Source organism: Flavobacterium sp. ZT3R18 (assembly GCF_007097385.1).
Lineage (GTDB): Bacteria > Bacteroidota > Bacteroidia > Flavobacteriales > Flavobacteriaceae > Flavobacterium.
Window position 1 is genome coordinate 57,672 of the sequence record NZ_VJZS01000009.1, and the last position, 57,671, is coordinate 115,342.

The window sequence follows — 57,671 nt, forward strand, 5'->3', positions numbered from 1 at the left end:
TCCTTCAACTCTTAGGGCGTAGGCAGTTCCCTTGTTGTATACATCAAATAATCCGCTAATCATTGGGGGGAAATATTTTTTGTCAATAGTGGTTACGTGTTTTGTAGTGAATTTTGTGTCAATTTTTTCTCCTTTAATCTTTTTAATGATATGAGGAGTGTAATAATACCCTTGATTAGCAACAGCCGACATCATATTGGCCAATTGAATTGGGGTCATCAATACTTCTCCTTGACCAATGGCATTAGAGATGATTGTTGTACCTCTCCAACCTCCATTAGGGTATATTTTTTTGTAGGTTTTAGAAGTGGGGATGTTTCCCTTTTTTCCAGTAGGTAAATCATAACCCATAAACTGACCTAATCCAAAACTTTTGACATGATTGCTCCATACATCTACAGCATAGGCAGGTTTTTTGTATTTGGCAATGGTTCTCAGATATACATTTGAGAAATAGGCATTGCAAGATTTGTAGATTCCTACGTGAAGATCTCGGACACCTCCACCGCAATGACATCTCTGAAATCTCCCTCTAGCATAAGCAAAACCATGATTACACATAAAAGTGGTTTCTTCTTCAACTACTTCTTCTTGAAGACCTACTAAACCTGTTAAGATTTTAAATGGAGATCCAGGAGGATATTCGGCTAGTAAACCTCTGTCATAAAGTGGTTTTGCAATAGAATCACGATAAAGTTTTGTGTAATTTTTGGAACGTTGTCGTCCCACTAAAATCCCTGGATCATAGGAAGGAGCGGTAACAAGTGCCAGTATTTCGCCCGTTTTAGGTTCAATAGCAACTATTCCACCTCTTTTGTTAATCATTAATTCTTCGCCGTATTTTTGTAATGCGGCATCAATAGTTAAGTTAATATCTTCACCTTGTACGGCAATAGTATCATATTTACCTTCTTTGAATGAACCTATCTCTCTATTGAATTTGTCTTTTTGAAAATATTTAACGCCTTTTACACCGCGCAAAATTTCTTCATAGCTTTCTTCGACTCCTTGCTTACCTATTAAATCGCCACTTTTATAATAGGAATTTTTGGCTATTAATTTTTCGTTAGCTTGTGTTATAAATCCAAAAATATTGGCTCCGTAATTTACTTCGTAATCACGCAAGGAACGTTTTTGAAAATAAAAACCTTCAAATTTTCTTATTTTTTCTTGAAATGCAGCAAATTCAGTTTTATTCAATTGCGCTAAAAAAACAGATGGCAATCTAGGGCTATAGACTTTTGCTTTTTCTATTTTTTTTATAAAATCGTCCTTGGTAATGTTTAAAAGTTGACAAAATTCAAGTGTATCTGTGTTTTTAAGCTCTTTAGGAATTACCATGATATCGTATGAGGGCTGATTTGCCACCAGTAGAACGCCATTTCTATCATAGATGTACCCTCTTTCTGGATAATCATATTTTATTTTTATGGCATTGTTGTCAGATTTTAATTTAAAAGAATCATCTACAATTTGTAAATAAAAAACACGAATTAATAACAAAGAAGCACCTATAATTATTAAAGCTGGCAACAAGATTTTTCTCATCGTTTATTTGGCTTTATAAGATAAATTAATATGATGCAAGAGATTATGGTAAAAACAGTACTCAATAACGTTCTAATTAGTACGTCTAAAAAGAAAGTTATTTGAAAAGATTCTAATAGAAACAGCGTAGAATTATGTGTTATAACAGCCAGTAAAATAAAAGTAAATCGTTCGGGAGTTAAAACATCATTTAGTTTTACGGTTTGATATTCATAGCTAAGACCAAAAGAAAATTTAAAAAAGTAAGGTCTAATATAAGCAAGTAGGACACATGCTGTCGCATGAACACCACCAGAATTGCAAAATAAATCCATTATTAATCCGAGGAAAAAGCTGGATAGTAAAAGTCCGGATCTATTTCCGTTTACAGGATAAAGGATTATAAAAAGAATATAGGGAAATGCAGTTACATAGCCCCAAAAATCCATGTTATTAAAAACAAGTATTTGAACTGCCAGTAAGAGTACAAATCGAAAAATATTGCCTAATACGATGCTATTCATCTTTTCCTAGTTTTTCTAGATTTTTAATTTCTTCATTGTCTTTACTTTTGATAATGTATACATAACCCAAATTGGTCATGTCATTGAATAATTTTACATTAATCGTGTAATAGTGGGTTTTTTCTTCGATGAAAATTTTGTCAATAGTGCCAATTCCTATGTTCTCAGGAAAGATTACAGATTGTCCGCCTGTGACAATGGTATCCCCCTTTTTTATGGCAGCCAATCTAGGAACGTCTATTAATTGAACAAAACCAGTGCTTTTTCCATCCCAAATTAATGACCCAAAATGATCTGAATTTTTAATTTTCGCATTAATTTGTGATTTTACATTCAATATACTCACTACAGTAGAATAGTTTCCAGAAACATTATCGGTTATGCCAACAATTCCTAAACTATTAATGACTCCCATATCGGGTTTAACCCCTGATTTTGCACCTGAATTCAGTGTTAAGAAGTTATCATATACATTATAAGAGTTATGAATTACCCTAGAAACAATGATGTCTTTTGGTAAAACACCTTTTAGACTGTCTAAGTTGGGTGCTTTAAGGGTGTCTTGAGATTTAAAGAGCAGACTTTTTAAATTAGCGTTTTCTAAAGCAAGTTCTTCGTTTTGTTTTTTCAAGTGAAGGTATTCTTCCATAGAATTAATTCGTTCGTACACGCCTCCACTAAGGAAATTGGCAGAGCTAATAACTTTGCTTTTATGAAAAGAATGGGATTGAATAGTAAGAGATAACGAAATACCCAAAAGCAGCAAAAACAGTAACCTATTACTGTTTTTTATAATAAATGAAAATATTTGCTGCATTGTGTAAAATTAAAAATTTTTAAAAATCAAAATTTAAAAATCCCAGACACCAAATTGTTTTAGAACAAGTTGGTGTTTGGATTTTTTTTGGGTATTATTTTATAAGGATATTTTTAAATTTTGCAATATTTTTAAGTGCCATTCCAGTTCCTCGAACTACAGCTCTTAAAGGATCTTCTGCAATGTAAACAGGTAAATCTGTTTTTTGCGAAATTCGTTTATCTAGTCCCCTTAACATAGAACCACCACCTGCTAAGTAAATACCAGTGTTGTAAATATCGGCAGCTAATTCAGGAGGAGTTTGTGATAATGTTTCCATTACTGCATCTTCAATTCGTTGGATTGATTTGTCTAATGCTTTTGCAATTTCTCTATAAGATACTTCAACCTGTTTAGGTTTACCGGTCAATAGATCTCTTCCTTGAACAGACATATCTTCTGGTGGTGTTTCTAAATCTTCGATAGCGGCACCAATTTGTATTTTTATTTTTTCAGCAGTACTTTCTCCAACAAAAAGATTGTGTTGAGTACGCATATAATATACAATGTCATTTGTGAATACATCTCCTGCAATTTTAACGGATTTGTCACAAACAATACCACCTAATGCAATAACTGCAATTTCTGTAGTTCCTCCACCTATATCAACAATCATGTTTCCTTTTGGTTGCATAATATCGATACCGATACCAATAGCAGCAGCCATAGGCTCGTGAATCAAATAAACTTCTTTACCATTAACTCTTTCGCACGATTCTTTAACGGCTCTCATCTCCACTTCTGTAATTCCAGAAGGGATACAAACTACCATTCTAAGGGCTGGTGTGAACATTCTTTTTTTCAATGCCGGTATGCTTTTAATAAACATACTGATCATTTTTTCTGAAGCATCAAAATCGGCAATTACACCATCTTTCAAAGGCCTTATCGTTTTTATGTTTTCATGCGTCTTCCCTTGCATCATATTGGCTTCCTTACCAACTGCAATAATTTTGCCTGATATTCTATCACGCGCAACGATTGACGGACTGTCAATTACGACTTTGTCATTGTGAATGATTAAAGTGTTTGCTGTACCAAGGTCTATCGCAATATCCTCGGTCATGAAATCAAAAAAGCCCATATGCCTTATTGGGGTTAAAAAGTTATAAATAAATTACGCACAAAGTTAAACAAATTAATGTTTAAAATGACGTGTACCTGTAAATACCATTGCAAGATTATTTTCATTACAATAATTTATGCTCAATTCGTCTTTTATTGAACCTCCTGGCTGAATTACTGCTGTTATTCCAGCTTTTTTAGCAATTTCAACACAATCAGGAAAAGGGAAAAAGGCATCGCTTGCCATTGAAGCACCTTCTAAGCTAAAACCAAATACTTTTGCTTTTTCGATGGCTTGTAATAGTGCATCAACTCTTGAAGTTTGTCCTGTACCAGATGAAATTAATGTTCCGTTTTTTGCAAATACAATAGTGTTTGATTTAGTGTTTTTACAAACTTTCGAAGCAAAAATCAAATCGTTAATCTCTTGCTCAGTAGGGGCTGTTGCTGTAACGGTTTTTAAGTCGGCTTTAGTATCAGTGATGTTGTTTCTTTCTTGAATCAACAATCCATTCAGACACGTTCTTACTTGTTTTTGAGGCAGTTCGACTTCGTTTTGAATTAAAATAATTCTGTTTTTCTTTTCTTGTAAGAGCGCAATTGCTTCCGCATCATAAGATGGAGCGATTACTACTTCGCAAAATAATTTGTTGATTTCAGTTGCGGTTGCAACATCTATTGTCGTGTTTGCAATTAATACTCCTCCAAAAGCCGAAGTAGGATCACATGCCAAAGCTACATTGTAAGCTTCACTAATAGTATCTCTTGTTGCTAATCCGCAAGCATTGTTGTGCTTTAGAATAGCAAATGTTGGTCCGTCAGTTTTGAATTCATTAATTAAATTCACTGCCGCATCTACATCTAATAAGTTGTTGTATGATAATTCTTTACCGTGAACTTTGGTAAACATAGCGTCAAAATCTCCAAAGAAAAATCCTTTTTGGTGTGGGTTTTCTCCATATCTCAATACTTGACCATTTTCTATACTCGCTTTATAGATGGTTTCATCCGTATTAAAATAGTTAAAAATGGCTCCGTCGTAATGAGAAGAAACATGAAAAGCTTTGGTGGCTAATAATTTTCTGTCTGCAAGAGTAGTAGCTCCATTTTGAGTGGTAATCATGTCAAGAAGTGTGCTATATTGGTCAACAGAAGCAACGATTACAGTGTCCTTGAAGTTTTTTGCGGCAGCACGAATTAATGAAATACCACCAATATCAATTTTTTCGATAATATCGTCTTCACTTGCTCCAGAAGCAACTGTTTTTTCAAAGGGATATAAATCAACAATTACCAAATCAATCTGCGGAATGTTGTATTCCTGCATTTGTTGTACATCACTTTCGTTGTCTTGACGATTTAAGATTCCTCCAAATACCTTTGGATGTAACGTTTTTACTCTACCACCTAAAATAGAAGGGTAAGTTGTAACATCTTCAACAGGGATTACAGGAATTCCTAAATTTTTAATGAATTCCTCAGTACCACCTGTAGAATAAAAAACTACATTTTGGTCATGCAATTTTCTTACAATTGGTTCTAGGCCTTCTTTTGAAAAGACTGAAATTAATGCGGATTGGATTGTTTTTGTTGTGTTCATCGAGTAGTTATGATTATAAAGTGCAAAAATAGTTTTTTTTGATAATATAATTCAATAAAAATATGTAACAATGTCTTAAAATTACATACCAATCGTTAAATATGTTTTTTGTAGTTATCAGCTATTAGTCCCGATAGCTATCGGGAGTGAAAAGTGATTAGTCTTTGGGGATACTAAAAAAATAAGAATTCATCATTAAAGCCATTTGGTTTGTTTTTTACACATATTTAGAATGTATTTATGCTAGAATCTAAGCTAATCACTAATGACTATTCACTAATCACCGAACAGTTATTGTTTTCTTAGGTTATTGCGATAAATATCTTGAAATTTACAATAACACAAATTAAAATGAAATGCTAGTTTATCTAAGATTATTAAAGGAGAGTTTTGGTTTTGCGATGAATGCGTTGCGAAGTAATAAATTGAGGACGTTGCTTTCTTTATTGGGTGTTACTATTGGGATATTTTCGATTATCGCGGTGCTTTCAGCGGTAGATTCTTTGAATAGGAAAATAACTAAAGATATTGGTAGTCTCGATAATAGTACCGTTTTCTTTTTTAAATATTGTTTCGGGCCTTCGGATGTTCCCGATTGGAAAATAGATCAGTTTCCTAATGTCACTTATGATGAGTATAAATTACTTAAAAACAGCTTGACCGATGTTGAGAGCGTTTGTTTTCAGTTTTATGCGGGGAGAGAAACAATCAAGCATGAATTAAAATCGATAAGTTCTATTGTTGTAATTCCTTGTACTTATGAAATGTATGATATTGAAAAGTTTGATTTTGAGGAAGGACGTTTTTTTAGCGAAAAAGAATCTAATTCGGGGGATAATACAGTTGTGATTGGGCATGATATCTCAGCTGCTTTATTTGAAGGGACTTCTCCTATTGATAAATATATTCGATTGTATGGGCAGCGATTTAAGGTTATTGGAGTGCTGAAAAAAGTAGGGGATAGGTTGATAAGTTTTGGTTCAAACCCAGACACAACAATTTACCCTACGGTTAATAAAATAAGAAGTCTGTTTGGAGATAATACAAAGTCATTTACTCCAATAGTGATTATAAAGCCTGCTAAAGGAGTTGATGTAGAAAGTTTGAAAGCTCAAATTGCCTATAGAATTAGGAATTTTAGAGGAATAAAATCGGGTCAGGCAGATAATTTTTTTATCAATTTGCTAAAAGGAGCTACAGATATGATTGACGAGACTATAGGACTTATGAACGTAATGGGTTGGGTAATTGCGGGATTTTCGCTTTTAGTTGGCGGTTTTGGGATCGCCAATATCATGTTTGTTTCTGTAAAAGAACGTACCAATTTAATTGGGATTCAAAAATCATTGGGAGCCAAAAATCGCTTTATATTGTTTCAGTTTTTATTCGAAGCCGTAATACTTTCGGTACTTGGAGGTATAATTGGATTGTTTATGGTTTGGGGAATCGCTTTGATTTTGACCAATGCCTTAGACTTTGAATTTGTTTTGTCGCTAGGAAATATTCTTTTAGGAACAGGCTTAGCAGCTGTAATTGGTCTTGTTTCTGGAATTCTCCCTGCCATTGCAGCGTCCAAATTAGACCCCGTAGAAGCCATTAGAACGGGAATGTAAAAAGGTTTGACTATTTGCTATGATGTTCCCCAAATTGCGTTTTGAAAAAAGTATAATCTATTTGACTAAGAAATAATTGCTTTTACGGCAAATTTAATGAATTAAATCTACATGAATTGATATGTATTTTTCGCATCGATTTAGCAATTAGCAGCACCTTAAACGATGATTAACAGACAAACTAAAAGCAACACAGACTTTTTTATTAATTCTTGAAATTCACTAAAAAAATGGCAACTAAATATTTGATTTTAATACTCACTTTTGCACTAAATATTTCGATAATGGCATAGAATAAAACAGAAAAAGAGATAATCAAGAAAATAGAGTTAGACAATTTTTCTAACCAAATTGCACTTGAAATGGGCTTGAAAATTATTGCCTTGGCAAAAAGTCGCAATCAACATATTGCAGTTGAAATATGTAGGCTAAACCATATCGTTTTTATTTATTTTGACGACAGTCTTCCTGTTGATAAACATAATTGGCTTAGACGAAAAGCGAATGTAGCAAAACAATTTGAGGAAAGTTCTTTAAGTGTCAAAAACGACCTGAAAGAGGGCAATATGACATTAGAAAAAACATTTGGACTTGACGAGAAAGACTTTCTTGCAAAAGGTGGCTCAATACCAATTTTCATAAAGAGTGCAGGAATGATAGCGACAATAACTGTATCAGGACTACACGATGAAGAAGACCATAATATAATCATTGAAGCACTTCAAGGGAAATATTTTTAGACAAACCAAAAAAAAATCCCGATTGCTCGGGATTTTCATTTATCTAATAGTATTGTTTTGAATCAAATCGATGTATAAGTTAATCTTATTTTTCAATTCTTTTCTGGCGGTTATAAAATCTAAGAAACCATGTTCCAGAAGAAATTCGGCAGTTTGAAAACCTTCCGGTAAATCTTTTCCGGTAGTGTCTCTAACGACTCTTGGTCCTGCAAATCCGATTAAGGCACCGGGCTCAGAAATATTGATATCTCCTAACATGGCGTAAGATGCAGTAGTTCCCCCAGTTGTTGGGTCAGTACAAAGCGATATGTAAGGTAATTTTGCTTCGGCAAGTTGAGCTAATTTTACAGATGTTTTTGCTAATTGCATTAAAGAATAAGCAGCTTCCATCATTCTGGCTCCACCCGATTTTGAAATCATTACAAAAGGCAGTCTGTTTTTGATAGCATGATCAATTCCTCTGGCAATTTTTTCTCCAACAACCGCTCCCATAGATCCACCGATAAAGGCAAAATCCATACAGCAAATCACTAATTCTTTGCCTTTTGATTTTCCAACACCAGTACGGACAGCATCTTTGAGTTGCGTTTTTTCCATTACCTCTTTCAATCGGTCTGCATATTTTTTTGTATCAACAAAATGCAAAGGATCTTTAGAAGTCATGTTTTTGTCTAATTCAACAAATTCATTGTTGTCAAATAAAATATCAAAATAGGCTGCGCTTCCAATTCTAACATGGAAACCATCTTCGGGGCTTACAAATAAATTACGAGCCAACTCATCAGCATCAATAATTTTACCGGTAGGAGATTTGTACCAAAGACCTTTTGGGATGTCCATTTTGTCTTCGGTAGCCGTAGTAATTCCTTTTTCTTTTCTTTTAAACCAAGCCATTTTTATTATTTTAGATCTAAGATTTTAGATTTTAGATTTCCTCGTGAAATCTAAAATCTAAAATCTAAAATTATAGTGTATTCACGTTATTTAAGTCAGTAAAAGCTTGCTCAAGTCTCGCATTGAAAGTTGATTCTCCTTCACGCAACCATTTTCTTGGGTCGTAATATTTTTTGTTTGGTGCTTCTGCTCCTTCTGGATTTCCAATTTGAGTTTTAAGGTACTCAACATTGTTAATCATAAAATCACGGATACCTTCCGTAAAAGCAAATTGCAAGTCAGTATCGATGTTCATTTTTACAACACCATAACTAATTCCTTCTCTAATTTCTTCTAGTGTAGAACCAGATCCACCGTGGAAAACAAAATCAACAGGGTTTGGTCCAGTTTTGAATTTTTCTTGAACGTAATCTTGAGAATTTTTTAAGATTTTTGGAGTTAATTTTACGTTTCCTGGTTTGTAAACTCCGTGAACATTTCCAAAGGCAGCAGCAATTGTAAATTTTGGGCTTATTTTAGATAATTCTTCGTAAGCATAGGCTACTTCGTCAGGTTGAGTGTATAATTTTGAGCTATCAACATCAGAGTTGTCTACACCGTCTTCTTCTCCACCAGTGATTCCAAGTTCGATTTCTAGCGTCATTCCCATTTTGCTCATTCTTTCTAAATATCCTTTGCAGATTTCGATATTTTCTTCGATTGGCTCTTCAGATAAATCAATCATGTGCGAAGAGAATAATGGTTTTCCGGTTGCTGCAAAATGTACTTCTGAAGCATCTAATAATCCGTCAATCCAAGGTAATAATTTTTTAGCACAATGGTCAGTGTGCAAAATAACGGTTGCTCCGTATGCTTCTGCCAAGGTATGAATGTGTTTTGCACCAGCAATACCACCGGCAATAGCGGCTTTCTCACCAGCATTAGAAAGTCCTTTTCCGGCATTAAATTGTGCGCCACCATTTGAAAACTGAATGATAACTGGTGCATTTAGTTTTGCAGCAGTTTCAAGTACTCCATTAATAGTGTCTGATCCTATAACATTTACAGCTGGAAGGGCAAAGCCTTTCTCTTTTGCATAATTAAAAATTTCTTGTACTTGATCGCCTGTAGCAACTCCTGGTTTAATGTTGTGTGCCATTGTAAATTCTTTTAGTTTTTTAGTTTTTAGATTATAATTTGCAAAAATAAGAATTAATTAGCATTTAGAAAGGGTAATTGATACCAAAATTAAAAACAGAGTTGGCAAAATTATATTGAGTGAACCATCTATCTCCCATTTCCAAGGCGGGATTGTAGGTTTTAAGCCCAATATCTACTCTAACTACAAAAAAACCAAAATCATATCGTAAGCCAAAACCTGTACCTAAGGCTATTTTGCTTAAATCTTTTATGCTATTGAATTGAGCAGGTTCAAAAGTGGTTTCATCAAATACATTCCAAATATTACCTGCGTCAGCAAATAAAGCACCATTAAATTTACCTCCAATTAAGAATCGATATTCCCCACTGATTGCGATTTTTAAATTGGCTTCGTTAAAGTTGTTTGTAGATGGACTGCTTCCAGGTCCTAAACGATACGGTTGCCATGCTCTATTGTCATTAGATCCTCCTGCATAATAGCTTTTAGTAAATGGAATGAAATTTGAATTCCCATAAGGGATTGCAATTCCAAAAAAAGTTCTCATGGCAAAAACTTTACCTTTGTCAATATCCCAATATTTGACAAAGTCAAATTCGGTCTTTAAATATTCCGCATATTCCAAATTGAAAATTTCATAGTTTCCGTTTGAGTTTTTAGGCAAATTACCAATGCTTGAAATGGCAGATAACAGTGTTCCTGCCGACTCAATTTTTGTTCTAAACATATAAAAATTATTGTCTTGCAAGTCCTTTTTGGTTGTTTTTGTAAAGACAATATTGGTAGCCATGATAAAATCATTATCGGTTAGCCTGATTCTTTGTTGTTCAATACTGCTTACATCTTTGTACTCTTGATCATTTGGTTTTAAAGATGTTTTATCTGACAGTACAGCATTTGTGAAACCAGTTGTCCCACTTTCTATAATTAAATCACCGGTTTTTGTATCAAAATAAGTAGGGTCTGTAACTACGCTAGGGTCTTTTGCTATTTTATTTAACGCATCATACGAAGATCCATATACGTTATAGTAGTTTTCAGGATTAAGATTGTTTACAAACTGAATATTAAAAAGATCGAAACGGGTTGTGTTGTTTTTTTTAGGGGTCCAGCTATACGAATAAACACCACTAAAGTTTTCTTTGTCTAAACCGATATTGGTTTGCTTAGAAAAACCAACACTCATTATAGTAGAGGGGATCATACTCTTGGGGATGATTTTTTCGGTTTTAAACGGAAATAAAATTCGCGGAAAGTTAAGTTTTGCATCCGCACCGTATTCTGATACGTTAAAAAAACTATCCCCCGGATCTGCAATGTCATTAGATGCACCAATATTTCCTCGTGCAGATAGTTCTAATGTTTCGGCTCCATTAAAAACATTTCTAACGGTTTCTGTAATACTTGCGGCAATACCAAAATCTTCAATATTAGAATGGGTTAGATCTAAAGTATAGCCAAAGCTAAATTTTTTGCGGGGAGTTAAATAGATTTTGGCAATCAAAGACTGAGAGGTACTGTCTCTTTTGTCTACTTCATATTGAATAGTGGGATAATTAAAAATTTTAAGATTGTTTAAATATCGAGTAGATAAAACAGTTTTGTTGTCAGCGAAGAGTCCTCCTTTTACAATAAAAACAGCATCGGTTATGGCATGTGGGGTATATTTTATTTTTTCAAAGCCATATAAATTCATGTTGTTATAAGTGAGACTGTCTTTAATTTTAGAATTGTGATTCGTGCTTTTATAGTCTGTGTAAATGTTGATGTCGCTAATTTTGTATATCTTAAATGGTTCTGTCTTTGTAGAATCATTTTCTTGATACAAATAATTACCAATGCTTAAATTGATGTTGGCTTTGTCTTTTTTATTGATAGTGTCAATGTCAAAAGTTACATAATTGGGTTGAAAACGATACGCACCATTATTTCTAAAAAGGGTGCTTATTCGATCTTTTTCATTTTCAAAATCTTCCGTTTTGTATTGATTTCCTGCGATAATTAATGATTTCTTTGTTTTGTAAAGAGAATCTAATACCGGTGTTAAAATGGTAGTTGTTATGGTATCTAAGAAAAAGGGATTTCCAGTTGTGACGTCATACTTCATCTTAGCTTTTTTGGGGCTTAGGGAGTCTAGCTTGTATGTGGCTTTAACATTAAAGTAGCCGTTATTAAAATAATGACTTTTAAGGCGAAGTAATGATTTTTTAGATTTTAAGGTGTCTGCAATAACTGGTGCTTCTCCCGTTTCTTTCAAAAAGGTGTGTATCCCGTGATACCAAAAGGATTTACGTAGTCTTGCTATTTGTTTCTCAGAAAGCCATTTTACTTCTCGGTTGTATTTTTTTTCTTTGTTGTGATATTTCAGATTGAATGTCGAATCTGGATTAGGGTTGGCTAAATTGTATAGATTCAACAACATCCGGTATCCTACTATGGAACTGTTGGGTTGTTGGTACAATTGATCGTATATGTTTTGATTCTTTATTGATTTGTTATTTTGAACAATTTCATTTTTTACAAGAAGTTGTTTTCTGGCTGGAACTCTCTTTTCTGAATTACAAGCTATAATTAGTATTGAAATTAGAATAAATGCTACTATTTTTGTAAAATTCTTTTTCTTCTGAAAAAGTCTGGATTGCCCAAGGTTATTATCTCGACAATTATCAAGACTCTTTTTTATAATATAGGAGGAATTTTTTTGGGGCATGTGGGGTTCAATTGTTATGAAATATTTAATTCAAAAGTACATTTTTTTATGCTTAGTAAAAACCAAATAAAGCTTATCTCGAGTTTGCAACAAAAAAAACATCGTTTTGCCAATCAGTTGTTTTTTGCCGAGGGCGTAAAAGTAATTCAAGAATTAGTAAAATCAAATTTTGAATTAGAACATCTCTATACAACAATGCCAGATTTTGATGAAATACCAGTTGGCAAGAAAACAATTATTTCCGAAGGCGAGTTGAATAAAATTAGTGCATTGGCTACTCCTAATACTTGTTTGGCAGTATTTAGAATTCCTTTAGAGAAAAAAATACTTGATTCTGGATTGATAGTTGCACTTGATTCTATTAGAGATCCAGGGAATTTGGGTACTATTTTAAGATTATGTGATTGGTTTGGAGTTAAACAGTTGTTGTGCTCCAAAGAAACTGTTGATATTTTTAATCCAAAAGTGGTTCAGGCTACGATGGGATCTATCGCTAGGGTAAATGTAAATTATATCGATTTGAATGCTTTTATATCCAAAACCAAGCTGCCGGTTTTTGGAACGTTTATGGATGGGGATACTATTTATAAAACAGATTTGCCGCAAGATGGAATCATAATAATGGGTAATGAAGCCAACGGAATTTCAGCTGAGTTGGAGGATTTAGTTCAAAAAAGACTAGCCATTCCGCGTTTTGGCGATCTTCAAGAAACCGAAAGCTTAAATGTGGCTACTGCAACGGCAATTATTTTAAGTGAATTTAGTAGGCGGAATTAAGTCCGGAAACACTTAAATATAATTTTAGTGGAAAGTAAAATTAATCAAAACGGCTCTTGATTTCATAGACTCAATATTGCCAGTCCAAGGACTGTTTGGATCTTTGTCGCGGATTAATTCGTCTCCGATTCCAAAAGAGCCTCTTATGGAAGGAGAAAATATAAAATATTCAGAAAATATGTCAATTCCAAAGCCCAATTCGTAATTGGTAGTCCACGATTTTACTCTAAAGCGCTGTTCAAGATTGTCATCTAAAGATTTGGCGTTACCGGAAAGGTTTAGATTTGCAGATACACCTCCCAATAAATAAGGGCGAATGTTTCCAGTTCTAAGCGATGAAAATTTTAATAATAAAGGAAAATTGATATAGGTGCTGTTTATATCTCTTATGGCGTCGTTTTTGGAAGCGAAATTGGGGTAATGCAAAACTCTGGTGGCATAGTATAGACCGGGTTCAAAACGTAAGTTTATATACTCCTGTAGTCTTAAATCGGTAACTAGTCCCACATTAAAGCCCATTGAGTTGTCTGCTTGAATATCTGGACCAACTGTTTTATAATCAATTTTGAAATTATAAGAGTTGAAACCTAAGAAAAAACCAAAATAAACTTTTTGTTTTTGCCAATTTTCTAAATTTATTATAGGATCCTTGCTGAAAATCCCTTTTGAATTTTGAGCGTTTCCATGCAATGACAAAACTATAAAAACGAGTGCAATTATTTTTTTCATATTATACGCTGAATGTTTTCAGTATTATTTTTTGGAGGCTGAATAAATGGTGGCGACACCAAATGTTTGAGGCATAGCAATAACATCTATAAACCCCGTTTTTCGCAAAATATTGTTTAAAGCCTCGCCATAAGGAAAAGAAGCTGCGGATTCTGACAAATAACCATAAGCAACATCGTCTTTTGAAAACAATTTTCCAATGATTGGTAATATATTGTTACTGTAGAATTTATAGCCTTGTTTGTATGGTGTTTTGTCTGGGACAGAGGTTTCTAAAATAACGAAAATCCCCCCTGGCTTTAGGACTCTTAAAATTTCAGACAGCCCTTTTTCTAGGTGCTCAAAATTCCTTACCCCAAAGGCAACGGTTATAGCATCAAAAAAATGATCTTCGAAAGGTATGTTTTCAGAATCAGCCAAAACCATTTCTATTGTTTTTGATAAATCTTTCTCGATAATTTTTTTCTTTCCAACCTCAAGCATTCCTGCAGAAATGTCTAATCCTATGATTTTCTTAGCCTTTGTTTTCGCCATCAAAATTGCTAAATCTCCAGTGCCAGTAGCAATGTCCAAAATGTTTTCTGGATTGGTTTTGGCTACCAATTGCAATACTTTTTTTCTCCACTTAACATCTATTCCAAACGAAATAACACGGTTTAGATTGTCATAGTTTCCAGAGATTTTGTCAAACATTGATGCAACTTGCTCTTTTTTGCTAAGGTTTGAATTTTTGTAGGGTGTAATTTCTTTTGACATTTTTTTTATTTCCACAAATATAATACAAACTAGAGAAACCGCCATAAAGAAATTTTCCTCCTATAAAAATGAAAAAGCGGTTCCTGACAACCAAATTTTAAATACTTTTTAGGAAGAAACAATAAAGGCGTTTTTTTTGTATTTGAATGAAAGTTTGTAAGGACGTATGTGACTATAATAGGTTTGAATAGTTTTGTCGTGAATTTTCGATTTCTAGAAGAAAAAAAACGGACAGTAATTTGCATTTTTTTCAAAATCGTCTCAAAAAAATATATTGGCTTACTTCTATGAAAGCTGTTAACCCTTGCTATTGCTGAGATCTTTGATGATTTTCGTGTGTAAATTAGACTTTTTTTAGCAAAATAAAAAAAATGAAAAAAAAATGAAATATCACTAAAAGTGGGTATTGTGGTTACTGTTTTTATTACTGATGTTTGTATCATAAAATTTTAATATTTATTGAATGATTAAGAGGGAAGTAATGACCCAAATCAAATGGATGTTTCTTGCGCTATGTATCTCATTTGTTCTTGTAGTTTTTTTTGAAGGTACTGTTAGTCATGGCAGTATTGTTTTGAAAGCGCAAAACACGTTCTTAGGATTAAATTTGTTTTTGGAAATTTTAATTTTCTTTGCCTTTAGTACCTTTGTGGTATTTGGTACTAAAGGTTTTTTTGAGTTGTACTCTCAAAAAACATCAAATAGCATTGTCTTCGTTTCTGGAGTAATAATGATATTTGTGATTTGTATATTATGTTATCAAATTTTATTACAAGAGTAGGTCATCCCTCAAAATCATTTAAAAAAAAACATCCCAATTAGGGATGTTTTTTTTTATCTATTTTTTTATGTAGGTCTGATAAGTGTACCTATAAAGATGTTTGTCATCTATAGGGTTAAATTCGGTTTGAATCTCTAGCCAATCATCAGGGTTTATTTCCGGAAAAAAAGCATCAGCCTCAAAGCTATGGTGTACTCTAGTGATTTCTAGCTTATCTGCATAAGGAAGTCCTAAATTGTATATTTCTCCTCCACCAATAATAAATGAAGTTTCATTTTCTGGGCAAATAGCAATTGCTTTTTCTATGCTGTCTACCACAATACAGCCTTCTAACGGGTAGTTTTCTTGTCTTGTGATTACGACATGAGTTCTATTGGGAAGTGGCTTAGGAAAGCTTTCAAATGTCTTTCTTCCCATTATAATATGATGTCCTGTCGTTAATGATTTAAATCGCTTAAAATCATTAGGGAGATGCCAGACTAATTCATTGTTTTTTCCAAGGGCATTGTTTTCTGCAACAGCAGCAATCATAATTATCATACTATTGGGGTTATTTCGAATTATTTTCTTCAACTTTAGATTGTAATTGGGCTATTTTCTTTTGCTGTAAAGCTACAAGTCGGTCAATTTGATCTCTTTCCCAATATTTGTTCATGAAACGATCCGTGATGAATACCTTTATAAAATGTAATGTAAAAACGAAGAGCCATACAATAATTATCCATGTTGACCAATTTGTATCAATCCCAATATCGAAAAACCGATGAGCGGTAAATAGAAATATGCTAATCAAAGTAAAGAAAACAAAATGGTAATAGAGTCTTTTCTTTTGTCTTAGGCGTCTTCTGGCATATTCGTATTGCTCGTGTAATTCTTTTTCCATGGTATAAATTTTGTTTATAAAGATAAAATATATTTTCTAAAGTGACTGTTCTCGTTATTGAATATTTAATGAGAAATCGTTTTCTTAATTTTAAATCAAATTTTTCCCGAGCTATTTTCTTAAAAAAGTAAAAAAGAATACTGTTTTTTGTTATTACATCAAATCGTCATGGGTCAGATTGAAATGTCAAATTATTTTATTTACTTTGGTATAATCTTAAAAACTAAATAGTTATGTCTATAAAGAAACAATTTGTAAAAACAAAACCAGTTTGCAAAGTTACTTTTTCAATTGAAGCTAAAACGGCTAGTGAAGCTTCGGTTGTTGGGGATTTTAATAACTGGAGTTTAGAAGAGGGCGCTTTAAGTAAACTAAAAAATGGCACTTTTAAAGCGACTTTTGATTTAAATAAAGATGCTATTTATGAATTTAAGTATGTCGTAGACGGTGTGTTTGTAAATGAGCCAGAAGCCGATTCATTCAGGTGGAATGATTATGCAGGTGCAGAGAATAGTGTGTTAGCAATATAGTTCAAATAAAAAAATCCGCTTTCGTATAAAGCGGATTTTTTTATAAAACGAGAATTGTGTTTTTTATTTAGACAGCCACATTTCCTTTAATGAGGGCATGTGGTTCGTATCCTTCTAAAGTAAAGTCATCGAAATCAAAATCGAAGATATTTTTTATGGCAGGATTCAAAATCATTTTCGGCAATGGTTTTGGTTCGCGTGTGAGTTGTAATTCGAGTTGCTCAAAATGGTTGTTGTATATGTGTGCGTCACCAAAGGTGTGGATGAATTCACCAACCTCAAGGTCGCAAACTTGTGCAATCATCATGGTTAATAAGGCATAGGAAGCAATGTTAAAGGGTACACCCAAAAATATGTCAGCACTTCGTTGGTACAATTGGCAGGATAGTTTTCCTTTAGTTTCTCCTTTGGTTTCGTCTGGGGAGGCTACATAAAACTGAAAAAAGGCGTGGCAAGGAGGCAAGGCCGCTTTGTTATTGGCAACATTCTCCTCAAATGACTTAGTGGTATCAGGAAGAACCGATGGGTTCCATGCTGAAACGAGCATTCTTCGGCTGTTTGGATTTGTTTTTAATTCGGTAATAAGCTCGGAAATTTGGTCGATCTCTTCGCTGTTCCAATTACGCCATTGGTGACCGTAAACAGGGCCTAAATCGCCATTGCTATCCGCCCAGGCATCCCAAATTTTAACGCCGTTTTCTTGTAGGTATTTGATGTTTGTATCCCCTTTTAGAAACCAAAGCAATTCGTAAATTATAGATTTAAGATGTAGCTTTTTAGTAGTTACCATCGGGAAACCTTCGCTCAAATCAAATCGCATTTGGTGTCCAAATACACTTTTTGTTCCAGTTCCGGTACGATCTCCTTTTTGACAACCGTTTTGCATAACGTGTTGTACTAAATCTAGGTATTGTTTCATTCTAGGGTTATGATTTGTAGTTTCTTGTTGTGATCTTTGTGCAGACACGATTCATCGCATGCAGACGCGATGAATCGCGTCTCTACCAATTATCGTTTAGAAATTTCGTCCCGAATCTTTGCTGCTTTTTCATAATCTTCATGTTCAACAGCTTGTTGCAATAATTCATTTAATTCCTGCAAACTGTGTTTAGAATAGGTGTTGCCAGATTCGGCACTTTCTGAAGTATGACCAAAAGTTTCGGGATTAGAAAGAATATCGTCTATTTCTTGCGAAGCGGCATCGGTTTCAAGAGGATTTGCTTTTAAATAAATTCCAGCTTTGTCCAAAATGTTTTTATAAGTAAACATAGGAGCATTAAATCGAATGGCTAATGCAATGGCGTCCGAAGTTCTGGCGTCAATAATTTCCTCGATTTTGTCTCTTTCGCATATAATGCTAGAATAAAAGACACCGTCTACTAGTTTGTGTATGATAATCTGTTTGACAACAATGTCAAATCGCTCAGCAAAATTTTTGAACAAATCATGAGTCAAGGGACGCGGAGGTTTGATTTCTTTCTCTAAAGCAATAGCAATAGATTGGGCTTCAAAAGCGCCGATAACTATAGGTAATTTTCTTTCGCCATCAACCTCGTTCAAAATCAATGCATACGCACCGTTTTGGGTTTGACTGTATGAAATTCCTTTAATGGATAATTTTACTAAGCTCATGTTGGTATAATAGAAAGTACAAAGTACCTTATTAATAGTGTCGTTTTTTTATATTAAAATAAAGTGCAATTTTAATCAAAATTTATTGAACAAAAAAGCTACCTAAAGCAAAGATACGATTATCTTGTTTTTAGGCAGCTATAATTATAAGAGAAATTAAATTTGCGGGTATTTAGCCCTTAGTCCCGATAGCTATCGGGAGTGAAGAGTGATTAGCCTTTGTGCATACTAAAATAAAGTATCTATCATTAAAGGTATTTTTGTTTAATTTTTTCGCAAAAATTTCTAATATATTTATGTTAGAATCTACGTTTCCAAGCTAATCACTAATGGCTTTTCGCTAATCACTGAAAAGTTACTCAAACCTTAAGACTGTTGCTCTTTGAAAGCTTTGAATTTTGCGATTAATTGAGGTACAATTTCAAAAGCATCACCAACAACTCCATAATCAGCAACCTTAAAGAAAGGAGCTTCTGGGTCACTATTGATAACCACTTTTACTTTAGAAGAGTTGATTCCTGCAATATGTTGGATAGCACCAGAGATCCCTATGGCAATGTATAAATTGGTTGCTACTGGTTTTCCGGTTTGTCCTACGTGTTCTGCATGAGGTCTCCATCCTATATCAGATACAGGTTTAGAACAAGCAGTTGCAGCTCCAAGAACTCCAGCTAATTCTTCAATCATTCCCCAGTTTTCAGGTCCTTTTAGACCGCGTCCTGCAGAAACTACAATATCAGCATCGGCAATAGAAACTTTTCCGGTTACTTTTTCAACAGAAACTACTTTTACACCAAAATCAGCATCTCCGATGGTTGGATTGAAATCTTCTTCGGTTGCTGCTGATGCATTTTCGAAAATCCCATAAGAGTTTTTGGCTAGAGCCAAAACTTTAACATCAGTATTGATTTCTGTAATATTGAACGCTTTATTTGAAAATGCATTTCTTTTTACTTGAAAAGGAGAAGTGCTTACCGGTAATCCCACCACGTTTGAAGCAAAACCAGCTTCTAGCGCTACTGCAACTAATGAAGACAAGTAAATACTATCTGTAGTAGAAGATAGCAAAACTACTTTAGCACCTTCTTTTTGTGCCGCTTGTTTGATTACATCTGCATAGGCTTTGGCAGTAAAACCAGCTAATTTGTCATTGGCTACTTTTAAAACTTTGTCTACTCCGTATTTCGATAATTCCGAAACATCTCCAGCATTTACAGTCACAGCAGTAACGGTAGTGCCTAATGATTCAGCTACTTTTTTTGCATAAGAAGCTAGTTCTAATGCTACTTTTTTAAATTTTCCTTCTGCAGATTCTGCATATATTAATATTGACATGATTTTTTTGTTTAAAAGTTTAAAAGTTTAAGGTTTAAAGTTTTGCAACTGAAAACTGCGACTAAAAACTGATTACTAGATTACTTTCGCTTCGTTGTGTAATAAATTAATTAATTCATCCAAGTTATCAGCTGAAACCAATTTAACCGCTGATTTTGGAGCTGGTTTTACAAATTTCACCGCTTTGGTGTTTACAGCAGTGTCAACTGGTTCAAGGATTGTTAATGCTTTTGTTCTAGCAGTCATGATTCCTCTCATGTTCGGAATACGTAAATCCTTTTCTTCAACAAGTCCTTTTTGACCCCCAATAATAACAGGCAGTGTAGTGCTTACAGTTTCTTTACCACCGTCGATTTCACGTACAGCAGTTACATTTGCTCCGTCAACGGTGATGTTGGTGCAAGAGTTTAAAAAGTTATATCCTAAAATACCAGCGATCATTCCAGGAACCATTCCACCATTATAATCTAATGATTCTTTTCCCGCAATTACAACATCATAACCACCATTTTTGATTACTTCGGCCAATTGTTTGGCTACAAAAAATCCATCAGTAGGGTTGGCGTTGATACGAATGGCTTCGTTTGCACCTATGGCCAATGCTTTTCTTAAAGTTGGTTCAGTGTCTGGTCCACCAACATTTACTACAGTAACTGTAGCTCCTTGTTGTTCTTGGAACCAAATGGCACGAGTTAAACCAAATTCGTCATTTGGATTAATTACATATTGAACCCCATTGGTGTCAAACTCAGAGTCTCCGTTAATGAAGTTGATTTTTGAAGTAGTATCAGGGACGTGGCTGATGCAAACTAATATTTTCATAATTTATATTTTATAATTCGTAATTTCTTTGACAAATTTAAAATAATAAATCGAATAAAATACTATGCGTGCATAACATTTTATTTGACTATTACGATTTCGTAATTTATTGTAGGAGTTGATATGTTTTAATCAAAATTATTATAAAGAATTGAGCTGTTTTTGTGAATTATGTGATAGTTGATTTGGTTGGGGTTTTGTTTTTTCATTCTAGAAGGGCTGTGTTTTGTCGAATTACATCGATTTCGTAGTCCAGATGTAGTGAATAGCTGGAATAGCTCCTAAAAACCATAAGTGTAACGAGGTGTTATTTTAAAGTGATTTATGCATTTAAGTGATTTAAAATAATTATTTTTGCGATTCTAAAAATTACACACAGACTATATAAATATGAGAACGATACAATTTAGAGAGGCCATTTGCGAAGCGATGAGCGAAGAAATGCGTCGCGATGAGTCCATATACTTAATGGGTGAAGAGGTAGCAGAATACAATGGTGCGTACAAAGCATCAAAAGGAATGCTTGCCGAATTTGGGGAGAAAAGAGTAATTGATACGCCAATCGCAGAACTTGGTTTTACTGGAATTGCAGTAGGATCGGCAATGAATGGTTGTCGCCCGATAGTAGAATACATGACTTTCAACTTTTGTTTGGTTGGAATTGATCAAATTATAAACAATGCTGCCAAAATGCGTCAAATGACCGGTGGGCAGTTTAATGTGCCAATCGTTTTTCGCGGGCCTACTGCTTCGGCAGGACAATTGGGAGCGACACACTCTCAGGCTATCGAGAACTGGTTTGCCAATACTCCAGGACTCAAAGTGGTGGTTCCGTCTAATGTTTATGATGCCAAAGGTTTGTTGAAATCGGCTATTCGTGACAATGACCCAGTTATTTTCATGGAATCTGAACAAATGTATGGTGACAAAGGCGAAGTGCCAGATGGTGAATATACGATTCCTATTGGAGTTGCCGCTATCAAACGTGAAGGGACAGATGTAACTATCGTTTCTTTCGGAAAAATCATCAAAGAAGCCTATATCGCTGCCGATGAATTGATCAAGGAAGGGATTTCATGTGAAATTATCGACTTGAGAACCGTTCGTCCTATGGATAAAGATGCGATTTTAACTTCAGTTAGAAAAACAAACCGATTGGTAATTCTTGAAGAGGCTTGGCCGTTTGCAAGTGTATCTTCGGAGATTGCTTATTTGGTTCAAGAACAAGCTTTTGACTTCCTTGATGCGCCAATTCAACGTATTACCACTGCCGATACTCCGGCGCCCTATTCTCCAGTATTGTTGAAAGAATGGTTGCCAAATGCTGCCGATGTTGTGAAAGCAGTAAAGAAAGTAATGTATAAAAAATAGATTTAAATAAAATTTTAACATTCCGTTAGTTAACTTTCGGATCATCTAAATTTCTAAATAACTATATTTGAAACTTCATCAGAATAAACCTGATGAAGTTTTTTTTTTTGAAGAATATGAAAAAAATAATTTTGGTTTCTTTGCTTTTCTTACTTACGCTGGCAAATACTCTTTTTGCCCAAACAAAAGTGAGTGGCATTGTTGTTGACAAATCCAAGCAGCCTATTCCATTCGCCAATGTAGTTTTCAAAAATTCCAGTACAGGGACTGTGACTAATGAAGATGGGCGTTTTTATATGGAATCTCCAAACACCTATAAAACATTAGTGGTAACCTCGATTGGTTTTTCTGAAAAGGAAATTACCCTTGCCAAATCGGTCAATTATAATTTTACGGTTGAATTGGGCGAGCAGGAAAGTTTGAAAGAAGTTGTTATTTATACGGGTAAAACGTCTAAAAAGAACAACCCTGCACTCGATATCCTAAGAAAAATTTGGGAGAAAAAGCGCAAAAATGGGTTGTATATGTTTAACCAATACCAAATGGAGAAGTATGAAAAAGTAGAGTTCGACTTGAATTCTATTGACAGTGCGTTTATGAAAAAGAAGATTTTCAAGGGCATGGAGTTTATATTCAATCAAGTTGACACTTCAAAAATTACCGGAAAAACGTATTTGCCCATCTTTATAAACGAAGCATTGATTGATATTTATGGTGACAATAAATTGAAGAAGGTCAAAGAGATAACAAAAGCCAATAAAACGTCCGGATTTGAAGGGAATCAGCAAATTTTGTCTTTTATAAAGGATTTGTATTCGGATTATAACATCTACAATAATTACATTGCTTTATTTGATAAAAGTTTTACGAGTCCGCTTTCTAAAACAGGAATTGATGTTTATAATTATGTATTAAGAGATAGTGCTTACATTGATAAAAAATGGTGTTATAATATTGTTTTTTATCCAAGGCGAAAAAACGAACTGACTTTCAAAGGTGATTTTTGGGTAAATGACACCACATTTGCCATCAAAAAAATCAACATGGCCGTTACCAAAAGTGCCAATATCAACTGGGTAAAGGATATTTATGTAGAACAAGAATTTGATGTTTTAAACGATTCTGTTTTTCTGTTGACCAAGGATTATTTGATGTCTGATTTTGCTTTAAATAAAAAAGAAAAATCTAGCGGAATTTACGGTAAGCGAACTACGTATTATCAAAATCACAAATTCAATATCGAAAAGCCGGTGAAGTTTTACAAAGACGAAGTAAATTTTGTCGATAATGAAGTGTACAAAAAGAGTGAGGAGTTTTGGGATGAAAATCGTTTCGAAAAATTAAGCAAAGACGAACGAGGAGTTTATAAAATGCTGGATACGCTGCAAACGGTTAAGGCGTTTAAGCAGATCACCAGCTTGGTAACATTGCTTGCGAGCGGCTATATAAACTACGATAAATTCGATTTTGGACCTATTTTCTCCACCTTTGGATACAATGAAGTCGAAGGCTTTAGGACGCAATTAGGTGGACGTACGTATTTTGGTCCCAATGATACTTGGCGCGTACAAGCTTTTACGGCTTATGGTTTTAAAGATCAAAAGTTCAAGTACGGTTTTGCCGGAAAATGGATGATTGAAAAGAAAAACCGAATTATTATTTCCGGAGGAAACAGGCGTGACATTGAGCAATTGGGAGCCAGTCTAACCACTACCAATGACATTTTGGCTAGAAACTTTGGCTCTACGGCTTTTTTCACCACAGGATCCAATGGGAAATTAACTAATATAGGATTGACCAATGTTTACGTTGCAATAGAACCCATTAAAAACCTAACGTTTCAAACGGGAGTGAGCTATAAAACACTAGAGTCGGCCTCGCCCGTTTTTAGTTTAGATTATTATACCACTTTGCCAACGGCAGACAACCCCGCTGGAGTTGTAAAAAGCACCACCACCCAATCGGAGTTCAATATTCAAGCCGAGTTCACTCCCAATCGAAGAACCATTGCTTATGGAGTAGAGAGAGGTATTGCTAATAGTCCTTATACGAAGCTTTTTGTTAATTTCAGTCAAGGGTACAAAGGAATTATCAATAGTGACTTTGATTATAAAAGAATCGAATTGTATTATAAACAACCCATTATTATCGGTCCACTCGGACGCACCAATTTGATTCTGGAACTGGGGAAAACTTTCGGAACTGTTCCTTTAGGATTAATGAGTGTAGTGCCGGGTAACCAGACTTTTTTCACCATCGAGAATACTTTTAGCAATCTTAATTATTATGAATTTGTTACCGATCAATATGCGACGTTCCAATGGAATCACGATTTTAACGGAAGGTTGTTTGCCAGAGTTCCTTTTATGCGAAAGCTCAATTGGAGAGAATTCGTAGGGGTAAAAGCCGCTTATGGAACTGTTTCGGATGCCAATAGAGCTTTAAATGCTTCGGGCTTAATTTATACAGCTCCGGAAAATGTATATTGGGAATACAATGCCGGAATTGGAAATATCTTCAAAGTATTCCGTTTGGATTTTGCTTGGAGAGGCAGTTATCTCGATACGCCAAATACGAATAGATTTACAGTAAAAGGGTCGTTTGGATTCTATTTTTAAGAGCTATCGCGATAGCTATCGGGACAGCGATTTTTTTTAAAAGTCTTTCCATTTCACACGAGTGAAGCGAACTGGCGAAGCAATCTGGACTAAAAAATCAAACTATGCAACAAGCTATCGATTATCTTTTTCAAAAAGATTCCATATTCAAAAAAATTATAGATACTTACGGATTACCAACCATTCCCAAAAGGCCGCAAGGATTTGAGACTTTGGTGTTGTTGATTTTAGAACAACAAGTGTCAATAGATTCCGCAAAGGCCACTTTTTTAAAGATAAAAGCAGAGCATGTTACTTTTCAACCAGAATTACTGATTTTGGTTCCTGATGAAGAGTATAGAACCTTTGGCGTAAGCCGGCAAAAAACGACTTATATAAAAGCACTAGCATCCGCTATTCTGAATGAGGAGATAGATTTGGACAGTTTGCCGCAAAAATCCGCTCAACAAGTACGGGAAGAACTCATAAAGATTAAAGGAATTGGCAACTGGACAATAGATATTTATTTGATGTTTTGTTTGCAAGAACCCGATTTGCTGCCCCTAGGCGATATTGCAGTAGTCAATACCATAAAGGAACTACTCGATATTCAGGAAAAACAGCAAATGGAAGTCCATACCTTAGATTGGAGCCCTTATCGATCTTACGCTACTTTTTTGCTATGGCATTATTATCTTAAAAAACGAAAAAGAACAATAGTGTATTAAGAAAGGAGTAATTAGCAAATAGTAATTAGTGATTGGCTGTTGGGACTGTAAATGCTAGAACTCTTTTTTTTTAAACTTTTGACTAATTTTTTGTGATTATTTTGTCTGTAATGATGTATTGGGCTAGGAGTTAAAGCTAATAACCATTTACTATTCAATAATCACTGGATTATATTGCCTTTTTTTATTGTAAAAAAGTATTGTTTGATTACTTTTGCATTCGTAAATAAATTAAGAAAATATAAAAGAATAATGACAGCAGATAAATTAAAAACTTTTGATGTTTTAATCGAAATACCAAGAGGAAGCAGAAATAAATACGAGTACGATTTTGAAATAAAAAGAATGCGATTTGATAGAATGTTGTTCTCTTCTATGATGTACCCAGCTGATTATGGTTTCATTCCAGAAACATTAGCATTAGACGGAGATCCATTAGATGTTTTGGTATTGGTAAACGAGCCAACTTTTCCAGGATGCGTTATGGAAGTAAAGCCAATTGGTGTTTTCCACATGGCTGATGATAAAGGACCAGATGAAAAAGTAATTTGTGTACCGGTTTCTGATCCAATTTGGAATTCATTGAATGATTTGTCAGATATGAATCCACATTTATTAAAAGAAATCGAGCATTTCTTCCAAGTATATAAAGATCTTGAAAACAAAACCGTAGATGTTGGTGGTTGGGGAGATGTAAATGAAGCGTATGCCATTATAAAAGAATGTACAGAGCGTTTTGATCAAATTGAGAATAAACCAGAAGGATTGTTTAGTATTAAATAATTTTTCGCACTTTAATTTTATAAAAAAGCAATGCTCTTCAAAGAGTGTTGCTTTTTTTGTTTAAATTGCTATCGTTTAAGATTTTATATTAACCAATCAAAAAGTAAATTTATGAATTCAATTATGATTTATGTGCCAATTTTTATGGCATTAGTAGGGCTTATTTTTATGGCTATCAAACGATCTTGGGTTTTGAAACAAGATGCAGGAGATGGTAAAATGAAGGAGATATCAGATCACATATATGAAGGAGCTTTGGCATTCTTAAAAGCAGAATATAGATTACTGGCCATATTTGTAGTAATCGCAAGTGTTGTTTTGGCGGGGGTTACTTTCATTCCTGGCGTTAAAACAAATATATTAATAGTGGTTGCGTTTGTGTTCGGGGCATTTTTCTCTGCTTTGGCAGGAAATATGGGGATGAGAATTGCAACCAAAACAAACGTGAGAACAACCCAGGCTGCTCGTACGAGTTTGCCGCAAGCATTAAAAGTTTCTTTTGGGGGTGGTACAGTTATGGGATTAGGGGTTGCCGGTTTAGCCGTTTTGGGTTTGACAACTTTCTTTATCATTTTCTTTAATGTCTTTATGGGAGGGCAATGGACTTCTACAGAAGATATGACGATTGTTTTAGAGACTTTGGCTGGTTTCTCTCTTGGTGCTGAATCGATTGCTTTGTTTGCGCGTGTGGGTGGTGGAATTTACACCAAAGCTGCCGATGTTGGTGCGGATTTAGTGGGTAAAGTAGAAGCGGGAATTCCAGAAGATGATCCTCGTAATCCTGCTACAATTGCAGATAATGTGGGTGATAATGTGGGTGACGTTGCCGGTATGGGAGCCGATTTATTTGGTTCGTATGTGGCGACCGTTTTGGCTACGATGGTTCTTGGGAATTATGTGATTAAGGATATGGGTGGTAATATTGGGGAAGCCTTTGGTGGTATTGGGCCCATTTTATTGCCAATGTCAATTGCCGGTGTTGGAATTGTAATTTCTATTATTGGGACGTTGGTAGTTAAAATTAAAGACAATAATGCCAAGGAAGCACAGGTTCAAAGAGCATTGAATATTGGGAACTGGATTTCTATAGGATTAGTTGCCGTAGCCTGTTATTTTCTTGTAAATTGGATGTTGCCAGCTACCATGAAAATGAATTTCTACGGAGAGGGATTAAAAGAAATTTCATCTATGCGTGTTTTTTATGCGACAGTAGTTGGATTAGTGGTAGGATGGGTAATTTCATCGGTTACTGAATATTATACGGGATTGGGCAAGAAACCGGTTTTGGCAATTGTTCAAAAATCAAGTACAGGAGCAGGAACAAATGTAATTGCAGGTTTGGCAACGGGAATGATTTCTACTTTTCCAACTGTATTATTATTTGCGGCTGCGATTTGGTCTTCTTATGCTTTTGCAGGATTTTATGGAGTGGCATTGGCGGCTTCAGCAATGATGGCAACTACAGCGATGCAATTGGCAATCGATGCTTTTGGACCTATATCAGACAATGCAGGAGGTATTGCCGAAATGAGTGAATTACCTAAAGAAGTGCGTACCAGAACTGACATTTTGGATTCAGTTGGAAATACAACAGCGGCTACCGGTAAAGGTTTTGCGATTGCTTCGGCGGCTTTAACATCTTTAGCTTTATTTGCCGCTTATGTGACTTTTACAGGAATTGACGGAATTAATATTTTCAAAGCACCGGTATTGGCAATGCTATTCGTTGGAGGAATGATACCGGTTGTATTCTCTGCTTTAGCGATGAATTCAGTGGGGAAAGCTGCGATGGATATGGTATATGAAGTACGTCGTCAGTTCAAGGAAATTCCGGGAATTATGGAAGGAACCGGAAAACCGGAATATGCAAAATGTGTTGATATTTCGACCAAAGCTGCTTTACGCGAAATGATGTTACCGGGAGTTTTAACGATTGGTTTCCCAATTGCAATTGTGCTTCTTGGTAAATTGGTCTACGGAGATAACAATCAAATGATTGCCGAAATGCTTGGTGGATACATGGCTGGAGTTACTGTTTCTGGAGTGCTTTGGGCTATTTTCCAAAACAACGCTGGTGGTGCTTGGGACAATGCCAAAAAATCATTTGAAGCAGGGGTTATGATTAATGGTGAAATGACCTATAAAGGTTCTGATGCACACAAAGCTGCAGTAACTGGTGATACTATTGGAGATCCATTCAAAGATACTTCTGGTCCGTCGATGAACATCTTGATTAAATTGACTTGTTTGATCGGATTGGTGATGGCTCCGATTTTAGGAAGCGGAAGCAGTACCATTGACGTAAAAGATTCTTGTCCTGAAAAGAAAGAAATCTGGATGAAAGAATGCCACAAGGGCGATGGAGCAATGATGATGGGTAAATGCGATAGGTCTAAATGTGCTACAATGACCAAAGAGGAGTGTGCTAAAATGTGCGACAGTCTTAAATGTTCTCCTGAGCAAAAAGAAATGTGTATGTCTCATTATGATAAAAACGGAAAATTTGTCGCTCACAAAGGGAGAGCCTGTTGTGCTAAAAAGTCAATGTCTATGAGTAATGAAGTTAGAATCGAAAAAACAAATGTTAACGGGAAAGTAAGTGCTACCATTACAACAACAGTAAATGGTAATGTTATTGTTAAGCAATTTCAAGGAACAGATGCTGAGGTGCAAGCCCATATTGATGCTGTGGAATAAGAAAAGCATGGTCTTTGACTAAAGATTTTATACTGAAAACACCTCATAACGAAAATTCGTAATGAGGTGTTTTTTTTAAATAAGTTTAAAAAACTATTGTTCCAAAGCATATTCTTTAATCAAAGTTGAGGCTGGAATATGAAGTGTTTCCGTTAAAACTCTAATTTGCTTTATTGTCAAAGCTCTTTTACGTTTGAAAATTTCGGTAACTCTGGAACGACTGTTCAAAATAACACCTAAGTCGGCATTAGTAAGTCCATTTTGTTCCATCATGAATTTAATTGCTTCAATTGGATCAGGTTCAGGAATAGGATAATGTATTTGTTCATACTTTTCTATAAGTGTAACTAAAATATCTAATTCATCTCCTTCATGGGTATTTGGCTTAGCATCAAAAAGAATGTTTACCCTTTCTAAAGCTAAATCGTAATCTCTTTCTGTTTTTATAGGATTTATTTCCATTTTTTATAAGTTTTTAATGTCTTTCAAATTGTCATATTCGGGGTGGGTTCCTATAAACAAAATGTAGACAATTTGTGTTGCATAATTAATTTTCACTATTAATCGATAATGATTGCCACAAATATTAAGTACAACTTTATTATTTCCGACAAAATCTGCAGAGCCAAAAATAGATTTTATGGCATTTGAATTGTCAAACGTATTTTTGTCAAAAACCTGATACCAAGCCAGTAATTGCTGTTTTGAGTTGGGGTATTGTTCCCAGAAATTTTGCAAGGCTCTTTTGGCAATTATTCTCATAGGTAATTTTGATAGTCAAAGATAGTATAAAATTCCCTATTTGGGAAAAATAGTTTTATCAGTCTCAGATATAGTTTGCAATTATATGCTTCAGTGTATTTTGCTTTAGCTTCTAAAAACATCTTAAACAAAAAAGCGTCTCACAATTCAAAACAGTGTGGCGTTTTTTTGTAATACTATTTTTATATCTTTGATTTTTGTAATTAAATTTAGCTTATTGTCTAAACTTAAAGGGTATAAGGAGAGCGCTAAAGAAAACCTCTCTGTTACAAGATTTGATTTTGAGTGATTATTTAGAAAAAACAAACCAAAAGAATTTAATATTTTCAAACTATTATAATGAGCAATTTTAAAATTTCTTTCCCAAATTATTTTTTTATAATTACACTCTTTTTTTTAATAATAAGCCCGTCAAATGCCCAGAAATCAAGAGTTGAGTTGCTTCAATTAATTCAGCAAAAGGATTTGTCTTTAGATAAAAAAGGAGACTACTTATGTGAACTTAGTACGTACTATAAAAAGATTGATACCATAAAAGCCTACGCTTATGCCAATCAAGCTTTGAAAATTGCAGAGCAATTAAATTTAAAAGCAAAACAGGCAATAGCGTATGAATCAATATCGGATGTTGCTCGTTTTCTGGACAATATTCCTAAACAAATAAAGTTTGCTGACTCCAGTTTTTTATTGGCAACCCAGTCTAATAATGAGGAGGCAATGGCTTATGCAAATTATGCGATTGCCTATAAATATGAAACAATTGGGGATCAAGAAAAATATATTTATTACATGCTTAAATCCTTGTCCTATTTTGAAAAGCATAAAATAAGATACGACAAATTAGTAAACGGATATGAAAACCTAGGGTCTGTATTTAGTGGTAAAAACGACATTAAAGTTTATGAAAAATACACCAAAAAGGCATTGCAATTAAGTTATGAAAGTAAAAATCAAATTATCATTGCCAATGCATTGACTAGTTGGGCACTTTTTTTGGTAAGTAGTGCAGAGCACAAAACCCCGGTGGATTTAAAGCTATTGCATAGTGCGGAAATAGATTTTTTAAAAGCCATAAAAATATTCGAAACGGATAAAGATAAAGGAAATGCAAATTTGTCATACGGTAGAACGTGTTTAAATCTTACGTTTCTTTATTTGTATCATTTCTTTGATACCCAAAAATCTAAAACAGTAGAATACTTAAAAAAAACGGAAGAAGTTTGCTTGAAATTGAATAACCCAATGCAACTGATGGTTATGTATGGACAACAAGCACAATTTTACACCAACATGAATGATATTTCAAATATTGAAAAAGTATTGAAAAAAATAGAGGTGTACATCAATAAAAATAAAAACCTAAATCCAAAATACTTTGGTTTATTGTACAAAAACTATATGGATTTAGCAGAGCTGAAAAACGATTTTCCTGCTTACCGAAAATATTTTAAACTATACGATAAAGCCGTCGAAGCAATGGTTGACAAAGAAAATAAGGCAAAAGAGTACAATGCTTCTATCCGTTTTGAAACTGAGAAAAAATCACAAGAAATTAAACTGTTAACGGAGAATTTAGAATTCAAAAAGAAAATAAATTATTTGTACGTGATACTTTTAGTTTTGGGTTTCTTTTCGCTAATGTTTATGTTTAGATCGTATCATTTTAGACAAAGATCATTTATTAAAACGAATTTATTACTTCAAAAAGCAACCGATGAAGCCAACCTGTTATCAAAAATAAAAGAAGAAGAAGCCATGATTGCCATGTTAGAATCTGAATTATCAGAGAAAAAACTCCAAATTGCCATACAGGAAAAAAAGATAAACGAGCAACAAACAATTAAATTGCAAAAAGAATTAATGACAAATAATTTGCAGTTAGAAAAGAAGAATGAAGTGTTAAAAGACATTCAAAACAAATTGCATTTTATTAAATCTGAAAAATCCTCAGAGATCAAAACCATTTCTAAAACAATCGATAAAAGTATGGAGATTGATGAAGAATTTGAATTACTTAAAACAAGTCTTGAAAATGCAAATCCCATATTTTTCTCTACGCTACAAGAAAAAGCATCTGGCACACTGACCAAGTTAGATTTTAAATATTGTGGGTATATAAAATTGGGAATGAGCACCAAGGAGATTGCCAATCATATGAACATAGAAACTCAAAGTATGCGAATGGCTCGGTACAGAATTAAGCAAAAGTTAAATCTAGATAGAGAAGTAGATTTGGATGCTTATATTGAAACAGTCCAGTAAAATTAGGGTATGACGAGTTTTTTTGAAGAAATATTTTGTTTTCTTGTAGATACAAAATAGATGCCTTTTTTCTTCTTGTAGATGCTTAGTATATACAAGAATTGAACGTTTTTGAGACTACATACCTAGTTTTGCCTAAAATTTAAAACTATAAATTATGGACAAGAAAACGCTTTCAATTATTTCGTACATTACAATTATCGGATGGATTATTGCTTATGTTAGCTACAACAAATTAGCCGTCAAAGATTCTTTAACGAAGTTTCATTTGAAACAATCATTGGGGATCGCAATTTTAGGAATTGCAATTTCTATTGCATTAACAATAATAGGAATGGTAGTACCTAGTTTGGCAAGTATTTTAAGCTTAGCAAATCTTGGGGTTGTAGTTTTATGGATTTTAGGAATTATAAATGCCAATAACGAACAAGAAATTCCAGTTCCTGTAGTTGGTGGTTTATTTACAGATAAATTTGATTTTATTAAGTAAAAATTAATAGACCAGTATGAAAACGTTACGTTTTTGTACTGGTTTTTGTACGATAACGGCAAGTTGTAGTTTTTCACAAATAGTTTTTGGGACTGAAAACGAGCTGAATAATTTGTTTTCTTGCAATTCAAATGTTAATTTATGGTTATTTCAAATACCAATTTTATACAGTTTACCCTATTCATTTGTAAAAAAGGCTTAGTCTCTTTTTTACTGTGTTTTTCTCTCTTGACTTTTGGACAAAAAGTTCAAACAGGCATTTATGAATTGGATTATAATACAGAGGCTAATTATTTGCATCAATTTATTCCAATGAATAGTGAGCAAGGTCAAGATCAAAATATAAAGTATGTCTATAATCAAAAATATTCGTCATTATTTGATGAAAATTATGGTATTAAATATGCTGTTGTTATAAAAAAGGAAGATCCAAATAATAAAGAAAATTATTCTTTGGAAATGGTTTTACTGAACAAAAAAATTATTGATGGTTATGGCGTTTCATACAATGATACAATTATTAGAAAGTACTTTAAACTGGATCTAAGTATTGGTTTGAAAAATAATTATTGGTTCGAATCTACCCAAAACGGAGAAGGTTTTCTGAGTTATTACGATGCAGAGGAGTATAATAATTCACAAAATTTAGCCTATAAATTTGATGACCATAATTTTTATAAAAAGGACAATTCTTTTTTTCTAAAAGGCAGATATTTTAAACACGAAATAGATTCTGTAAAAGTAGATTCTTCGAGTTATGTTTCTAATGTTCCTTACGGGAGTTATTATTCTAAAATGACGAATTATGTGTTGGTAAAGCAGCCCATAATAACTTTTAAAATAAGAGATTCTAAATTCTACAAAGATATTTTGCCCTTGCAAACGGATGGTGTGAAATTTTACACTTCCGTGAATGATAGAGATACCAAAGACTTTCGGGTCTTGAATGCGGGAGACTTTATTGCAGTTACTAATGAAACGGACGAATGGTATTATGGGGAATGGATTTCGGTGGATGGAGAAGTAACTGCGGGCAAAATATTTATTGAAGATTTGTCAAAAAGCGAATCAATAACTAAAAAAGTAAACGGATTAACGTTAAAAATAAAATACATATTGCACAACAAGGAGGATTGGGGTGATGCCGGCGAAATAGTTGGAATAAAAATTCAGAACAAAGATAAGCTCCTACAGGTTATAAAAAAGCCCGGTTTAATCAATGATACAGAAAACGTACTTTATACCCAAGATGTTAATTTTGATGGGTATCAAGACTTAGTTGTCTATGCACAAAGTAGTGGATCTGGACCAAATAACACTGATAATTATTATGTTTTTAACCCAAAAACCCAAAAGTTTATTTTTAACGACGCACTTTCAAACTTATCACAACCTCAAATAGATTTCAAATCAAAAACGGTTTATGCAGCTTGGCGTGGAGGTGCAGCAACTCATGGTGCCGAAAAATACAAATGGATTAAAGGGAAATTGATACTGGTAGAATATTATGAAACCAATTATCTAGATGAGGTAAATGTAGTAGAAACGCATACTTTTCTAAAAAAAGGAAAAATGGTTGGCAAAACAAGAAAGGTAAAAGAAAGTCAACTTAAGCCTCCTTTTTAAATGATAAAAAACACAAATAAAACGGTTTTTTTAATGGTTCTTGTTTTATTATTTATAAGTTGTACTAGCAATTATAAAATAGAAGGGGATAGGGTTTATTATCAATTTTACTGCATCTCCTTTGCGGAGCATGATGGGGGAAGAATTAACAAAACTGCTCTTAAAAACGTAGATGCTTCGAGCTTTAAATCATTAGATAATAGCTACGGTTCAGACAAAAGTAATGTGTATTATTATGAGAAAAAGATAATTGATGCCAATCCCCAATCATTTGAAATTATTTTATTTGAAGATGCAAATGACTCTAATAGTTTTGCATACTCAAAAGACGAAAATTATGTGTTTAGGTACGGAATAAAAATCAATGGAGCGAATCCAAAAACATTTAAAGTACTGAATCAAATACCATATTCAAGAGATGATACCGATTATTTTTTTGAAGGAAAACCTTTGAATGTTAACGATGTGAATAGTTTGAGAATAATTACTGAATCTCGTATTGATTTTCTTTCTATAGATAATAAAAGTTATTATCTCGAAGACAAAAAGTATCCTCTTGCAGATTACAAAAGTTTTAAATATTTGAGTAGTGGTTATTTTAAAGACAATGTAAACGTATATTTTTTAGATTCAATTGTCAAAGGGGCTGATCCAAAAACTTTTGAAGCTAGTGGAGCCACTGGACAAGACAAAAATTACTATTATAAAGGTTTTGAAAAACATAAACAAAAATAGAAAGTAAAAATAGTTTTAAATAGAGCAATAATAAGAAAAAAGGAGCAATGAAAAAATTAATTACAGTTGTCATTTCAATAATTTCAACATCGTTTTTTGCACAAAATACAAAAATAGAAGCAGGAGTTTATAAAGCCAAAAGTAATCAAGAAGATATTAGTTTGGTTATAGAAGCGAATAATACTTTTCATGTTTCAGTAATTTCTGGTGATATTGAAAACATTAACGATTCAATAGTAAATTTGAATTCTAGAACTAATTTTTCCAATTTCAAAGTTACTTTTTTGTATAATAAAATAGAAAATGAAGATGCAATAAATGTGATTTATAAAAAAGAATATGAAAGTAATGAAACCATTTATATTGGAACCCAAAACCAAAATGAAGAACCATTATTTAATAGCATTGATGAAATTGGAGGAAATACGATTGCAATAGCTAATGACCAAGCAGAAAATGTAATTTTCGAAATAAAAAGAACGGATTTTTTAATTTTAGCATCAGAGGAAGACTTTCCAAAAACGCAACTATCTAAATTTAAAATACCAGAAAATGCTTCGGCCATTCTTATTTCTTTTGAGAGAAAAAGGAACAATGTTATTAATCTTAAAGCACTTTATAATCCAAAAAAGAAATCATTAATTGTTTCTGAAAAAGGAAGAGATCCTTTGGTTTTTTATTTGAATGATAAAAATGAGGAGCTAAAAAGCAACCTAGAAAAAGCTATAAAGGTAGAAGTTCAAGAAAATTGGACTTATCTTGGAAAGAAAGATAGGAAAACAGTAGATGATGAAATTGAAGCAAGAAACTTAAATAAAGATATTGCAGCAACACCTGCCGAGGATGAAATGGAGGAGAAGAAACAATTTGAATTCCATCATGTTCGAAACAACTCATTTAAAGCAGCAATAGCCAACATCGCAAAAAGTCCAAAAAAATTCTTAGTTGTTAATTTTGATCTCAAGAGCAAAAATCTAAAATCTGAATTTGACTCTTTCATTGCAATCTCAGAAAAGGCTGTTTACGACAATATGGATTCTGGAGATAATGATGAAAACTCAAAATTCGAATATTATCTGGCTTCTGAGAAGGATAAAAAAATGTTGTCAAATAACAAAATAAAATCGGAAAAAGAGATTTTAGTTTACAACTCCGCAGGGGATTTAGTATATCATACTCCGGGGAGTTTGAATGACAAATCTACATTGTTTATTGATTCCTATAACTATGGTTATAAAGAGCTTACTATTGCGAATGATGCCTTACTTTTTGATAAAGTGATGTTGGATAATAAGTCTACTAATGAGCAATTGTTGAAGGTTTTGGCAGAAGATCATAAGTTTAAATTCAAAAATAAAAATTTAAACGATTCATTAAATACTCCAGAAATTCTAGATACCTATGCTGATGATATAATTAAAGACAAACAAAACCTATATACATTAGCTACAACTTACAAAGTTGCAGCAACCAAATGCGGAAAAATAGTGGGCGATTATAAAAAAAGTAACAAATACAATGAAGATTTTTTAATAGTTGCGAGTCAGGAATTAATTAATAACGGGTTTTCAAAAACAATTTTTAATCAAGAAGGATATACTTCTAAAGAAATTGATTTTGAATTGCTAGATTATATTTTTACTAATTTTTCAATCATTCAAGAACATGAAAAAAGCAAACCAGTAAAGGATTATGACGAAAGCTTTGATGCGGTTTATACACCAAGTATATCAGTGGTACTAGACAATTATTTCAGGGAAGCATCAAAGGCAGTTTATAATCCAGATCAAAAAAGTGTGGAGAAAAAAATGCGTGTCTATTACAAAAAATATTTGACACTTTCTGGATTTAGCAGTGCGCCCACACAAGACTATTTGCAAGGTTTAGAAAAAGAACTTGAAACCATAGAAAATCAAAAGGACTATTTTTCGACCTACCAACAGTACTTTAATACTATAGTGAGCGGTAATGTTAGTCTTATCGAAAAACTTGATAAGTACTTTACAGCCAGTGAAGCAAGTGTTTCTAGTTGGTTAGATTTTAAATTAGAATTTTCAAACAATGCAAATAATGCGGCATGGAATGTTGCACTGAAATCGAATGATCAAAACCTAATGCTAGAAGCCATAAAATGGTCAGAAACTAGTTTGCAAATAGCTCCAGAAAATCACTATTACTATGATACTTTGGCAAGATTGTATTATAAAAACGGACAGAGAGAAAAGGCAGTATCAACACAACAAAAGGCAGTGACTTTTGGGGAAGGTTCTGAGAATATTGAGGAGTACAAGGACGTTTTTGAGAAAATGAAAAACGGGACTTTTCAATAGAACGCTCTAATTCTTTCTAGGAGCTGATAAGGGGATCAAAATAAGTAATATTTTCTTAAGTAATGATAATTTTCAAGGATTTCAATTTTAAGTTGCATATAATTGACCATTTTATTGGTGCGGGTATTTTTGATAAGGAGCTGAACGAACTCCAAAGAAAGTATTGGGACAACAACAATGATTTCTCATACGAACCCATTCCAGAAATTAAAAGATTTTTTGAGGAATTGGAGATTACCAATGAAATGCTGTCTGCAATAACTAGTTTTTGCCCAGACGGCGGAGACAATATTTACGGAATAATTATTGCAAATTGGGTTGGAGAAGATGAAATATTCGACATTCAATCATTAGAAGATGTTGCGGTTTTGCCTAATCTTTTTGAGTTTTCTCCCGTTGCTCTTGTTGTCGAGAATATAGATTTGAGTCCGCTTTTGGGATGCATGAATCTAAAAAAAATGTCCTTTCTGGATTTCACGATGGATCGAGCATTGCCGTTTTTGCAAAAAGGAGTTGTGGTGAATAACTATTTTGGATCCGAGTTTGTTACAATGAACTTGGTGAAATTATCAGCTGTAGCTCCTTTGTTTCCAGAAGATTGTTGGGTTACTGTGAGAAATAAAGTAAATAAAGGAGAACTGGATAACGAAACAATTTTGCACGTTAGAGGCAATTGGAATTCGGGTACAATTGATTTAGACAACGTTTTTAATCAAGACGGGGATAGATCTTCAAACCAATATGTTTTTGCCATTTTGGTAGAAGGTAATTTACGTGCGAATAATATTTTTAATAGAGACACTGATGGTGGAACAGGATTGTTGGTAATAGGTAACTTGAGTGTTGACAACATGGTCGTGGGTGGACAAGAAATTTATGTTACCAAGAAGTTAACTGTAAAAGAGTGTTTTTGGGGAGAATACAATCATGGCAGTCTTGTGATTAAAAAAAAAACCAAAGCCAAAGTTTTCGTCGCTACCAATGAATATGGATGTAATTTGAAGAAGGTTTCATCAACCATTTTTTTGTCGGATTCTGACACGAAAGAAGATACAATCGAATACGATATAAAAAGTATCAAAAACGTTTTTAAATCTAAAGTCATTAATGCCAATGAAGCATCGGAGGAGGAAGTTTTTTCATGGGAAAACTTTCTGGATAGAGATGAAATGATTGAACTGCTAAAAAAAGAAGAGTCTATAATTAATGATGTAATCGAAGCTGTTTCAATTGTCAACCTAAGAGAGGAAGCATTAAAGGAGGTTGAAACAATTTTTAAAAACAAAACATTTTCAAATCAAACGGAGTTCGAGAATCAATGGCGAAATTTTGATAAAATAATTGAGTTTTCGGTACAACAAAAAGAAACCGATAGTTTTGAATGGGGGCAATATGAAGGGTACATTGTCAAGAAAAGTTCAAAAAACAAAATGACATTTATTAGCGTTGATTTCCCAGAAGGTTTTAGTTTTTTTATACAAAAAAAAGAAACGGAACCTTTGGGGTTTTTAGAAAAATTGAAGCTAAAAAGCAGTACGTTTTACCTTTTTGCAATGTATAGAAATCATCCAGATGCAAGTTATGAATATGTTTATGAAAACATAAACCAAACGCCAATCGAGATTATAGAGCGATTGCAGGTTTTTTGGAACGAATTATTAGAAAGAGCCGAAAAAGCAATCCATTTTTTTAATCTATTTAAGGATACCGTTCGATTAAAAAACATTCAAGAGTATTTGAAGTATCCTGTGATTCAGCATAAATACAATGATTATTGGGACAATGACAAACATGGTTTTTGGGGTGGGAAATACTTTTTTAAATTCAACAGAGAAAGGCAGCGACAAGAATCTGGGGTAGTTGCAATAGGTAAAGAAAGAAAATCAAGCGATGAGTTTGACATCCGAGTTTATTATGTCAAACTCAATAAAGCGGCAAACCCATCTGCATTGAGTTTGTATTATTGTTCGAGTCAGTCGGGATTTGCAACCGATAGATTTAGTGAGTTTAGTAAAATAGTTCCCTTTTTGGATTGGGAAAAATATTTTGAATTTTTGCAATGGTACCCAAAATTAGATAAGTATTTGAATATCGAAAACAACGATTTCCTGGAAGAGGAAGAGAATTTAAAAGGATCAATTGCAATTAGAGAAGGCTACGCAAAGCAAGAATTTACCAAACCGCTAGAGAACGTACAGTTTTGCGGCATCAATTTTAAGATAGTTACTCGCCAAGAAGCCGAAATGTGGATAGGGAATTTGACGGATTTTGGCAGAAATCCTATCTACGATGTTCATCACATGAATTCGCTAGATTATGATTTGGAGAGTCGCCTAGAAGGATTTTTTCTATTGGCAGAAAACCAATGCCAAACAGATGTTTTTGAGATGGACGTGACTATAGAAGGTGTAGAGAATCTCATTATTCTTGGTTTTATTTTTATGGAAAACATAAGCATTACCAAATGTCTTATGGCTTATGATGATGATTTTTCGCCTCCTTTTATTGCACTCAAAAATCTAACGGTTACTAATGCTTATTTCTGTGGAGACAAGCATTACATCGGAGGAGACTTAGTATGCGATATTGTTTATGGTTTTTATAACCACGGAGAACTAATTGTAAAAGGAAATACAACAGCCGCAGTAATAATGGCAGCAGATTGCAAAATGTATTTAGGAGGAATTGCTGCTGTAAATGCTATTATAGACCCAGATAAAAAGAATGTTTATTATGAAGTATTGATTGAAAATGAAGATGGAAGTACCGAAAAAAGAATGGCAAATCAAATGCCTACCCACAATTATGAGGATCTCTTTTTGGATAATTTTATTTATTTGGATGGGGATTATGGGTATAAAATAAATGATGAAACATTTTTTGATTCTTTTAGAAAAGCCGAATCATTATTTGATGTTCCAAAATTTATAAATTGTTTTGGGGATTTTCAAACAACTCTTCCAGATAGAGTAAAAGCATTATTTGAAACAGAATCATTAAATAACTTGGCAGTTGGCATGACTCATTACGAGGATTATTTTTCGGATACTCGCTATTATTGCTACACTAAAGGAGATGATTTTTTACAAGTAGGATTTTGGAATACCGATTACCATTATATGATGCATATCAATCTGTTTTTAGATGGCAGTTCGCAATTTGTCACAAACTATTATGAAACAGATGATAGCACGCTGAAATTTTTGATCACTACAAATTTAAATGAAAACACATTGAACACGTTTGCTGTTCGAAAAATGTTTTGTGACGCAGAAAAAATAATGTTAGATAAGTTTTGATTATGAAAAAGACCTTTTACTAGCGGTATTGTTTTTTTCTGTTGCAAGTTGTATGTCGCAAACAGCCCTACCCAGCAAAGAAGAAGTTGAAAAAAATAATCACAAAGAGGATTCTATACGTAAAATTAATTTTGCTTGGATAGATTTGAAAGAAAATGTATTAAGACAATTTTTATCGTACATCAATATTACATTAAAGCCTAATGAAGAATGCGGTTCTACATTTGATTTTGAAGGAGATTTGACAAATGACGGAAAAGACGACGAGATCATTTATTATGAAATTGTTTCAAAAAGGACAAGTGAAATTTTGAAATGGAAAATGTGCTTATTTGTAAATGAAAAAGGAATAATGAAGCAATATCCAGATTTTGAACCCAATTATCCCTTTTCTGTAGGTGGGATTGAAAATAATAGTGTTCTAATAGCAAAATTGAAATTTATAGAAAATGACGAGCCTCGTCTGCGAACAGTTGAAACGCGAACAGGATTAAAATTAAATGAAAAGAAAGAGTTTATTGAAGTTAAATAATAGAGATGACATGAAAAAAATAATTTTATTTATAAAAAAATCATTTTTAATAGTACTGATAATTTCTTGTTTATCAAGTTGCAAAGACATGAAACAAGATGCGGTAAAAGAACGTACCAATTTGATTGCCAAATCGGATAAAGTGTTAATCTCAGGAAAAGACAAAAAAAAACCATTGCCTATTCCAAGAGGTAAAACCGAAAAAAAAACAATACAAGAATTAAAGAAAGAAGCCGAAAAATTGTTTGAAAACACTATTGACGAAAAATTGAGAGGAGTAAACGAAGTACTTGAAAACTCAGAAACTTATATAGGAGACCTTACAAGAGATGGTCTGCAAGATGTGATTATCTGGTATGTTACCTATCCTGAGGATTCTCCATTTTCGCCTGTTACGGAGCGAATGCGATTGTATGTAAATGAAAAGAATTCATTAAAACAATATTCGGATTTTGCTCCGCAATATATGTTTTCTGTAAAAAGCATTAGCAATAATGTAATTAATATCATGAAATACGATTATGAGGATACTGATGAACCTAGAAATCCGAGTATTTCAATTCCCGAAAAAATAATACTGTCAAAAAAAAATAATTTTTTAGAAGTAAATTAAAATGAAAAATAGCCATAGAATTTATAAAAGTATACTTTTAGCATTATTAATTGTGATTGTATTTGCAAATTGTAAAGGAAATAAAAGCGACATAATCGCAGATAAAACAAGTTTGATTTCTAAATCAAAAGTTGACAAAATACCGCAACGCAAATCTAATTCAGAAGCCAACAATAGGCAGGGCTTTGATTTTTTGGAGACCATTCAATCCAAAAATGTGCCATTAAAGGACGCTACTAATTTTGATTATTATTTTAAAAAAAACAAATTGACAGAGTCTCAAATAAAACAACTGTCATTAGGTAAAATAATTCAAAACAAAGATGTTGTAAATGTATACTTGAATTACAGGCTCAAATTGTCATCGAGTTTTAAAACCCTTGTGATAAGCTGTGAAATTGGAGATTCAGAGTTAATGACTATCTTAATTAATTATGACGAACATTATAATTTAATAGATTCAAAGGAAATTGCTTATGATGAAATTGCCGAAAGTATTCTTAGAATTGAAAGTGACATTTTAAAGAACAAAATAATTTGTATAGCATCAGATTATTCAAATGAAGAGCCAGTAAAGATCCAGACCGTTTATACTATTTTGGAAAACGGAAAAATAATAAACTAACTAAAAAAAATGAAAAAAGTAATTGTAATCGGTCTAGTAATCATTGCCGTTTTTTACATCTTGAAACAAATGGTGTATAAACCTTATATTTCTCAAAAAGAGATGAATGGTAAAGAACATAAACTGCGATTAGGAAGTTTTATTTTTATCAGACAGCTTGGATCTAATAATGAAGAAGAATATTTAGTTTATAAAGTAATTCACATCAATGGAGATTATGTTAGACTTTCTGAAATAAAACAAGTACCTCAAGAGAATGTTAGGTTAGAGTCTGATTTTAATACTTATGAAAAACTGAAACTAAGTAATAAAAGTTTTACGATTACAGGAATTCTTCATGATGACTTATATCAAGGGATTGGTAACTCATTCGCAATACCAAATCATTTATTAAAGAAAAATCCCAATTCAAAAAAAACAAGTTATTATTATGAAGACATCCCCGAGCAGGAAAAAAACAAACCATTTACAACCAATGCCGGAGATTTTGACTTGATTTTTAGACCAGTTTATTCAAAAGAACAAATCATTGATAATGGGGTGCTTATGCCGTGGATTTTGGATGCGAAACGAAACAATGAGCCCTTATTGTATGAAGATATATCCCAAGAAATAGAATTGATTCTCAATTAGTATGAAGTAAAAAAAATCTTTAATCCCTTTGGATTCTCAATTACATTATAAAAATTTATGAAAACGAAACTTTTTTTTACCCTATTGCTGTTTATAACCACATCAATTTTTAGCGGCTATGCTCAAACCAGTAAACAACTCTCTAGAAACGAAATTAAAGAGTTGAATTTCGTTTCCACCAAAGAAAAAAAACTGATTTATAAAGCTTTTGAATGTCAGGATAAAAGTGGTGTTTTTGATGTGATTTTAAACGAAGATCAAAAAGAAATTCATGATAAAGACACTTTAAATTCAAGTATAAAAGCCATTTGTTTTCAAAAAAGCAATGGAATAGTCATTGAGCAATGGAAAGTGATAGACTTTCTAGAAAATCGAGAAGAGTCTAATATTTGGTTTTGGACAAAATATTCTCAATTTTCAGATATTGATGGCGACGGACTTATTGAACCCATAATTGTTTATGGGACAAGAGATTTAGATAAAGAGTTTCAACGGATAAAAATCATCACTATTTACAAAGGTAAAAAGTATGTAATTCGGGCAACAGAATGTATTTTTGACGATTGTAGAACCTTCAAAAAAGACGCTTCTTTTACTGATTTGCCCAAATCTATCAGACTTCGGATCGATGTGTTACTTAAAAAAATGCGAAAAGAACAGGATTTGATTCTAAGTAATGGCTAATAACTGTATGCTCAAAAGGCAAAATTAATCAAAAGCTTCGAGTATTATTACGACACCTTTTTTTGTTTTGGTGTTGATTTTTTTTAAAGTCGTGTTTTCTAGAGTCGAAGAAAAACTCAATTCATCGTCGTTACCATGAATGGAAGTCTCTTCATCACCAGATGCTTTTGATAAGTCCAAATAATCAGGAGTTTTGATAAGCAAATAGGCTTCTTCTAATGAGATATTAGGGATGAAATAATGTATGTGAGAGTCGTAATCACTACCTGTTTGTTGAATTGAAGCGCCGTTTTTGTATAAATAAAAATAGGAATAGGCGTTGTCTTTTTTGGGGTTTGGTTTTGACGTTTTCGATTTAATCAACTTAAATTCTTTATCAAAACAGGACTTATCTAGTTTAAAACCAGGCTTTATTTTTGATAAATAACCATCAAAAACATATCCGATTTGTCCATCTTTGGTTTTAATTTTCACCCAAAAACCTGAAATACTAAATCCAGGAAAGTTATCACCCTCTGATTCCTCTTTTAGTTTTGGCTCAATTTCTACAAATTCAAAGCTGCTTTTTTTCAAATGATCGTCAATAACAGTACATTGAGTTTCAAATGGCAATGAGGCAATTATTTCACATTTATTGTTTGAACCAGTATATAAATCTAAACCAGAACGATTCCAATTGTATAATTTATCCCCTTTTTTATACAGACCAATACTATAAATAGGGTGAATTGAAAAACAAAATAAGGCTAAAATTAATGTTTTCATACAAAAGTAATTTTATAATGATTAGAAGGCATTCCGCTTGCGGCCAATGCTAAAAACCAAATATAAGCACCAAAAATAGTCAGAATTAAAGTGGTTGAAAAATTAATTAAATATGATTTCTATTGGTTTAACCTGTTATGCAACCCTTCATGGCATTGCATAATTGAATAAAAAGTATATATAACAGCAAAGCCCAAAAGATTAGAATTATTGTAAGACTTATTAAATAGGAATAACCCAAATATTTATTCTTTTTTATAAAATAATAACAAGTAAAGACAATTAAATACAACAAATGAATGCAAATAAGTACTACGGAGATAGTTCTTAATAATTGAGGTATATGGAGTGTGTCTTCATAAATAAATGATATGTAAATAAAAAAAACAATGATGAAAAAAGATATAATACTTGATTTAATAATTTTTGATTTCGATTTAAAAAGCATTTTTTTATTAATATATTTATACTGTAAAAAAAATCTAAAACAACCCATTCAACTCAGCATCAATTCGATTGATGATATTTCCTAAGTCTTCTGGATTATCCACAAAATTGATATTGTCTACATCAATAATCATTATTTTTCCTTTTTTATAGGTATGAACCCAAGCCTCGTAACGTTCATTGAGTCGGCTTAAATAGTCAATAGAGATGGTGTTTTCATATTCTCGTCCACGCTTGTGAATTTGCCCCACCAAGTTGGGAATAGAACTTCTCAAGTAAATCAATAGATCAGGTGGTTTTACTAAAGATTCCATCAATTCAAAAAGAGAGGAATAGTTTTCAAAATCACGATTGGTCATCAATCCCATAGCATAAAGATTGGGAGCGAAAATATGGGCATCTTCATAAATGGTACGGTCTTGAATAATTTTTTTTCCGCTTTCACGAATCTGCATGATTTGACGAAAACGGCTATTCAAGAAATAAATCTGTAAATTAAAAGACCAACGTTCCATTTGATGGTAAAAATCATCAAGATAAGGGTTGTCAACGACTTCTTCATAATGAGGCTCCCATTTGAAATGTTTGGCTAATAAACGGGTTAGTGTTGTTTTTCCAGAGCCTATGTTTCCTGCTATTGCTATGTGCATTACGGTATTGCGATTTTATAATTTATAGTTGTATAAGAATGTAAAAATAGATAAAATTTAGTTTTACTAATAGAATTTAACGAAGCATTTTTCAAAATAGTATTTTCATTATTTTTTAATAAAATCATATTGCTAGGTATTGACTTTGTGGCTTATAAATGGAATGTTTTTTAAATGGGCAATAAAGCCATTTGTAGTTGCCGAATAGCTTTATGCATAATAAAACTAATATTTTCAGGAAAAGGTTTTTATTTCCCTCAGAACTAAAACTCAATCCTGGTAAATTATGTTTTTTGAATAAACTTTTAATCCGTTAAGAAATAGTTTTATTTTGTTAAGTTTGGATTATCTAATTTAAAACTCATGAAAAATAAAATATTTCTTGTTTGTTCTCTGTTGATTGTTAATGGGAGTGTCAGTTTGGCGCAGGTAATCAAAAAACCTTTAGTTGGAGCAATTACTACAGAGGATCTTAAAACCGATTTGTATCAAATGGCTGGAGACCATTTTAATGGTAGAGAAGCTGGAACATTGGATGAATTAAAAGTATCGATGTGGCTGGCTAAAAAAGCAGAAGCTGCGGGGATGGTTCCTGCTGGAGAGGATGGCACCTTTTTTCAGTTTTTCGATCTATACAGACATCAAATAACCTCAAATACAAGCTTTAAGATTGGTCAAAAATCGTATGATTTATGGAAAGAGGTTTTGGTTGCTGAAACAACGAATATAAAAGTAGATGCTCCATTGATCTATCTTGGTAAAGCGACAAAGGAGCAAATTGAAACAACTGATATTAAAGGCAAAGCTGTTGTTATACTAGCCTCTCAAGAAGGGATTTCAAATGAAATTTCTCTTTTTGACAGGCGTTATCCTGGTTTAGTAAGAACCAAATACTACGATTTATTAGTTAAGTATGGAGCAGCAGCTCTTATTATTGTTGCTGATTCTGATGCAGAAAAAAGCTGGTCACAAGTAGAACCTCAAATGACACGAGGTATATATGGAATTGAAGGTCTTCGAGATAAAATTGGGGTTACAATGCCTGTTTTTTGGTTGCACAATGATCAGTTGGAGTTTTTAAAAAACACTAAAGAAACGTTGTCGGCTCAAGTGTTTTCGGAAAGCTATAAATACCCATCGGTTAATGTTGTTGGGAAAATTGAAGGGACAGATCCTAAACTCAAGAATGAATATGTGTTGTTTAGCGGACATCATGACCATGATGGAGTTAGACAAAAATACGGGCAAGATTCTATTTATAATGGAGCAGATGATAATGCAAGTACTTGTGTAGCGATGCTGGCTATTGCTAGAGTTTTTAAAAAGCAACCAGGCAAAAGAAGTGCTTTATTTGTATTTCATGGTTCGGAAGAGCGAGGTCTATTAGGGTCAAGATGGTATTCGGCACACCCAACAGTGCCCGAGTCAGCTATAGTGGCAGTGTTAAATGGGGATATGATAGGGAGAAACGATATAAACCAAGCCGCTTTATTAGGCTCGAGTTCTCCTCATGAAAATTCGTCAGATTTAGTTAATATCGCTAAGAAAGCCAATGAAGAAGGTCCTAAGTTTGATTTGGATAAACTTTGGGATAAACCAGAACACCCAGAATATTTCTTCTTTCGTTCAGACCATCTGCCCTATGCTAGAAAAGGAATTCCTTCGGTTTTCTTTACTAGTGTTTTACATAGTCAGTATCATACTCCTATGGACGAATCAGAGAATATCGATTTCCTTAAGTTGCATAAAATGACAGAGTGGATTTATCGAACAGGTTGGATATTATCGAATGATCCAATCCGTCCAAAGATATTACCCAACGTCAAATTTGAGCGATAGAAATTCCAGATATAAAAAAAAACCAACTCATTGAGCTGGTTTTTTTATATATTTAAAAGTTTGGAAATGTTACAATCCAAAAGCAGTTTTTACTTGATCTACAAAATCTAATTTCTCCCAAGTAAATAAATCAACTGTTACCGTTTTAGTTAAACCACCAGGAGCAGAGAACGTTTTTGTTACTGTTTCTGGAGTACGTCCCATGTGACCGTAAGCCGCAGTTTCGCTATAGATTGGGTTTCTTAATTTCAAACGTTGTTCGATGAAGTAAGGACGCATATCAAAGATAGCTTCTACTTTTTTAGCAATTTCACCATTAGTCAAATTCACTTTTGAAGTCCCGTAAGTATCGATAAAAATCCCCATTGGTTTAGCTACTCCAATAGCGTATGAAACCTGTACTAAAATCTCATCAGCAACACCTGCTGCAACAAGGTTTTTAGCGATATGACGTGTAGCGTAAGCCGCACTTCTATCTACTTTACTTGGATCTTTTCCTGAGAAAGCACCACCACCGTGAGCTCCTTTTCCACCGTAAGTATCTACAATGATTTTTCTTCCTGTCAATCCAGTATCTCCGTGTGGTCCTCCAATTACGAATTTTCCAGTTGGGTTAATGTGGTATTGAATTTTGTCATTGAATAAATGAGCGTGAGCAGGATTTTTTGCAATGATTCTTGGAATTAATATCTCAACGATGTCTTTTTTGATTTTGGCAAGCATAGTTGTCTCTTCATCAAAATCGTCGTGTTGAGTAGAAATTACGATAGCCTCAATACGTGTTGGCTTGTTGTCGTCGCTATATTCTAAAGTAACTTGAGATTTTGCATCAGGACGTAAATAAGTGATTTCGTTATTTTCACGTCTTAGAATAGCTAATTCTTGCAATAATTTATGAGATAAATCAAGTGCCAAAGGCATATAATTTTCAGTTTCATTTGTAGCGTAACCAAACATCATTCCTTGGTCTCCAGCACCTTGCTCTTCTTTGCTGGCTCTGTCAACTCCTTGATTAATATCGGCAGATTGTTCGTGAATGGCTGAAAGAATACCACAAGAATTGGCTTCAAACATGTATTCACTTTTAGTATATCCAATTTTGCGAATCACTTCACGAGCAATTTGTTGTACATCTAAGTAGGTATTCGACTTTACTTCCCCCGCCAAAATTACTTGACCAGTAGTAACCAAAGTTTCACAAGCTACTTTTGAGTCAGCATCAAATGCTAAAAAGTTATCAATTAATGCATCCGAAATTTGATCTGCAACTTTGTCTGGGTGTCCCTCACTTACAGATTCTGACGTAAATAAATAAGCCATAATAATTATAAATTTAAAAATTAGTCGAGAAAAAACAATTGCTGTAAAAGGGCTAAAGGAGAGTTTCTGCTTTAGCATTTTTTCTACTGAAAATTTTTCAGCATCCATAATGAATTCGTTTCATTATGAAGAGGTTGCAATCAGTTCAAATTTTTCCTCTGGTATTCGGGTGCAAATGTATGAAACCATTTTGAATTGCAAATTGTTCTTAACTTTTTTTTGATAGAAAAAATCGGATGTAGCTATAGTATAATATGTTACAGAATTAAATAAATGTTATTTTCTTGTTATTTTAATATTTTACATTTGGAATTTCGGAAAAAAGTTTGCAATTTTGCTACAACAAAAAAACAAAGATGCAATTTAATGTATGTAATATGTCTAAAGCCATTCAGGATAAATCCTGCAGGGGCGGTATAGCTTAATTTTAAATTAAAAAAATATAGCAAAAACCTCCCAATAAACCTGGGAGGTTTTTTTTTAGGTCATTTTTAAATCATTATTTTCAAGAATTAGAACAATATAATATGAAGCAACTCGACACAATTAAGGTTACCATTTGCAAAGCAAAATCGAAGACGATGATGATGTGTATTTATGCCATGATGTGTGTGTGTATCTGCTGATTCCAAAAAGTATAAGTTATAGTACAACTTAAAACCCTTTTGGATACGTATCTAAAAGGGTTTTTTGTTTTTCGGTCGAGAAGCGTATTGATAAACAGAGAAAAAAAATAAAAGAAAAATAGAAACTGAGAAAGTTTCGGTTTTTAATAAAATATATAAACTTAATAAAGTAGAAATTATGAGTTCAAAAAATTTCGCAGCCAATGCATTGCACGCTGAACAAGATGTAGCCAAACACGCAGCCAATTTATTTGGTTCTGCCAAAGATTTGATTCGACTCGCTGCTAGATGGGAAGATCTGGAGGATTTTAAAGTCTGTTGTTTGTCAAGAGTTTTTATCGAATTAAAAGCATAAAAGCACAATTGAATTTTTAGGAGACTAAACTCATTGTGTTAGAAACAAAAAAAATAAAATGCTGTAAAGCATTAGAATTATAAGCCATAAATAAATATTAATTACAAAAATAAAGTGCCATGAAAATCATAACATATATCACAAGAAAAGTAGAGTTACTAAAAAAAGCAATTTTGAAAACAATAAAAGTAGAGCCGTTTAACCCTAAAAAAGAGTTGGATCACCCAAGATTTGAAGTGGATGAAAACTTTGATTTGAAAGCTAAAAAAGGAAAGAATTCTTTATTGTTTCACATGTACTCTAAAGAAAACGGAACTCTTTTTATCTGAAGATGAGTCTTAAAAACCAGAAATGGTAAGTATAAAGTTCTTTGCCACGAATTGTACGAATAAAAACGCGAAACATTCTTTTGAATAGAAATAGATTCGTGAGAATTAGTGTTATTCGTGGCAAATTTTTAATTTTATGAGAAACCGTTGTTTCAATAATGAAAAAGAATTATTTAGCTCTTAGTGATTAGCTAAGAGTAATTAGCCAAATGTGCTAGAAAAAATAGAAATCGATCACTAAAATTTTTTTCAGTTGATTTTTTTTGTAAAAAAATAACGCATTCATCTTATAGGTTCTGATTCTAAGCTAATCGCTAATTACTGAATAGTTAGGATGAATTGAATAATAATTTGGTTGTTTCATAAAATAGTAGTTAATTTGCACCATTAAGTAAATGTTTCAAAATAAACCATACAATTTGTCTCGTTCTTTTGCCCTTTTTCTTCGTTAAAAAATATTTCAATAGCCCAGCTATTCAAAGATTTTTTGCCTTAAAAAAGAACAAAATAACTTCGTCAAATTTTGCATGCTTTATTTCAAAACCTTTACTAAGTTCAGAAACGTATTGAAATGTTATAAAGAAAGGCAGAGGGATTAGACCCAATGAAGCCTTAGCAACCCTTCGATTTATCGAAGAAGGTGCTGCATTCTACCACGCCAAACGTGGGAAGATAACACAAAGAATTCATCTAGTTTTTTCTAGCTTTCTTCATAATATTTCCAGGTACAAATCAAAAATTCATTAAAGATTTGAAATTGGAAAATAAACCAACCACACTTACCATACAAAATTTCACTACCGAAAGTGGTGCTTTTTATGTAACCATCAATTTGAGTTATCATCTTTTTGGCCCAGCCTTACATGCAGCACCTATTGTTTTGGTCAATCACGCTTTAACAGGGAACTCTCAAGTTGTGGGTTTAAAGGGATGGTGGAATGTACTTATTGGTGAAAACAGAACAATAGACACTAATAAATACACCATACTTGCTTTTAACGTACCCGGAAATGGCTTTGATGATACCGTTATCGAAAACTATCAAGATTTTACAGCCAGAGATGTTGCCAGACTTTTTGTAGATGGGCTCAAAGCGCTTCAAATTAATCAATTGTTTGCTATTATTGGTGGTTCTGTAGGTGGCGGAATTGCTTGGGAAATTGCAGCATTAGAACCTAAAATAACCCAACATTTAATTCCTATTGCAACCGACTGGAAATCCACAGATTGGCTAATCGCCAATTGCTTTTTGCAAGAACAAATTCTAAACAATTCGGCTAAGCCAATAGAAGACGCTCGAATTCACGCGATGCTGTGTTATAGAACGCCAGAATCTTTTAAAGCAAAATTTGATCGAACAATCAACGAAGAATTAGCCGTTTTTAATATAGAGAGTTGGCTGAGTCATCACGGAGAAAAACTGCAAGAACGTTTTCAGCTTTCGGCGTATAAGCTGATGAATCAATTGCTGAGAACGATAGATATTGCCAGAGATAGAGAATCTTTTCTTGCCGTAGCGTCTCAAATAGAAGCGGATATTCATATTATTGGAATCAATTCGGATTTGTTTTTTACGGTAAAGGAAAATAAAGAAACTTACGAGGAATTGAAAAAACACAAAGCCAATGTCACGTTTCAAGAGATTGACTCCATTCACGGACACGATGCTTTCTTGATTGAATACAAACAATTGGACAATTTGCTTAAAGGGGTTTTTCTTTAAGAAATAAAAGGTTCTCGTTATACGAAAAGGTTCTTGGTCACCGCGTGAGGGATAGACGGAAGCTACCGAAGTAGCCCAGATAGCCCGACAGCATTAGGGAAAGGGGCCGAATAAGCGCAAAGAGAAGTTGGCCCCTTTTCCTAATGGTGGCACGCCCAAAGGATGATTGTTATTTGCTAATTTATAGTTAACGGGTTTTCCTGCAAGGTCTTTTTTTTTGACCTTGTAGGTATTTGAATCGAACAAGAATACCTACAAGGTTTAAAAAAAACCTTGCTGGAGAATAAGGATAGAAAAATTGGTTGAAACGAGAGTGTCGACTTTAAAAAATAAGAAAATGAAGATATTAAAATTTGGAGGAAAGTCTTTGTCAAATGGAGACGGAATCAATAAAGTGGTGGCAATTATTGCCGGAAAAGTAGATAAAGGAGAACAGATTGCGGTGGTAGTTTCGGCCCGTGGGAATGCTACGGATGAATTAGAAAACATATTGGCTTTGGCTTCCCAAAACGGGGATTATAAACCGCTTTTTGAGGAATTTAAAAGCTACCAGCAAGATGTTTACAGTGATGTGGATTTGTCTGAAGAGTTCAATAAATTGGATAAACTTTTTGAGGGAGTGAGTTTGATTGGGGATTATAGCATTAAAATTAAAGATGAGGTTCTGTCTAAAGGAGAGTTGCTTTCGGCCAAATTACTGACAGCTATTTTGATAAAAAATGGGATAAACGCCCGATTTGCCGATACTAGAGAGTTGATTAAAACCGATTCTAAATTTGGTGATGCGCAACCGGTAGAGCAACTTTCCAAGAAAAATGTGGTGGCCTATTTTAAACAAAATAACGGGACAACGGTAAACATCGTCACGGGTTTTATTGGTTCAAACAGTAAAAACGACACCACAACTTTGGGTAGAAATGGCAGTAATTATACGGCCTCGCTTATTGCGAATTATCTGGATGCCGAAGAGCTTCAAAATTATACCCACGTTGACGGAATTTACACAGCGAATCCTGATTTGGTTTTGGATGCCAAGAAAATAGATCATTTGTCGTTTAACGAAGCGAATGAGTTGGCCAATTTTGGAGCAACAATTCTTCATGCTAAGACCATTATTCCTTTGTTGGAAAAAAATATTCCGCTTCGTATTTTGAATACGTTCAATCACGAAAATCAAGGAACGTTAATTACTGCTAAAGCGGATAAGGAAGGAATAAAAACGCTTTCGGTTCTGGAAAATGTGGCTTTGGTAAATCTGGAAGGTAGAGGATTGCTGGGAAAAACGGGTGTTGATGCCCGTATTTTTAAAGTGATGGGAGACAACGAAATTAGCGTTAGTATCATCTCTCAAGGATCTTCCGAAAGAGGAATTGGACTTGTGGTCGATGCTGATAAAGCGACACGCGCGATGATTGAATTGGAGAAAGAATTTGAAAATGATTTTTACTCGAAGGATGTCAATAAAATTACGGTTACCGATAATGTTTCGGTGATTTCGATTATTGGACAAGATTTAAGCACGTTTCATAAGCCCTACACGGCTTTGATCAAAAATAAAATTGTTCCTATCCTTTTCAACAACACGGTTACGGGTAAAAACGTGAGTTTGGTAGTCAAGAAATCGGAGTTGCACAAAGCGTTGAACGTGATTCACGGGGAGATTTTTGGAGTTTCGAAGAAAATAAACATTGCGATTTTTGGTCATGGACTGGTAGGAGGAACGTTGATTAATCAGATTTTAGAATCGGCTGCTGCCATCGAAAAACGTAAAGGGATCAAACTGAATGTTTTTGCAATTGCCAATTCTAAAAATGTACTTTTGAATAAAGACGGTGTTTCGCCAAATTGGAGAAATGAAATCCAAACCAACGGAACTTCCTATACTATTGATGATGTTATTGCTTTTGCAAATGAGCATCACTTGGAGAATTTGATTGCCATTGACAACTCGGCATCTGCTGTTTTTGTTGAGAATTACATCAAATTGGCGGAGAATAGTTTCGACTTAATTTCGTCTAATAAAGTGGCGAATACCTTGAGTTATGCGTTTTACAAACAGTTGCGTAAAGTATTAGAAGACAATCAAAAAACATATCTTTACGAAACGAATGTGGGTGCCGGTTTGCCATTGATTGATACGATAAAATTATTGCACCTTTCTGGTGAGAATATCACTAAGATAAAAGGAGTTTTCTCGGGAACTTTGAGTTATTTATTCAATAATTTCTCTGCAAAAGACGCTCCGTTTAGTGAAATATTAAAAGAAGCCATCGACAACGGTTACACAGAACCAGACCCAAGAGAAGACCTTTGCGGAAATGACGTAGGTAGAAAATTATTGATTTTGGCGAGAGAATTGGACTTGCAAAATGAATTTGAAGAAATTTCGATTCAGAACTTGATTCCGGAACATTTGCGTGAAGGAGATGTGTCGGATTTCTTGAATAAATTAACGGAGTTTGATCCTATTTATGCTAAAATAAAAGCAGATCAACAACCGAATCATGTATTGCGATACATTGGAGAATTATCGGGGGATTTACAAAACGACAAAGGAAATCTGGAAGTGAAACTGGTTTCGGTGCCAAAGGACACTGCTTTGGGTGGATTGAAAGGATCGGATTCGTTCTTCGAAATTTACACGGAATCTTACGGAGACCGACCTATCGTGATTCAAGGAGCAGGAGCAGGATCGGCGGTTACGGCAAGAGGGGTTTTTGGAGATATTTTGAGATTATCGGATAAAGGATGATAATTTTAGTCCCGATAGCTATCGGTTGCAGATTTTAGAGTTTTAGATTGAAGAATAGAAATATCCGTTGAATGTGCGTTAGAAAAATAGCACTATCAGCATTAAAAAAATAGTTATGGTTGAAGTTTTTAATGGGTCGTATTTTGAGGCAATGAATGTTAGAAATTTACTGGAAGGAAAAGAAATTTCAGTTTTTACCCAAAATGAATATATGTCAAATATTGAACCTTGGGTTGTTGCTTCGGGAGGTTTAAATCCTGTAAAACTTCGAGTTCATGAATTGGATTTAGATGCATCAAAAATAATAGTTGAGGATTATTTAAATGGCAATAATAATTTAGATACTGGGGATAAATAAAAAAATCCGTTGAATCCGCGTTTGAAAATCCGCGTCATCAGCGTTCAAAAAAGATAACAATGAAAATAACACTTAACAGAGTAAACGACAACTTTCACTTTGAATTAAAGAAGAAGGCTGGAATTCAATAATTTAAATAAAAAGAAATGATACCATTAAACGAACTGATAGTTTTTATTTTAGCGGCTTTTTTACTTGTAATTACTCCTGGCCCAAATATGATTTACCTGATTTCCAGATCAATTACACAAGGGAAAAAAGCAGGTGTAATTTCACTATTAGGTATCGTTTTTGGTTTTTTCTTTCATATCATTTTGGTTTCTTTCGGAATGACGGCACTTTTATTTGCTGTTCCTTTTGCCTATAATATTCTCAAAATTTCAGGGGTTTTATATCTTTTGTATTTGGCTTTTCAGGCAATTAAGCCTAATGGTAAAAATATTTTTGAGGCAAACAATAATATGGCTATTGATAAGCCCCGCAAATTATTTAGTATTGGTTTTTTAACCAGTGTGCTCAATCCTAAAATTGCAGTATTTTATTTGTCATTTTTCCCGCAATTTATAAAGCCAGAATACGGATCGATTATGACACAAAGTCTGCAACTGGGGATTTCTCAAGTAATGGTAAGTTTTACAGTCAATTTTATAATTGTGTTGACAGCATCTAGAATTTCACTGTTTTTTGCTAAAAAACCAACTTGGTTAAAAGTTCAAAAATGGTTTATGGCAGGGGTTTTAACTTCAATGGCGATTAAAATGGCATTTGCAAAAGCAAAATAATATAAAGTAATTGATAATTAGAAAACATGAAAATAACACTTAACAGAGTAAACGACAACTTTCACTTTGAATTAAAAAACGAAAGAGGTCATATCGTAAATGTAGATAGCCGTCCTGAATTTGGAGGGAATGATATGGGAGCAAGTCCAATGGAATTGGTATTAATGGGCGTTGCAGGTTGCAGCGCGATTGATATGATTTCGATTCTAAAGAAACAACGTCAGGAAATTACTTCATTCAAAGCTGAGGTAGAAGGCGAACGCGTACAAGTAGGAGAGGCAAAACCATTCAAAGATATTCACGTTGTGTTTTATTTGGAAGGAGCAATCAATGAAGAAAAAGCGGCTAGAGCGGCACAACTTTCTTTTGAGAAATACTGTTCGGTTTCAAAAACATTGGAACCAACCGCAACGATACATTATAAAGTAGTTTTGAATAATAAATCATTATAGTTTAATTAAAGAGATTGGTTTTGAATATTCCAACGACTTTAAACCTTAAACTTTAAACAAAAAAATAGAATGAACGAACAAGAATTTGGTTTTGAAACCCAAGCCATACGTAACCAATTAGAAAGAACCCAATATTTGGAGCATTCAGTGCCCTTGTACTTAACGTCTAGTTTTGTATTTGAAGATGCTGAAGATATGCGTGCTTCTTTTGCAGAAGAGAAAGACCGAAATATTTATAGCCGATACAGCAATCCAAACACCAACGAATTTGTAGATAAAGTTTGTAAAATGGAAGGTGCTGAGGCCGGTTTTGCATTTGCATCTGGAATGGCAGCGGTGTATTCTACTTTTGCAGCCTTGTTGAAATCTGGAGATCATATTGTTTCTGCCAGTAGTGTTTTTGGAGCAACTCATTCCTTGTTTGTAAACTATTTCCCAAAGTGGAATATCGAAACATCGTATTTTGACCTTACTAAACCAGAAACAATCGAGAGTTTTATCAAGCCAAATACGAAGATTCTTTTTGCTGAATCGCCTACGAACCCTGCAGTTGATATTATAGATTTGGAACTGTTAGGAGCTATTGCCAAAAAGCACAATTTGATTTTGATTATCGACAACTGTTTTGCCACTCCGTACATTCAACAACCGATAAAATGGGGAGCGCATTTGGTAGTGCATTCGGCGACTAAATTAATGGATGGCCAAGGAAGAGTTTTAGGTGGAGTCACAGTTGGAAGTGCTGATTTGATAAAAGACATTTACCTTTTTTCTCGACTTACAGGACCTTCATTATCGCCTTTTAATGCTTGGGTATTGTCTAAAAGTTTAGAGACATTAGCTATTCGTGTTGACAGACATTGTGAAAATGCAATGAAAGTAGCTGAGTTTTTAGAAAGTCATCCTAATGTAAATACCGTTAAGTATCCTTTCCTGAAATCGCATCCGCAATACGAAATTGCCAAAAAGCAAATGAAATTAGGTGGTAACATCGTTGCCTTTGAAATTAAAGGTGGAATTGAAGCAGGAAGAGCATTTTTGGATAAAATAAAATTGTGTTCGTTGTCGCCAAATTTAGGAGATACGAGAACAATTGTTACACATCCAGCCTCTACAACCCACAGCAAATTGTCTGTTGAAGAACGTTTTGCCGTGAGTATTACTGATGGTTTGGTACGTGTTTCAGTTGGATTAGAAACTGTTGCAGATGTTATTGCTGATTTGGAGCAGGCGCTTTTGTAAAGGATTTAGAATTATTGCTTGCTGATTTCGGCGGTTGAGCGTAGTCGAAACCAACGATTTTAGACTGCGGATTTGTATAGCATTCAAAAAGAGTTAATCATCATTCGCTTTTTTTGAGTCAAAAAATATATTTTTGTTATAATTAAGAAAGAATATGCAGGGAGTAATTCTCAAAAAAAACTAGAAAATGAAAACAATTGGTCTTATTGGAGGGATGTCCTGGGAAAGTTCTGCGGTTTATTACAAGATATTAAATCAAAAAGTAAATGAAAGTTTAGGAGGAGTTCATTCTTGTAAATGTATAATGATTTCTGTCGATTTTGATGAAATTGCAAAATTGCAGCACGAAGGA

The 57,671-nt window shown here is 33.6% G+C and carries 51 protein-coding genes and 1 riboswitch (2 of these 52 cut by a window edge); of the genes, 30 read left to right on the forward strand and 21 right to left on the reverse strand.

Annotated features, from left to right (window positions below):
• The 5 genes from mrdA to purH form a co-directional block, all read right to left on the reverse strand.
• A protein-coding gene (gene mrdA, locus FNW52_RS11320; protein WP_143377585.1) for a penicillin-binding protein 2 crosses the window boundary here: on the reverse strand, positions 1 to 1,548 show its 5' portion. 390 nt of this gene lie to the left of the window's left edge; only the first 1,548 of its 1,938 coding nucleotides appear in the window; its start codon is at positions 1,546 to 1,548; the stop codon falls past the left edge of the window.
• The gene (locus FNW52_RS11325) at positions 1,545 to 2,051 is read right to left on the reverse strand and encodes a rod shape-determining protein MreD (protein WP_143377586.1); all 507 of its coding nucleotides are present in this window, start codon (positions 2,049 to 2,051) and stop codon (positions 1,545 to 1,547) included. Before FNW52_RS11325 ends, mrdA begins: the two co-directional genes overlap by 4 nt.
• Entirely contained in the window at positions 2,044 to 2,868 is an 825-nt protein-coding gene (gene mreC, locus FNW52_RS11330) for a rod shape-determining protein MreC (RefSeq protein WP_143377587.1), read from the reverse strand. Before mreC ends, FNW52_RS11325 begins: the two co-directional genes overlap by 8 nt.
• Before the next feature lie 94 nt (positions 2,869 to 2,962).
• Positions 2,963 to 3,991: a rod shape-determining protein gene (locus tag FNW52_RS11335; RefSeq protein ID WP_116764027.1), complete on the reverse strand. Its 1,029-nt coding sequence runs from the start codon at positions 3,989 to 3,991 to the stop codon at positions 2,963 to 2,965.
• Between the two features lie 54 nt (positions 3,992 to 4,045).
• Positions 4,046 to 5,572: a bifunctional phosphoribosylaminoimidazolecarboxamide formyltransferase/IMP cyclohydrolase gene (gene purH / locus FNW52_RS11340; RefSeq protein ID WP_143377588.1), complete on the reverse strand. Its 1,527-nt coding sequence runs from the start codon at positions 5,570 to 5,572 to the stop codon at positions 4,046 to 4,048.
• 356 nt (positions 5,573 to 5,928) lie between these two features.
• On the opposite strand from purH, the gene FNW52_RS11345 reads away from it, so the two are divergent.
• The gene (locus tag FNW52_RS11345) at positions 5,929 to 7,185 is read left to right on the forward strand and encodes an ABC transporter permease (RefSeq protein ID WP_143377589.1); all 1,257 of its coding nucleotides are present in this window, start codon (positions 5,929 to 5,931) and stop codon (positions 7,183 to 7,185) included.
• A gap of 350 nt (positions 7,186 to 7,535) precedes the next feature.
• Positions 7,536 to 7,925 (forward strand): heme-degrading domain-containing protein, encoded by a 390-nt coding sequence (locus FNW52_RS11350; RefSeq protein WP_255515581.1) that lies wholly within the window; start codon positions 7,536 to 7,538, stop codon positions 7,923 to 7,925.
• A gap of 39 nt (positions 7,926 to 7,964) precedes the next feature.
• Here FNW52_RS11350 and accD read toward each other — a convergent pair whose 3' ends face one another.
• The 3 genes from accD to FNW52_RS11365 all read right to left on the reverse strand — a co-directional run bounded on the left by accD (position 7,965) and on the right by FNW52_RS11365 (position 12,667).
• Positions 7,965 to 8,819, reverse strand: a complete 855-nt coding sequence (gene accD, locus FNW52_RS11355; RefSeq protein WP_143377591.1) for an acetyl-CoA carboxylase, carboxyltransferase subunit beta — start codon at positions 8,817 to 8,819, stop codon at positions 7,965 to 7,967.
• Positions 8,820 to 8,889: 70 nt separating this feature from the next.
• Positions 8,890 to 9,957 (reverse strand): class II fructose-bisphosphate aldolase, encoded by a 1,068-nt coding sequence (gene fbaA / locus FNW52_RS11360; protein ID WP_143377592.1) that lies wholly within the window; start codon positions 9,955 to 9,957, stop codon positions 8,890 to 8,892.
• A 64-nt stretch (positions 9,958 to 10,021) separates the two neighbouring features.
• Complete coding sequence (locus FNW52_RS11365; RefSeq protein WP_143377593.1) at positions 10,022 to 12,667, reverse strand: BamA/TamA family outer membrane protein; 2,646 nt, start codon at positions 12,665 to 12,667, stop codon at positions 10,022 to 10,024.
• A gap of 48 nt (positions 12,668 to 12,715) precedes the next feature.
• Between FNW52_RS11365 and FNW52_RS11370 the strand changes: the two genes are divergently transcribed.
• Positions 12,716 to 13,444, forward strand: a complete 729-nt coding sequence (locus FNW52_RS11370; RefSeq protein WP_143377594.1) for an RNA methyltransferase — start codon at positions 12,716 to 12,718, stop codon at positions 13,442 to 13,444.
• 24 nt (positions 13,445 to 13,468) lie between these two features.
• Here the strand turns inward: FNW52_RS11370 and FNW52_RS11375 are convergent, their stop codons facing one another.
• The 4 genes from FNW52_RS11375 to FNW52_RS11395 form a co-directional block, all read right to left on the reverse strand.
• On the reverse strand, positions 13,469 to 14,173 hold the full coding sequence (locus FNW52_RS11375) for a porin family protein (protein ID WP_143377595.1): 705 nt from the start codon (positions 14,171 to 14,173) through the stop codon (positions 13,469 to 13,471).
• A 24-nt stretch (positions 14,174 to 14,197) separates the two neighbouring features.
• Positions 14,198 to 14,929: a bifunctional demethylmenaquinone methyltransferase/2-methoxy-6-polyprenyl-1,4-benzoquinol methylase UbiE gene (ubiE, locus tag FNW52_RS11380; RefSeq protein ID WP_143377596.1), complete on the reverse strand. Its 732-nt coding sequence runs from the start codon at positions 14,927 to 14,929 to the stop codon at positions 14,198 to 14,200.
• Between the two features lie 838 nt (positions 14,930 to 15,767).
• The gene (locus tag FNW52_RS11390; RefSeq protein WP_143377598.1) at positions 15,768 to 16,250 is read right to left on the reverse strand and encodes a dihydrofolate reductase; all 483 of its coding nucleotides are present in this window, start codon (positions 16,248 to 16,250) and stop codon (positions 15,768 to 15,770) included.
• A 10-nt stretch (positions 16,251 to 16,260) separates the two neighbouring features.
• Positions 16,261 to 16,593: a 2TM domain-containing protein gene (locus FNW52_RS11395; protein WP_143377599.1), complete on the reverse strand. Its 333-nt coding sequence runs from the start codon at positions 16,591 to 16,593 to the stop codon at positions 16,261 to 16,263.
• 233 nt (positions 16,594 to 16,826) lie between these two features.
• Between FNW52_RS11395 and FNW52_RS11400 the strand changes: the two genes are divergently transcribed.
• The gene (locus FNW52_RS11400) at positions 16,827 to 17,123 is read left to right on the forward strand and encodes an isoamylase early set domain-containing protein (RefSeq protein WP_143377600.1); all 297 of its coding nucleotides are present in this window, start codon (positions 16,827 to 16,829) and stop codon (positions 17,121 to 17,123) included.
• A gap of 67 nt (positions 17,124 to 17,190) precedes the next feature.
• Here FNW52_RS11400 and FNW52_RS11405 read toward each other — a convergent pair whose 3' ends face one another.
• From FNW52_RS11405 to FNW52_RS11420, 4 genes are all read right to left on the reverse strand, one after another.
• Complete coding sequence (locus FNW52_RS11405; RefSeq protein ID WP_143377601.1) at positions 17,191 to 18,042, reverse strand: thymidylate synthase; 852 nt, start codon at positions 18,040 to 18,042, stop codon at positions 17,191 to 17,193.
• An 89-nt stretch (positions 18,043 to 18,131) separates the two neighbouring features.
• Positions 18,132 to 18,755, reverse strand: coding sequence for a bifunctional nuclease family protein (locus FNW52_RS11410; protein ID WP_143377602.1), 624 nt, complete (start codon positions 18,753 to 18,755; stop codon positions 18,132 to 18,134).
• Between the two features lie 366 nt (positions 18,756 to 19,121).
• Complete coding sequence (locus FNW52_RS11415) at positions 19,122 to 20,090, reverse strand: electron transfer flavoprotein subunit alpha/FixB family protein (protein ID WP_143377603.1); 969 nt, start codon at positions 20,088 to 20,090, stop codon at positions 19,122 to 19,124.
• Between the two features lie 75 nt (positions 20,091 to 20,165).
• Positions 20,166 to 20,912 (reverse strand): electron transfer flavoprotein subunit beta/FixA family protein, encoded by a 747-nt coding sequence (locus FNW52_RS11420; RefSeq protein WP_143377604.1) that lies wholly within the window; start codon positions 20,910 to 20,912, stop codon positions 20,166 to 20,168.
• 390 nt (positions 20,913 to 21,302) lie between these two features.
• Between FNW52_RS11420 and FNW52_RS11425 the strand changes: the two genes are divergently transcribed.
• The 5 genes from FNW52_RS11425 (at position 21,303) to FNW52_RS11445 (ending at position 29,088) form a co-directional block, all read left to right on the forward strand.
• Entirely contained in the window at positions 21,303 to 22,283 is a 981-nt protein-coding gene (locus FNW52_RS11425; RefSeq protein ID WP_143377605.1) for a pyruvate dehydrogenase complex E1 component subunit beta, read from the forward strand.
• 116 nt (positions 22,284 to 22,399) lie between these two features.
• A complete protein-coding gene (locus FNW52_RS11430) occupies positions 22,400 to 24,901 on the forward strand; it encodes a DUF5686 and carboxypeptidase-like regulatory domain-containing protein (RefSeq protein ID WP_143377606.1) in 2,502 nt (833 codons plus the stop codon).
• A 104-nt stretch (positions 24,902 to 25,005) separates the two neighbouring features.
• Positions 25,006 to 25,608 carry a DNA-3-methyladenine glycosylase gene (locus FNW52_RS11435; protein WP_143377607.1) on the forward strand — a complete coding sequence of 201 codons (603 nt, stop codon included), beginning with the start codon at positions 25,006 to 25,008 and terminating at the stop codon, positions 25,606 to 25,608.
• 252 nt (positions 25,609 to 25,860) lie between these two features.
• Positions 25,861 to 26,391, forward strand: coding sequence for an inorganic diphosphatase (locus FNW52_RS11440; RefSeq protein WP_143377608.1), 531 nt, complete (start codon positions 25,861 to 25,863; stop codon positions 26,389 to 26,391).
• Positions 26,392 to 26,502: 111 nt separating this feature from the next.
• Positions 26,503 to 29,088, forward strand: a complete 2,586-nt coding sequence (locus FNW52_RS11445) for a sodium-translocating pyrophosphatase (protein WP_143377609.1) — start codon at positions 26,503 to 26,505, stop codon at positions 29,086 to 29,088.
• 93 nt (positions 29,089 to 29,181) lie between these two features.
• Here FNW52_RS11445 and FNW52_RS11450 read toward each other — a convergent pair whose 3' ends face one another.
• Positions 29,182 to 29,550: a type II toxin-antitoxin system HigA family antitoxin gene (locus tag FNW52_RS11450; protein WP_143377610.1), complete on the reverse strand. Its 369-nt coding sequence runs from the start codon at positions 29,548 to 29,550 to the stop codon at positions 29,182 to 29,184.
• Between the two features lie 3 nt (positions 29,551 to 29,553).
• On the reverse strand, positions 29,554 to 29,850 hold the full coding sequence (locus tag FNW52_RS11455) for a type II toxin-antitoxin system HigB family toxin (RefSeq protein ID WP_143377611.1): 297 nt from the start codon (positions 29,848 to 29,850) through the stop codon (positions 29,554 to 29,556).
• A 339-nt stretch (positions 29,851 to 30,189) separates the two neighbouring features.
• Here FNW52_RS11455 and FNW52_RS11460 point away from each other — a divergent pair, with 339 nt between their 5' ends.
• From FNW52_RS11460 to FNW52_RS11510, 11 genes are all read left to right on the forward strand, one after another.
• Positions 30,190 to 32,112, forward strand: a complete 1,923-nt coding sequence (locus FNW52_RS11460; RefSeq protein ID WP_143377612.1) for a hypothetical protein — start codon at positions 30,190 to 30,192, stop codon at positions 32,110 to 32,112.
• 157 nt (positions 32,113 to 32,269) lie between these two features.
• Entirely contained in the window at positions 32,270 to 32,602 is a 333-nt protein-coding gene (locus FNW52_RS11465) for a DUF4870 domain-containing protein (protein ID WP_143377613.1), read from the forward strand.
• 141 nt (positions 32,603 to 32,743) lie between these two features.
• The gene (locus FNW52_RS11470) at positions 32,744 to 34,228 is read left to right on the forward strand and encodes a hypothetical protein (RefSeq protein WP_143377614.1); all 1,485 of its coding nucleotides are present in this window, start codon (positions 32,744 to 32,746) and stop codon (positions 34,226 to 34,228) included.
• Positions 34,229 to 34,963, forward strand: coding sequence for a DKNYY domain-containing protein (locus tag FNW52_RS11475; RefSeq protein ID WP_143377615.1), 735 nt, complete (start codon positions 34,229 to 34,231; stop codon positions 34,961 to 34,963).
• 47 nt (positions 34,964 to 35,010) lie between these two features.
• Positions 35,011 to 37,293, forward strand: coding sequence for a tetratricopeptide repeat protein (locus tag FNW52_RS11480; protein ID WP_143377616.1), 2,283 nt, complete (start codon positions 35,011 to 35,013; stop codon positions 37,291 to 37,293).
• A 62-nt stretch (positions 37,294 to 37,355) separates the two neighbouring features.
• Positions 37,356 to 40,592 (forward strand): hypothetical protein, encoded by a 3,237-nt coding sequence (locus FNW52_RS11485; RefSeq protein ID WP_143377617.1) that lies wholly within the window; start codon positions 37,356 to 37,358, stop codon positions 40,590 to 40,592.
• A 52-nt stretch (positions 40,593 to 40,644) separates the two neighbouring features.
• Positions 40,645 to 41,124 (forward strand): hypothetical protein, encoded by a 480-nt coding sequence (locus FNW52_RS11490; RefSeq protein ID WP_143377618.1) that lies wholly within the window; start codon positions 40,645 to 40,647, stop codon positions 41,122 to 41,124.
• A gap of 10 nt (positions 41,125 to 41,134) precedes the next feature.
• Complete coding sequence (locus FNW52_RS11495; protein WP_143377619.1) at positions 41,135 to 41,737, forward strand: hypothetical protein; 603 nt, start codon at positions 41,135 to 41,137, stop codon at positions 41,735 to 41,737.
• A 1-nt stretch (position 41,738) separates the two neighbouring features.
• Positions 41,739 to 42,362, forward strand: coding sequence for a hypothetical protein (locus tag FNW52_RS11500; RefSeq protein WP_143377620.1), 624 nt, complete (start codon positions 41,739 to 41,741; stop codon positions 42,360 to 42,362).
• A 9-nt stretch (positions 42,363 to 42,371) separates the two neighbouring features.
• Positions 42,372 to 42,995: a hypothetical protein gene (locus FNW52_RS11505; RefSeq protein WP_143377621.1), complete on the forward strand. Its 624-nt coding sequence runs from the start codon at positions 42,372 to 42,374 to the stop codon at positions 42,993 to 42,995.
• A gap of 57 nt (positions 42,996 to 43,052) precedes the next feature.
• A complete protein-coding gene (locus tag FNW52_RS11510) occupies positions 43,053 to 43,679 on the forward strand; it encodes a M949_RS01915 family surface polysaccharide biosynthesis protein (RefSeq protein ID WP_143377622.1) in 627 nt (208 codons plus the stop codon).
• 24 nt (positions 43,680 to 43,703) lie between these two features.
• Here the strand turns inward: FNW52_RS11510 and FNW52_RS11515 are convergent, their stop codons facing one another.
• Both FNW52_RS11515 and FNW52_RS11520 read right to left on the reverse strand, forming a co-directional pair.
• Entirely contained in the window at positions 43,704 to 44,444 is a 741-nt protein-coding gene (locus tag FNW52_RS11515) for an SH3 domain-containing protein (protein WP_143377623.1), read from the reverse strand.
• Between the two features lie 482 nt (positions 44,445 to 44,926).
• Positions 44,927 to 45,541 (reverse strand): deoxynucleoside kinase, encoded by a 615-nt coding sequence (locus FNW52_RS11520; RefSeq protein ID WP_143377624.1) that lies wholly within the window; start codon positions 45,539 to 45,541, stop codon positions 44,927 to 44,929.
• Positions 45,542 to 45,904: 363 nt separating this feature from the next.
• Between FNW52_RS11520 and FNW52_RS11525 the strand changes: the two genes are divergently transcribed.
• Positions 45,905 to 47,380 (forward strand): M28 family peptidase, encoded by a 1,476-nt coding sequence (locus tag FNW52_RS11525; protein ID WP_143377625.1) that lies wholly within the window; start codon positions 45,905 to 45,907, stop codon positions 47,378 to 47,380.
• A 69-nt stretch (positions 47,381 to 47,449) separates the two neighbouring features.
• Here FNW52_RS11525 and metK read toward each other — a convergent pair whose 3' ends face one another.
• Positions 47,450 to 48,700: a methionine adenosyltransferase gene (gene metK, locus FNW52_RS11530; RefSeq protein WP_143377626.1), complete on the reverse strand. Its 1,251-nt coding sequence runs from the start codon at positions 48,698 to 48,700 to the stop codon at positions 47,450 to 47,452.
• An 804-nt stretch (positions 48,701 to 49,504) separates the two neighbouring features.
• Between metK and FNW52_RS20750 the strand changes: the two genes are divergently transcribed.
• The 9 genes from FNW52_RS20750 to FNW52_RS11570 all read left to right on the forward strand — a co-directional run.
• On the forward strand, positions 49,505 to 49,681 hold the full coding sequence (locus FNW52_RS20750; protein WP_185965966.1) for a hypothetical protein: 177 nt from the start codon (positions 49,505 to 49,507) through the stop codon (positions 49,679 to 49,681).
• Between the two features lie 119 nt (positions 49,682 to 49,800).
• Positions 49,801 to 50,010: a hypothetical protein gene (locus FNW52_RS11535; RefSeq protein WP_143377627.1), complete on the forward strand. Its 210-nt coding sequence runs from the start codon at positions 49,801 to 49,803 to the stop codon at positions 50,008 to 50,010.
• A 571-nt stretch (positions 50,011 to 50,581) separates the two neighbouring features.
• Positions 50,582 to 50,689: riboswitch (SAM riboswitch) on the forward strand.
• A gap of 78 nt (positions 50,690 to 50,767) precedes the next feature.
• Positions 50,768 to 51,733, forward strand: a complete 966-nt coding sequence (locus tag FNW52_RS11540; protein ID WP_143377628.1) for an alpha/beta fold hydrolase — start codon at positions 50,768 to 50,770, stop codon at positions 51,731 to 51,733.
• Between the two features lie 337 nt (positions 51,734 to 52,070).
• Positions 52,071 to 54,485 carry a bifunctional aspartate kinase/homoserine dehydrogenase I gene (gene thrA / locus FNW52_RS11545; protein ID WP_143377629.1) on the forward strand — a complete coding sequence of 805 codons (2,415 nt, stop codon included), beginning with the start codon at positions 52,071 to 52,073 and terminating at the stop codon, positions 54,483 to 54,485.
• Between the two features lie 115 nt (positions 54,486 to 54,600).
• Positions 54,601 to 54,843 carry a putative signal transducing protein gene (locus tag FNW52_RS11550; protein WP_143377630.1) on the forward strand — a complete coding sequence of 81 codons (243 nt, stop codon included), beginning with the start codon at positions 54,601 to 54,603 and terminating at the stop codon, positions 54,841 to 54,843.
• A gap of 146 nt (positions 54,844 to 54,989) precedes the next feature.
• Positions 54,990 to 55,625: a LysE family translocator gene (locus FNW52_RS11555; RefSeq protein ID WP_143377631.1), complete on the forward strand. Its 636-nt coding sequence runs from the start codon at positions 54,990 to 54,992 to the stop codon at positions 55,623 to 55,625.
• A 26-nt stretch (positions 55,626 to 55,651) separates the two neighbouring features.
• Positions 55,652 to 56,077 (forward strand): OsmC family protein, encoded by a 426-nt coding sequence (locus FNW52_RS11560; protein WP_143377632.1) that lies wholly within the window; start codon positions 55,652 to 55,654, stop codon positions 56,075 to 56,077.
• Positions 56,078 to 56,146: 69 nt separating this feature from the next.
• On the forward strand, positions 56,147 to 57,319 hold the full coding sequence (locus FNW52_RS11565) for a PLP-dependent aspartate aminotransferase family protein (protein WP_143377633.1): 1,173 nt from the start codon (positions 56,147 to 56,149) through the stop codon (positions 57,317 to 57,319).
• A gap of 187 nt (positions 57,320 to 57,506) precedes the next feature.
• Positions 57,507 to 57,671, forward strand: partial view of an aspartate/glutamate racemase family protein gene (locus tag FNW52_RS11570; RefSeq protein ID WP_143377634.1) — the 5' end (the start) only. The gene runs 528 nt beyond the window's last position; only the first 165 of its 693 coding nucleotides appear in the window; the start codon lies at positions 57,507 to 57,509; the stop codon falls past the right edge of the window.

Coding starts and splice junctions, on each gene's coding strand:
- FNW52_RS11325 (WP_143377586.1), bottom strand. CDS start 2,051: ATGAATAGCATCGTATTAGGCAATATTTTTCGATTTGTACTCTTACTG.
- mreC (WP_143377587.1), bottom strand. CDS start 2,868: ATGCAGCAAATATTTTCATTTATTATAAAAAACAGTAATAGGTTACTG.
- FNW52_RS11335 (WP_116764027.1), bottom strand. CDS start 3,991: ATGGGCTTTTTTGATTTCATGACCGAGGATATTGCGATAGACCTTGGT.
- purH (WP_143377588.1), bottom strand. CDS start 5,572: ATGAACACAACAAAAACAATCCAATCCGCATTAATTTCAGTCTTTTCA.
- FNW52_RS11345 (WP_143377589.1), top strand. CDS start 5,929: ATGCTAGTTTATCTAAGATTATTAAAGGAGAGTTTTGGTTTTGCGATG.
- accD (WP_143377591.1), bottom strand. CDS start 8,819: ATGGCTTGGTTTAAAAGAAAAGAAAAAGGAATTACTACGGCTACCGAA.
- fbaA (WP_143377592.1), bottom strand. CDS start 9,957: ATGGCACACAACATTAAACCAGGAGTTGCTACAGGCGATCAAGTACAA.
- FNW52_RS11365 (WP_143377593.1), bottom strand. CDS start 12,667: ATGCCCCAAAAAAATTCCTCCTATATTATAAAAAAGAGTCTTGATAAT.
- FNW52_RS11370 (WP_143377594.1), top strand. CDS start 12,716: ATGCTTAGTAAAAACCAAATAAAGCTTATCTCGAGTTTGCAACAAAAA.
- FNW52_RS11375 (WP_143377595.1), bottom strand. CDS start 14,173: ATGAAAAAAATAATTGCACTCGTTTTTATAGTTTTGTCATTGCATGGA.
- ubiE (WP_143377596.1), bottom strand. CDS start 14,929: ATGTCAAAAGAAATTACACCCTACAAAAATTCAAACCTTAGCAAAAAA.
- FNW52_RS11390 (WP_143377598.1), bottom strand. CDS start 16,250: ATGATAATTATGATTGCTGCTGTTGCAGAAAACAATGCCCTTGGAAAA.
- FNW52_RS11395 (WP_143377599.1), bottom strand. CDS start 16,593: ATGGAAAAAGAATTACACGAGCAATACGAATATGCCAGAAGACGCCTA.
- FNW52_RS11400 (WP_143377600.1), top strand. CDS start 16,827: ATGTCTATAAAGAAACAATTTGTAAAAACAAAACCAGTTTGCAAAGTT.
- FNW52_RS11405 (WP_143377601.1), bottom strand. CDS start 18,042: ATGAAACAATACCTAGATTTAGTACAACACGTTATGCAAAACGGTTGT.
- FNW52_RS11410 (WP_143377602.1), bottom strand. CDS start 18,755: ATGAGCTTAGTAAAATTATCCATTAAAGGAATTTCATACAGTCAAACC.
- FNW52_RS11415 (WP_143377603.1), bottom strand. CDS start 20,090: ATGTCAATATTAATATATGCAGAATCTGCAGAAGGAAAATTTAAAAAA.
- FNW52_RS11420 (WP_143377604.1), bottom strand. CDS start 20,912: ATGAAAATATTAGTTTGCATCAGCCACGTCCCTGATACTACTTCAAAA.
- FNW52_RS11425 (WP_143377605.1), top strand. CDS start 21,303: ATGAGAACGATACAATTTAGAGAGGCCATTTGCGAAGCGATGAGCGAA.
- FNW52_RS11430 (WP_143377606.1), top strand. CDS start 22,400: ATGAAAAAAATAATTTTGGTTTCTTTGCTTTTCTTACTTACGCTGGCA.
- FNW52_RS11435 (WP_143377607.1), top strand. CDS start 25,006: ATGCAACAAGCTATCGATTATCTTTTTCAAAAAGATTCCATATTCAAA.
- FNW52_RS11440 (WP_143377608.1), top strand. CDS start 25,861: ATGACAGCAGATAAATTAAAAACTTTTGATGTTTTAATCGAAATACCA.
- FNW52_RS11445 (WP_143377609.1), top strand. CDS start 26,503: ATGAATTCAATTATGATTTATGTGCCAATTTTTATGGCATTAGTAGGG.
- FNW52_RS11450 (WP_143377610.1), bottom strand. CDS start 29,550: ATGGAAATAAATCCTATAAAAACAGAAAGAGATTACGATTTAGCTTTA.
- FNW52_RS11455 (WP_143377611.1), bottom strand. CDS start 29,850: ATGAGAATAATTGCCAAAAGAGCCTTGCAAAATTTCTGGGAACAATAC.
- FNW52_RS11460 (WP_143377612.1), top strand. CDS start 30,190: ATGAGCAATTTTAAAATTTCTTTCCCAAATTATTTTTTTATAATTACA.
- FNW52_RS11465 (WP_143377613.1), top strand. CDS start 32,270: ATGGACAAGAAAACGCTTTCAATTATTTCGTACATTACAATTATCGGA.
- FNW52_RS11470 (WP_143377614.1), top strand. CDS start 32,744: ATGGTTATTTCAAATACCAATTTTATACAGTTTACCCTATTCATTTGT.
- FNW52_RS11475 (WP_143377615.1), top strand. CDS start 34,229: ATGATAAAAAACACAAATAAAACGGTTTTTTTAATGGTTCTTGTTTTA.
- FNW52_RS11480 (WP_143377616.1), top strand. CDS start 35,011: ATGAAAAAATTAATTACAGTTGTCATTTCAATAATTTCAACATCGTTT.
- FNW52_RS11485 (WP_143377617.1), top strand. CDS start 37,356: ATGATAATTTTCAAGGATTTCAATTTTAAGTTGCATATAATTGACCAT.
- FNW52_RS11490 (WP_143377618.1), top strand. CDS start 40,645: ATGTCGCAAACAGCCCTACCCAGCAAAGAAGAAGTTGAAAAAAATAAT.
- FNW52_RS11495 (WP_143377619.1), top strand. CDS start 41,135: ATGAAAAAAATAATTTTATTTATAAAAAAATCATTTTTAATAGTACTG.
- FNW52_RS11500 (WP_143377620.1), top strand. CDS start 41,739: ATGAAAAATAGCCATAGAATTTATAAAAGTATACTTTTAGCATTATTA.
- FNW52_RS11505 (WP_143377621.1), top strand. CDS start 42,372: ATGAAAAAAGTAATTGTAATCGGTCTAGTAATCATTGCCGTTTTTTAC.
- FNW52_RS11510 (WP_143377622.1), top strand. CDS start 43,053: ATGAAAACGAAACTTTTTTTTACCCTATTGCTGTTTATAACCACATCA.
- FNW52_RS11515 (WP_143377623.1), bottom strand. CDS start 44,444: ATGAAAACATTAATTTTAGCCTTATTTTGTTTTTCAATTCACCCTATT.
- FNW52_RS11520 (WP_143377624.1), bottom strand. CDS start 45,541: ATGCACATAGCAATAGCAGGAAACATAGGCTCTGGAAAAACAACACTA.
- FNW52_RS11525 (WP_143377625.1), top strand. CDS start 45,905: ATGAAAAATAAAATATTTCTTGTTTGTTCTCTGTTGATTGTTAATGGG.
- metK (WP_143377626.1), bottom strand. CDS start 48,700: ATGGCTTATTTATTTACGTCAGAATCTGTAAGTGAGGGACACCCAGAC.
- FNW52_RS20750 (WP_185965966.1), top strand. CDS start 49,505: ATGAGTTCAAAAAATTTCGCAGCCAATGCATTGCACGCTGAACAAGAT.
- FNW52_RS11535 (WP_143377627.1), top strand. CDS start 49,801: ATGAAAATCATAACATATATCACAAGAAAAGTAGAGTTACTAAAAAAA.
- thrA (WP_143377629.1), top strand. CDS start 52,071: ATGAAGATATTAAAATTTGGAGGAAAGTCTTTGTCAAATGGAGACGGA.
- FNW52_RS11550 (WP_143377630.1), top strand. CDS start 54,601: ATGGTTGAAGTTTTTAATGGGTCGTATTTTGAGGCAATGAATGTTAGA.
- FNW52_RS11555 (WP_143377631.1), top strand. CDS start 54,990: ATGATACCATTAAACGAACTGATAGTTTTTATTTTAGCGGCTTTTTTA.
- FNW52_RS11560 (WP_143377632.1), top strand. CDS start 55,652: ATGAAAATAACACTTAACAGAGTAAACGACAACTTTCACTTTGAATTA.
- FNW52_RS11565 (WP_143377633.1), top strand. CDS start 56,147: ATGAACGAACAAGAATTTGGTTTTGAAACCCAAGCCATACGTAACCAA.